Origin of the sequence: Robiginitalea sp. SC105, from assembly GCF_014243345.1 — a bacterium.
GTDB lineage: Bacteria > Bacteroidota > Bacteroidia > Flavobacteriales > Flavobacteriaceae > Robiginitalea.
Genome location: NZ_JACLZF010000001.1, coordinates 745354 through 801548 on the forward strand (window position 1 = coordinate 745354; position 56195 = coordinate 801548).

Sequence of the window (56195 nt, forward strand, 5' to 3'; positions counted from 1 at the left end):
TCCGTGTCATTGATCGAATACACGGCCTGGACCTGGTTTACGCAATATCTGCCGCTGCTGGGATTGATTTATGTACTCGGATATTTTTGGATCAAATATTTCCAGCTCATGCAACGGCACGGGTTGAAATTTCATAAAAACAGCTTCCTCAGCCAACTGCGTCTTCTGATGCTCATGGCGTGCCTGACCATCGTCTGCCTGCTATGGCTGATTTTTGAATTTGTAGGATTCAGGTATTACGAACTCATTGAATATACCGCCATCCTGTTATTTATGGGTTTCGCTTTCTTCATTTTCCTCGAAAGCCAAACCTTTACCCCCCTTGCACTCGAAGCCAAAAACCGGGAATTCCCCAACTATGATGACCAGCAGAACTTGGTGTTGCTTGAACAGACCATCAACAAGAACAGGTCGTATCTGAAACCGAGTTTCCCCCTGAAGGAGCTGTCGCGGGAATTAGACCTTCCGGCCAGGTATGTCTCCTTTCTCATCAATCACTACCACGGGAAAAATTACAGGGAGTTCATCAACCAATACCGGATCGATGCATTTCTGGAAAAGGCAGCCTCAGGGGAAAATGAAGTTAAAACCCTGCTGGGACTGGCATTGGAATCCGGGTTCAATTCCAAGTCCACCTTTAACAAGGTATTCAAAGATCACATGGGAAAATCTCCTTCCGAATACCTCAACCAATACCAATCGTAGGGAAAAAGGTTCAATAACATGTTTTCATACCTCCCAAAACGTGTTTCCGGTCGCAAAAGCTTTCTGAGACCGTTTACTTTGCCCAAAAAAACATGAGAACACTTGTATCCCTTTGCGCCTTTTCGCTCATCTTTATGGCTGAGGCACAACCCAAACCTGTCGAAGTCCGCTTCGTAAAGAACATTGAGTTTTTCGGTTATATCATTGAATTGGGCAACCCTGGGGACAATGATCCCGATCATCCGGTATCCGTCGCGATCAATCAGTATCCCGAAAACAGGAACAACGAAACGCTGTTTGAAATTTTCTCCCTGGCGGGGGACATGCAGTATTCCAGCATCATAAACCTGATGTACCATTTGCCCGAATTCCCCCTCGATCCAGGCTATCAGTTGCCCATCCAAAGGGCGATGGATCTGGGATTTGGCAGCGCAGAAGAAATAAAGGCCATCCGAACACTTGTCAACAAAGTAAATTCCTTTTATCTGGAGTCTCAATTTGAATCGATCTGGACAAGCCTGGAGCCTTACCGGGCGGCAACTTCAGGGCAACTGGAGGAATTGAAACCCGGAGGTACTTTTATGGAAGCCATGGAATCCTATTACGGATCCACGTTTGACCGATATGAGATTGTACCCAGCCTGACCCTTTGGCCTGGAGGGGGATGGGCGGTAAGCAGCGAAGGGAGTGGCAAAGCAACCTTCATACTGGGGCCGATCAGAGAAAATTATATCTTTCGGGATGCGGGCTTTCAAACACTGGCACTTCATGAATTCGGGCATTCCTTTGTCAACCACGTTGTCCTCCGGTACGGGGTTCAACTGCAAAAAACGGCTGAATTGTTCAACCTGGTTCGGGAGGACATGGTCCCTCAGGGCTACTCCAATTGGAAAACGTGTATGATCGAACATTTCGTGAGGGCGGGGGAAGTCCTCGTAATGGAGCAATTGGGCGATACCGATAGAAGTTCGGAGCTCCTTGAAGATTACCGGGACAACCGCAAGTTCCTGTACCTCCCCTTTATCGTTGAAAAACTGCGGGCCTACAGGTTGGAAGGAAAGCACAGCTATCCGGAAGCCGTGCGCGCCACTCTCAGCGACCTTGAAAGTGAATGGCAGGGATAACCAATGGAAAAGCTTATTAATTAATGCGGATAACGATAAATTAAAATGCCATGATTCTGAACAAAAAATGGATTGCTTACCTGTCCTTGACTGTCATTTTATGCGGCTCCTGTACGGAAGAAAAAAGAGCGGTTAGGGAAATTGACTTTACTACCAATTATAAACTGTCATCCGAAATTGAAGAATGGGTACAAAATGATACCACGGCATGGAGATATCAGATTAGTGCGGTTGATTATGCGACAAAAGGGGATTACAAAAATGCCCTTAGGCATTGGGATTTGGCCATGGAAAGCAGGGAACTGAATTATTCTCAATCGAAAATTGATTCCATCAATAACCTGTACCAGAAAGTTCCGGCACGTGATTATATTCTGGAAAGGGCTGAGAATGAGCAGATAATCATTATAAACGAAGCACATCACAGTTCATTCCATCGGTTCTTTACGAAATCGTTGCTTAAAGATTTATTCGATCTGGGATATAAGAATTTAGGGCTCGAAGCCCTGGCTAACGGAGCCGATAAAGATTCCTTGCTGTCTGAAAGAAAACACCCAATTCCATCCACAGGGCTCTACATAAGTGAACCACAATTTGGTAACCTCGTAAGGGACGCCCTGGAAATCGGCTATCATGTATTCCCCTACGAACAAACGTCAGGCGTAAACAATACGGAACGTGAAATTGAACAAGCACGATATATTGAGGAAGTAGTCAGGAATAAACCGGGTGAAAAGTTTTTGATCCATTGTGGGTTTGATCATGCGTATGAGGGAAAACACGACTGGTGGGGAAAAGCCATGGCAGAGCAGCTTAAAGAATACACGAACATAGATCCTTTAACAATTAATCAGACGTTATATGATGATAAAGGAGATCCAAAATTCAGGCATCCCTTCGCCAAGGCCGTCGATGCCAAAGAATCCGTTGTGCTCCTGGATGAAGCGGGGAATCCTTTTCAGGCCAAAAGTGGAGAAGCTTATACCGATTTGACCATTTTCCACCCCGCTACCGAGTATGTGAACAACAGGCCGGGTTGGTTATTTGATCAAGGCAATCTGAAAGGGGAAATAGAGCTGGAGGAATTTAAATCGATGTTCCCTGTACTGGTTATGGCCTTCAGGGAAGGGGAGGATATCAACCAGGCTGTTCCGGTTGATATTTCAGAAGTGCAGAACGAACAGGGGAAAGCCATTCTGGCCCTGCCGAAAGGGGTATATACCATCGTGGTGACCGATAAAAATCAATCGTTCGAATTTAAGAAGGAGGTAAATTAACCCGTATTTTCACCATTGGCAGGAAATGAAGCTTAATGAATGCCTTAAATGGTTACCTCAAACCCCATTTTATTTACGATTATCTGTGTGCTGGGTCTGCAGGCCATGATTCTCAGCGGGCTGATTGCCTTTAAGAGACCAAGAAGGCTGGCCAACAGTTTTTTGGCGCTATTGGTGTTTTTTTATGCACTTATGGTAATCAACATCGTTGTGGTCAATGTTTTGAAGGATATCGGATTGCTCCATGTGTTCCGATATATACAGATGGAAATGATCTATGGTATCGGGCCAACGCTGTATTTCTATACCAAATGCATTACGAACCCAAACTTTGAGTTCAAAAGAATCCATTACCTGCATTTTCTGCCATTGCTCCTGGAGTTTGTTTTCTATCGGACGGCCATTTACAGGATTGGCTCTGATGGCCTGTACCTGGAAGAATTGCCCACGTATTCGTACGTGTATCTGACGCAGCAGTGGTTAGGGGTGTTTTCAATTTTAACATACAGCATCATATCCCTGGCTATACTGATCAAATATCAAAAGCAGCTCAAGGACTACTACTCAAAAATTGAAAACCTTTCTTTAAAATGGTTGCAAGCCCCCATTGTTATTTATGCGGGGTATCACATTTTATGGAGGATTTTGACAGAAATCGATCGGTTTGTTTTTGATCAAAGCCTGCGGGAATACTACTTTTTGCCAAATTTTGTAATCCTTGCCATCATCACATGCTGGATAGGGTTTAAAGGATATGTCCAGAAAGAACGGGACATAGTTCATTTCAGACCGGTTCCTAAAAATCCAAAAGGGGAAAACGAAGAAAAGGATGAAGTATTCCTATCGGAACTGAGGCAGTTGATGGAAACAGAGAAGCCCTATCTCAACCCGGACCTGAACCTTTCCATATTGGCTGAATCGCTGCATATGAAACCCAGGCAATTGTCTTCAAAAATCAATCAGAATTGCAATCAGAATTTTTATGATCTCATCAATTCGTATCGGGTTGAAGCCTTCATTAAGCGGTTGCAATCGGCTGACCGGGATAAGCTATCCTTGCTGGGCCATGCATATGAGTGTGGGTTTTACTCCAAGTCCACATTTAACCATGCTTTTAAAAAACATACCCAACTGACGCCAAGTGAGTACCTCAGGAAATTGAAAAAAACGTCCTGATGGACGCATCCGGTCGATTTCGTGCATATAACAGCCTATGTTTGCCCAAAAAGTATTTAAAGCCATGGCCGACACCAAGGTATTCAACATCCATCGTGTTAAACATTTTCTGGTTTTCATTTCCTGCCTGCTTGGCCTGCAAATTTCAGCCCAACAGTTTTCCAGATCAGCGGTCCTGTCCGACCTGGAATATTTAAGATCCTCACTGGAAGCGACCCATTTTGATCTATACGCCTATACCTCCAAAAAAGCCTTTGAGGAGAATTATTCAGAGGTCAGAAAACAAATCAAAAGCGACAGTCTGACCTTATTGGAGGTTATCAACCTTTTTCAAAGGGTCGTCTCCAGGGCCAATAATGCGCATACCCGAATCGTGTTTCCTGTTCAGCCCTATATCGCCTATGCGGAATCGGGCGGACGGGTTTTCCCCCTGGAGGTTGCCATTGAAAACGGGAAGGCGCTGGTCAGGAAAAACTGGTCAACCAATGCCAGTATTCCTATTGGAGCCGAGTTGAAGGCCATTAACGGAATGCCAATAGATGAAGTTTTCAGGGAAATATATCCGCAGATATCCGCGGAGCGCCTTTATTTCAAAAATGCCCAATTGGAGGGATTTACGCTTCCCAGGTTTTATTGGCAGGTTTTTGGTGAGCAGCAGGAATTTCAGGTTGAAATTGTGCACAACGGCAGGCATTCAACCCAGGAGCTCAAAGCCATAAAGGCAATGGAGGAATTTGAAATGAAGCGGGATGATATCCTGAAGCGCGACCGGGATCTTGTATATCCTTCAAATTCCACAGCATATCTGCGCCCGGGAGAATTTGGGGGCGAGGAAGACTTATACAGGCAATTCATAGATTCTGCGTTTGCCGACATCCATGCGAAGATGCCCGACAACCTGATCATTGATTTAAGGAACAACCCCGGTGGCGATGACGCCTTCAGCGATTATCTGGTATCGTATATTGCGGATAAGCCCTTTAAATGGGCCTCAAGGTTTCAGCTCAAAACCAATGATATTTTGAAGGAACATGTCCGGCAAACCAAAGACACGACCGAGGCTTACTGGAAATCCGTATTAGCGCATAAAAGCGGTGCGGTTTACGAATTTGATTTTGGCTATCACGAGCCTCAACCACAGGACAAAAGGTATAATGGCAGGGTCTATGTGCTGGTAAACCGCCACTCATATTCACAAGCTGCGGTAACCGCCTCCCAGATACAGGATTATGGTTTTGGACAGATAGTTGGGGAAGAAACGGCTGAATTCCCTAACCTTTACGCCTCCATTTTCAGTTATAAACTGCCTGAAACAGGAATCAACGTGGACGTATCCAAAGGAAAAATCCAACGTGTATCCGGCACAGACAATAAAATGGGCGTTATCCCGGACATCCGCATCAAAGACCATCTCCTGGATGAAAACGATGAAGTTCTGGACGGGTTATTAAAACAAATAGAAAATAAGTTCTGAGCACGAACGCATATTCGCCTCCATCGGAATTCCAATCTGTTTGAACCTTAAATATCCGCCTCCCGGAAATACTTTCGATGCATACAACGCACCGCACTTCACGGCGAATGTGTAGCTTTGCATAAGGAAGAATTTCTATGCTGGAGCGGACAAACACGGAATATGAGAAGGCGGTACTGATCGGGATCATTACCCGCGAACAACCCGAGGAGAAGGTAAACGAATACCTGGATGAACTCGAGTTCCTGACCTATACGGCCGGGGGGGAAGTGGTCGGCCGGTTCGTGCAGCGGGTGGATGTCCCCAATCCCAAGACCTTTATCGGCAGCGGGAAACTGGAGGAAGTACAGGCTTTTGTGAAGGAGGAGGAAGTGGGTTCCGTCATCTTCGACGACGAGCTGAGCCCGGTGCAGCAGCGGAATATCGAAAAGCAGCTCCGCTGCAAGATCATCGACCGGACCGGCCTGATCCTGGATATATTTGCCCAGCGGGCCACTACCAGCTATGCGCGCACTCAGGTGGAGCTCGCCCAGTACGAATACCTCCTGCCCCGGCTTACAGGGCTCTGGACCCACCTGGAACGGCAGCGCGGGGGTATCGGGATGCGGGGCCCCGGTGAAACGGAGATCGAAACCGACCGGCGGATCGTCCGGGACCGGATCTCCCTGCTGAAGAAGAAACTGGCCAAGATCGACAAACAGATGGAGACCCAGCGGGGCAACCGGGGTTCCCTGGTGCGGGTTGCCCTGGTGGGCTATACGAATGTCGGCAAGTCCACCCTGATGAACGTGATCAGCAAAAGCGAGGTGTTCGCCGAGAACAAGCTGTTCGCAACCCTAGACACCACCGTGCGCAAGGTGGTGCTCGGGAACCTGCCCTTCCTGCTCAGCGATACGGTGGGGTTTATCCGCAAGTTGCCCACCCAGCTGGTGGAGAGTTTTAAAAGCACCCTGGACGAGGTGCGGGAGGCCGACCTGCTGCTGCACGTGGTGGACATTTCCCACCCGAATTTCGAGGAACACATCGAGTCGGTCAACCAGATCCTGGCGGAAATAGACTGCGCCGACAAGGAAACCCTGATGGTCTTCAACAAGATCGACCTTTACGAAGCGGAACACCTGGACGAGGACGACCTGGTCACCCCGCGCACCGACAGGCACAATACCATTGAGCAGTGGAAAGCCACCTGGATGCAGCGGTCCGGGGATGCCATCTTTATCTCGGCCCTGAACAAGGAAAACCTGGACGAATTCCGCAAGCGTGTCTATAAGCGGGTGCGGGACATCCACGTGACCCGCTTCCCGTACAACAACTTCCTCTACCCGGAGAACCTGGATGCCTACAGCCAGTAAGCCATCTATCGGGGTCCCGCAGGGCCGGCTATCGCTGTTGCAGGACCTGCCTTTTGATTCGTCGATGATTTAATACACCTTGTCCGACTGACAACATCCAGGCGCAAATTGGCAACATAAAATGTCAGGATTTAGCAGGAACCTCCTATATTTATACTGTGTTTAAGTGATAGTGTTTATCCCAAATCGCACCGGAACTCATACATGCTAAATAACCAGATGGTAATAACCTACCCCAACGAAAAAGCCCCGACACCAGTCGGGGCTTTTTTCTTTGGGCCGCTTCCCAGGCGGGAAAACCGGCTTTAAATTTCAGCTGTCAGAATTTGTAACTCAGGCCCAGGGTCCAGTAGGTCTGCAGGTCGTTGTCTACCGTATCGAACGTGGCAGCCGTATCCCCCAGGGTGTTGACCGCATAATTCAGGGCCTCCTGCTTGTTGCTCCTCAGGCCGAAATCGAAGCCGACCCCGATCATTTTCCACAGCGTATAGCTGAAGGAGTTTACCCAGGTCCAGTTGTTGAGGTCATCACTTTTGTAACTCATAAAGGCGGAGAGGTTCGATTTAAACGCGATGGCCCCGATTTCCCGGGTATAGTCGGCCACCACCTTTGTACCCAGGGAGGAGTCAAAGATGTCATCCTCATCGCTGAATACAATGTTGTAGTTGAGCGGGTGAACCACTACCACCAGGTTGGTTATGGGCGTCCAGGTACCCCCGACCCCGAGGTCCAGGTAACCCGGGTTGTTGAAATTGTCCAGGAGCGTGGTGCGGTATTCGCCCAGGGCGGAAACCGCGAAATTTTCACTGAGTTTCCAGCCGTAGAGGGAGGTCAGGTTAAAGACGTCTACCGCATTGCGGAACCCGTCGTTGTCGTCCGGGTCGTCCTTGTCGTCCAGCTTCACCCAGCTGAGGTTCACATTCCCGGAGTTGCGCCAGAAGAATTTGTCTTCCTGCAGGTTGGCAAAGGCATTTACGGTAAACCCGATGTTCCCGGAAGAGTTGTTCGGGATCCCCTGGGCGTACCAGTTGCTGAAATTGGAGATGGAACCCCCGATGGTACCGAAGGCGCCGATCTTCCAACCGGGCAGGGCATCGATCTGGCTTTTAATGGCATCGGCCCGCTTCTGGATCGCTGCGATGGAATCCTTTTTCTCCGCCAGGGAAGTCTTCAGTTCGGATTCGCTCTGGGCGAAGGTGGCGCTTGCAGTCAGGATGCAAACCACCGCAAGTAATTTCTTTTTCATGCTGGTTGTGTTTAAATTATAAACGGCAAAAATAAGAAATGTTGATAAATGCAGGGGTTATGAACACTATTTTGAACGAAAAACAGGGACGGAGGAGCAGGCTTCCCCGAAGTGTACCTGTCGCGCCACGCCCTGGAGGCGCTCCAGGGCCCAGAGGTAAGCGGACTGGGGCACCTCTTTCTTACTGCAGCCTTTGATAATCACGGGTTTACCCTCGAAAGGTGCTATATCCAGCGCTTGCAGCCTGTCCCGGAAGGCTACGGTCTCGAGCAGTTCGGGCGACCCGGCAACCACCAGGCGTGCCAGGGGGTTCAGGTAGGAGGTTATCAACAAATAGGCCCAGGCAGGCACGATGGCCTCGGTTGTGGAAAACAGGGCCACATAACCGTCCTTATAAACCGACCAGTCGTGGTTGGCCAGGGCCTCGCGGAATGCCTTTTCCCTCAGGACCAGGCCTTCTTCCAGCCATTGGCTGATATCTATCTGGTGTCGGGGGCCGGCCGGGTAGAGCGCCTCCAGGTCGAGGGTGACCAGGGGGCTGTTGGCGACGCGGTTGACGATTTCCTTTTCCATAGTGTTGTTGGGGATGTTAGTTACCCTTGAATCGAATGGTGTCGGGATCAGCAGGCAACTCCTCTTAAAGCAGGCCCAGCTCCAGCTTGGCTTCCTCGCTCATCAGTTCCTGGGTCCAGGGCGGGTCAAAGGTGATTTCCACCTCCGCGTCAGAGACCAGGTCCAGGGATTTTACCTTTTCCTCCACCTCCACGGGCAGGCTTTCCGCCACGGGGCAATTCGGGGAAGTCAGCGTCATCAGGATCTTGACTTCCCGCTCTTCATTCACGAATACGTCGTAGATCAACCCCAGTTCATAGATGTCCACCGGGATTTCCGGGTCGTAAATGGTTTTGAGCACCCGGACGATTTTTTCGCCCAGTTCCTGTGTATCGATTCCAGTTTCCTGTTCCATAGTTTTTATTATTAAGCCTCAGGACTCCATTTGGGTCTCGTAGGCCAAGGCATAGAGCTTCAGTTGTTTGATCATACTCACCAACCCGTTGGCCCGGGTGGGCGACAGATGTTCCTTCAGGCCGATTTCGTCTATAAAATCCGTTTTGGCCGCGATGATGTCCGACGGCTTCTGGCCCGAAAACGCCCGGATCAGTATGGCGATGATCCCCTTGGTGATGATCGCATCGCTGTCGGCCGTAAAATGCACCCGCCCGTCCTCCAGGTCGGCATGCACCCACACTTTGCTCTGGCAGCCCTTGATCAGGTTTTCATCGGTTTTGTAGCGCGCCTCAATAACCGGCAGGGACTTGCCCAGCTCGATCATGTATTCGTATCGCTGCATCCAGTCGTCGAACATGGAAAACTCGTCTACGATATCGGCTTGTATTTCCTGGATTGGCTGTTGCTCCATATCTGCAAAAGTACGAATTCGAAACGGGTCATTCAACAGAATCTGCGAGTTCCAGAAGCTTGGAAACCAGGGGGCGGATTGGAGCCGGCGGGTTGCCTGCATCGAAGTAGCCTGTTTGTGAATTCCCGCTGGCCCGCCCTACCTCAAGCCTGGCCATGGCAGCACGGTCGGCGGCGCTTTCGGACGTAATGGTCTGCAGCGTCTCCAGGTCGACCGACCCGATAGCCCCGACCTCCTGCAACAGCGACTCCCATTGCCCTGGCGCCAGGGCCCGTTTTTGGGTGCCCGGGTCCAGGCCCCCCTTGGTGACTTCCAGGGATCCGGGTTGTGCAACCACCTCGTAGCGGGACCCCCGCGTTTCCTCCGAGTAGACGATACGGATAACATCCTGATGGCCTCCGGCGGGGACGCACCCCCTGGATGCCAGGACCATGAGCAATAGTAATCCAGGCAGTTTCATAGAGTAATGTTTTTTAAAAATATAAAAAAGGCGCCCTGTGGCGCCTTTTCCTGAAGGTATTTTATGATGGGTTACTGCGCCATGGCTTCCCGGTAACCACCTGCCGTAAAGACAGAAAGCATCCGGCTTTTCTGCCCGTTGGTAAACATATTCAAACACGGGTCGTTGGAGTAATCCATAAAGTTCATGGTCATATCGTTGGTGCCGCAACTCACGGTAGGATAGGTCGGACAGCCACGGCTCGGGCCATCGGCATCCGGCGTATCCGCAACAAAATCGCTGGCCCCGCAGCCACCGTCGCCCCAGATGTGGCGCAGGTTCAGCCAGTGGCCCACTTCGTGAGTGGCCGTCCTGCCGGTTGAATACTGGGTGTTCCCCGTAAACCGGTAGTCCAGTACGATACCATCCGTAGCCCGGTCCCCTCCGGGAAATTGGGCATAACCCAGGATATTTCCACCCCGGTACGGCATGTTGTTGACCACCCAGATATTCAGGTTTTGTTCAGGGTTGACGGTTGGGGAAACGAACTTCATGGAGTCGTCCGGCCTCCAGGAACGCCTGCGGTCGTAGGTGCGGATTACCTGTTCGAGCACAAAGGAGATCCCGATGTTGGATTCAACGGACTGGAACTCTCCCGGAATGGTGGTCCTGCCCGGATTGTCCAGGTTGAAATCCTCGTTAAGGGCTGCTATTTGTTCCTGGATCTGTGAAAGCGGGATGTTTTCACTTTGGGTACGGTAAATGACGTGGAATACCACGGGGATTTCGATGGAACCGTCTGCTGCCAGGCGGGCGGTTTTGCCCTGGGCAATTGCCTCCTTGGTGTGCGCTTCAACGGTATTTAACCGATCGATCAGGCTCGGGTCCGCAGCAATTTGCTGGGCCAGGACATCCATGGCCCCGCACTGGTCGGCAGCGAGCGAAAAGGCTTCCTGGTTTCCGGTTTCCTGGGGGTTGGTCAATGTTTCCCGCTCACAGGATACGGTGAGCACCAGGGTGGCCGCCAGGGCCACAAGCTTGAAATTTTTCATAATGGGAACTGGCTAATGGTTTTTATTCCGCTTAAGATAGAAAATTCCCACAAAGTGTTAGCAATATTTTAACAATTTTCGATGAAGGCAACCTGATTCCCTTAGTGGAAATAGCCCCGGCATTTGGGACGGCAGTTTCAGGAAAGCATCTGCCGGGCCTTCTCCACGGCCGCCACGAGCCGGTCGGCCTCCTCCCGGGTATTGTAGAAGCTGAAACTCGCGCGGACCGTTCCCGGGATCTTGTAGAAGTCCATCACCGGCTGGGCGCAGTGGTGCCCGGTGCGGACAGCAATCCCCAGTTTGTCCAGGATGGTGCCGATGTCATAGGGGTGGATCCCCTCCAGGTTGAAGGAAATGACGGAGGTTTTGCGGGCAGCCTGCCCGTAGATTTTCAGGCCTGGGATTTTCAGGAGTTCCGCGGTGGCATAGTCCAGGAGTTCCGCCTCATATCCGGAGATGGCTTCCATCCCGATGGCGTTGAGGTAGTCCAGGGCCGCCCCGAAGGCGATGCCCCCGCAGATATTGGGCGTTCCGGCCTCGAATTTGTGTGGCAGGCCGGCATAGGTGGTCTTCTCAAAAGTTACTTCTTCGATCATCTCCCCCCCGCCTTCGTAAGGGGGCAACTTTTCCAGCCAGGCTTCTTTCCCGTAGAGGGCACCCACCCCGGTGGGGCCGCACAGCTTATGGGCGGAGACGGTATAGAAATCCACATCCAGCGCCTGCAGGTCGGCACGGATATGGGGGGCTGCCTGGGCGCCGTCCACCAGGACGGCGGCACCGGCCCCGTGGGCCAGGTCAATGATTTCCTCAATGGGGTTTACCGTGCCCAGCGCATTGGACACGTGATTGACAAAGACCAGTCGCGTCCGGTCCGAAAGGCCTTCCCGGAAGGATGCGAGTTCCAGCTCCCCGTTTTGGTTCATGGGGATTACCCGTAGGCGGGCCCCGGTTCGCTCGCACAGCATTTGCCAGGGGACGATGTTTGAGTGGTGCTCCATGGCGGACACCCACAATTCATCCCCCTGCTTCAAAAACCCCGTAAAGCCCCTTGCCACCAGGTTGATGCCGTGGGTGGTCCCGGAGGTCATGATGATTTCATGGGCCCTGGCCGCATTGAAATGCTTCTGGATCTTGATGCGCGCCTGTTCGTAGGCGTCCGTGGCTTCCTGGGAAAGCGTGTGGACACCCCGGTGGATGTTTGCATTGTACCGGGAGTAATAATCCACGATGGCATCCATCACCTGCTTCGGGGTCTGGGAGGTGGCCGCATTGTCCAGGTAGACCAAAGGCTGCCCGTTGACCTTTCGGCTGAGGATGGGAAAATCCTTCCGGATTTTTTCAATATCGAGGGTGGCGGTTTTCATAGTGACAAAGATACCCAAGGCACGGCACTTGTGGGGTTAACATCCCCGTAAAATTAGAGGACCGGCAAAGATTCCGATGGGCGCGAAACCTGCAGGATTCCGGTATCAGCCTGTGATAAAATCACAGGTCAAACCCGAGGTGCACCCCGAGTTTCTCAGCGATCAGGCGGTTGATGCGGCCCTTGAGTTCCGGGATACGCACGCTTTCCAGCACATTGTTGGCAAAGGCGTACATCAGCAGGGCCGAAGCCTCTTTTTTGCCGATCCCGCGGGAACGCAGGTAAAACAATGCCTCCTGGTCCAGCTGGCCAATGGTACAGCCATGGGAGCACTTCACGTCGTCCGCGAAGATCTCCAGCTGGGGCTTCGTGTTCACCGACGCCCGGTCGCTGATAAGCAGGTTGTTGTTCTGCTGGAAGGCGTTGGTTTTCTGGGCGATCTTGTCCACGATGATCTTCCCGTTGAAGACCCCGGTGGACTGGTCGCCGAAGATGCCCTTGTAGTCCTGGTGGCTCTCGCAGTTGGGTTGCTGGTGGTGGACCAGGGTGTGGTGGTCCACATGCTGCTTGTCGCCCAAGATGGTCACCCCTTTCAGGATGGAATTCATGTGGTTGCCGTCCTGGAAGAAATTCAGGTTGTTCCGGGTGAGCTTGCCCCCGAAGGAGAAGGTGTGCACGCTTACCTGGCTGTTTGTCTTCTGGTCGATGTACGTATTGTCGATCAGGGATGCGGTGGAATGGTCCGTCTGCACCTTGTAGTAATCGATAATGGCGTCCTTCCCGGCAAAGATCTCGGTCACCGAATTGGTGAGTACCTCGTTGGTGGTCAGGCTCTGGTGGCGCTCGATTACCTGTAACTCGGCATTCTCTTCCGCGATGATCAGGTTCCGGGGCTGCAGCATGAGCGACGCCTCGTTGCCGGTAGACAGATGGAGGATTTCCACTGGTTTGCGGGGTGCCTTGTTCTTTGGGATGTAAATGTAGGCCCCTTCGCGGGTGAATGCGGTGTTCAGGGTGGTCAGGGACTCTTCCCGGGAGGCGATTTTGTTGAAATATACGTCAATGATGGGCCGGTACATCGGTTTGGTGAGTGCGGAGCTCATCAGGCAGATGTCCACCCCGTCATGGGTGGTCTCCGAGAGGTAGGAACTGTAAATGCCGTCGATAAACACGATTTTGTAGGTGTCGATCTCGTGCAGGAAGTATTGCTTGACTTCCCGGTAATCCAGCGTGCTGTCCTCCTTGGGGAACAGGCTGAAATCCACTTTCTGCAACGGGGCCAGGGAAGTGTATTTCCAGGCCTCCATCTTCCGGTGGGGGAATCCCTTTTCCTCGAAATTCCTGATGGCCTCGGAACGGATGTCGTGGACAGGGCTGTCCATATCCACCTGGTTTTCAAAGGCCATAAAGGAGGCGAGTAACTTCTCTTTCAATTCCATAATCTTCGTTCAGACGCTTTTGAATTCGCTTTTACTTACAGTACGGCTTCCTGCTTGATCCAGTCGTAGCCTTTCTCCTCCAGTTCCAGGGCGAGTTCCTTATCGCCGGACTTGACGATTTTCCCGTCGTGCATCACGTGCACGAAATCCGGGATGATGTAGTCCAGCAGCCGCTGGTAGTGGGTGATCACCACAAAGGCATTTTCTTCGCTGCGGAGCCGGTTCACCCCGTTGGCCACGATGCGCAGCGCATCGATGTCCAGGCCGGAATCGGTTTCGTCAAGGATCCCGAGTTTGGGCTGCAGCATGGCCATCTGGAAAATTTCGTTCCGTTTTTTCTCCCCTCCGGAAAATCCTTCATTAAGGGAACGCGACAGGAATTTCCGGTCGATTTCCAGCAGTTCTGCTTTTTCGCGGATCAGCTTAAGCATCTGGTTGGCGGGCATTTCCTGCAGTCCCTGGGCCTTGCGCGTTTCGTTGATGGCCGTCTTCATAAAGTTGGTCACCGATACCCCGGGAATTTCCACGGGATACTGGAAGGAAAGGAAAATACCCTTGTGGGCGCGCTCCTCCGGCGACAACTCGTCGATATCCTCCCCTTCGAAGAGGATTTTACCCCGGGTCACGTCGAATTCTTCCTTCCCGGCAATCACGGATGCGAGGGTGCTTTTTCCCGAACCGTTCGGGCCCATGATGGCATGGACCTCTCCCGGGTTTACTTCCAGGTTGATCCCCTTGAGGATCTTTTTGTTGTCTATTCCTGCGTACAGGTTCTTTATCTTGAGCATAATCGTCAGTTTAAATACTTGGGTGCCAGGGGAAGCCTGGCAAAATCTTTTTTGCTGTGCTGTATGTAGACCGCTGCGCCGGTGGAATCTGCAAAAGCCTCAAAGGCCTCCATGCTCTCCAGGGTTTTCGATGCGTCCCAGTTGAAAATTGGTACGCGCCGGTGTTCGCGGTTCCGCTCAAAGTGGTACATGTCGCCGGTCAGGAGTACGGGCCCAGCCTCAGGCAATTCCAGGTAGAGGGCGCTGTGCCCCGGGGTATGGCCTGGCAAAAGCTTGATCACCACGGTGCCATCTCCGAATACATCGTAATCCCCGGAGATTTTCTGCAGGTTTTCAATGTCGTTGACCGCGTTGTACATATCTGGCTGCTGCTCCTGCACCTCCGGGCTCATCACAAAATCGTATTCGGCCTCCTGCACAAGCCAGGTGGCATTGGGGAGGGACTCTGCGTGCCCGCTGTGATCAAAGTGGGTATGGGACAGGGACAGGTAATCAATGTCTGCAGGGGTCATGCCGATGGCCTGCAGCTGTGTGGCCAGGGAATCCGGGCGGGATACCGTAAAGGCGCCGTCCGGGGAGGTAAAGGGTTCCGCCATGGCAACCAGGCCTTCGGAAAGGCCCGCATCCCACATCAGGGTACCCTTTGGGTGCACTACTACGTAATAAGCATCGGCAAATTCGGCACTTTCCCCCCGGTAGGTGGTGTCCTGGGAAAAAAGTTCCAGGTTGTTGACCTGTACGGTCCCGCCGTCCAGGGCGTATAACCGGACATCCGGGGCCAAGGCTTCAGCAGCTTCGGCTGATTTTTCCTTGTCTTCCTTACAGGCCGCCAGGACCAGTAACAGGGCGCCAACCCCCATAAGCATACGGATGCTACTATACATGGTTGTTTGAGAAAATTTCATTATCCTACAGATCCTTCCAGGCTGATTTCCAATAATTTCTGGGCTTCTACCGCAAATTCCATCGGGAGTTTGTTCAGGACTTCCTTGCTGAAACCGTTTACGATAAGCGCTATGGCCTTCTCGGTTTCGATGCCGCGCTGGTTGCAATAGAAGATCTGGTCTTCGCCGATCTTGCTGGTGGTCGCCTCGTGTTCTATCTGGGCGGTGCTGTTGTTCACCTCGATATACGGGAAAGTATGTGCCCCGCATTCGTTGCCCATTAGCAGGGAGTCGCACTGGGAGAAGTTCCGGGCATTCTTTGCCCGGCGCCCCACCTGCACGAGCCCGCGGTAACTGTTTTGGGAATGGCCGGCAGAAATCCCCTTGGAGATGATCGTGCTCCGGGTATTGTTGCCCAGGTGGATCATCTTGGTTCCCGTATCTGCCTGCTGGTGGTTGTTCGTAACGGCGATGGAGTAGAACTCGCCGATGGAATTGTCCCCTTTCAACACGCAGGATGGATACTTCCAGGTGATGGCCGAACCGGTTTCCACCTGGGTCCAGGAGATCTTGGCATTTGTTTCGCACAGGCCCCGTTTGGTGACGAAGTTGTACACCCCGCCTTTGCCTTCCTTGTCGCCGGGGAACCAGTTCTGGACGGTTGAATACTTAATTTCGGCATCGTCCAGGGCAATGAGTTCCACCACGGCGGCATGGAGTTGGTTTTCGTCCCGGGACGGTGCAGTACACCCTTCCAGGTAGCTCACATAGCTGCCTTTGTCCGCCACCACCAGGGTCCGCTCAAACTGGCCGGTACCGGCCTGGTTGATCCGGAAGTAGGTGGAGAGCTCCATGGGGCAGCGCACACCCTTCGGGATGTAGCAGAACGACCCGTCGGAGAAAACCGCCGAGTTCAGTGCCGCATAGAAATTGTCCTTGCGGGGCACCACGGTGCCGAGGTATTTTTTAACGAGTTCCGGGTGTTCCTTGATCGCCTCGGAGATGGAGCAGAAAATAATGCCCTTTTCCGCCAGCGTCTTCTTGAAGGTAGTTGCCACGGAAACGGAATCCATCACATAGTCCACGGCCACGCCGGCCAGTTTCTTTTGCTCCTCGATGGGGATGCCCAGCTTCTGGAAGGTTTCCCGCAGTTGGGGGTCCACCTCGTCCAGGCTGTCGTACTTGGGTTTTTTATTGGGGGCCGAGTAATAGGAAATCGCCTGGAAATCGGGCTTCTTGTAGTGGATATTTGCCCATTCGGGCTCCACCATTTTCTTCCAGTGGCGATAGGCTTCCAGCCGCCAATGCGTCATCCAGTCCGGCTCTTCCTTCTTTTTGGAAATCGCAATGACAACCTCCTCGCTCAGCCCAATGGGGAGGGTGTCCGACTCGATATCCGTATAGAAACCGTATTCGTATTCCTTGGTTTCCAGTTCTTTCTTAAGTTCCTCTTCGGTGTATGCCATGAATTGTGCTTATTTCTTTTGCCAGACTGCCGATACCGGCAGGCCGGACGGTTTTAAAGCGAAAAGCTTTCTCCGCAACCGCAGGTGCGCTGGGCATTCGGGTTGTTGAACACGAAGCCCTTGCCATTCAACCCGCCGGAATATTCCAGGGTGGTCCCGACCAGGTATAAAAAGCTCTTTTTATCCACGATGATTCGAACGGAATTGTCCTCGAAGACCTTGTCGGCCTCATCGGCCTCGCGGTCGAACCGGAGCTCGTAGGATAAACCGCTGCAACCGCCGCTCTTGACCCCCACCCGGACATAGTCCGTGCCGGCGTTGAAGCCTTCTTCCTGCATGAGGGAGACGACCTTCTGGCGCGCAGTTTCCGATACTTTGATCATTCTAAATTGGATTTATTCTAAATAGTGCACAAATATAGCCAAAACAGGCGGGTTTCCCATCATTGCTAACATTATTATAACGTATGGGGAGATTGGGGTTTTCTATGGGGTTTTGGGGCTTGCCTAACGGATGCGGAGCAGGATCATGAGGTCGTTATTCCCGGTATTGCACCAGGCGGGGGCAAGGGGGCTGCTTCTACCGGGCAACCCGGAATGTGTATTCTTTCCAACATCATGGGGTCGTTTCGGAAGCCTGGATTACAAAGAGACCGCGGTCGATATCTCCGATGAGCACCAACCCGCTGGGCAGGTAGGGGTAAACGCTCCAGGCGCCGCTGAATGCCGGGCTGTCGGAGCCGGGGTAGGTGTCAAAGGAGCCCACCTCCGTCATTTGCTGTGCATCCAGCCCGGAAATGTCCACGATCCGGACACCGGCGGTGTAGTTGGCCAGGAAGAACCGGTCTCCGAGCACGTAGCCGTTGTGGTCGATGGCAGTGGTTGGGCCCGAGTAGGTGAAGGATATCACCGGGTTGTCGAGGTCCTGGAAATCGAAAACGATCGTGCGGCTGTTGAAGCCGAAATTCAGTTCGTCCACTTCGTCCCCGAGGATAAAATAGCGCTGGTCTTCGCTGAACCAGCCCTGGTGCGGATATCCAAGGTTTGGATAGCCTATCCCGGCAACCTCCACGGGCTGGTCCTTATCGGTCACATCCAGGATGACAACCCGGGTTTCATTGGCGCCAACCAGGATTTCCCGCCCGGAGTAATCCGCGTCCGGCCCCTGGTAAAGCACCACCTGGGCGTCATGGGTATAGCCGGCACCGGAGTACCCACCGGCATCCACCGGCAGCGCCGGGTTGCCCAGGTCGATAAAATGAGGCCCGCCCTGGTAGGGCAATACAGGCCCCGTCCCAACGGCATAGGCGTAACCGGTGTTTTCTTCGATCACCAGGTTGTGGGCATTCCCGAATGCCGTATACTCGAAAGTGGGACTGAAGGTGACGGGCGGTGAGGTAACCCCGCGCAGGGCGGTGAGGTCGAAAACCTGCATGCCGTGCCCACCCGCCTCGGAAACGATGTAGGCGTGGTTGCGGTACACCTTGATGTCCCGCCAGGCGCTGGATACGGTTTGGGTGGGGAGTTTGCCGAGGTATACCGGGTTTTCCGGGTTTTCCAGGGACACAAAGGCGGTGCCGTTATCCAGGCCTACCAGGGCATATTCCGTCCCGTCGGCCGGGTCTGCCCAGCCCCAGATATCATTGCCGGAGCCTGCCCCGAGGTCGTCCAGGTCCAGGCGGGCCACCAGGTCGTAACCGGAACACGGGAAATTGCCGGCCATCCCATCCATGCAGGGAGTGAAGCCGGTTGGTTCGGTTACGTTGGCATCCGGGTCCCGATCCGGATCGGGGTTGGTACCCATGACCGGGGTATCGTCAGATCCGGAGCACCCGGCAAGGATAAGCAGGAACAGGGACACCCATAAGAAGGCCTTGATTGCGGGCTTTTCCACGCGCTATTTTTTATTTAAAGATACACTATAATGCGGATCCGCCTTACTTTTGCACCATGTTCGACAACAAAGACAACACGCCGACCGACCTTGAAAAACTCGGGGAATTCGGCCTGATCCGCCACCTGACGCACCATCTGAAAACCCGGCAACCTTCCACCCTGGTCGGCATAGGGGACGATGCGGCCCTGCTGGGATTCGGCGAAACCGAGGTGGCCGTTACCACCGACATGCTCGTGGAAGGGGTGCATTTTGACCTGGGGTATGCCCCTCTCAAACACCTGGGCTATAAGGCGGTAGTGGTGAACCTGAGCGATGTATATGCCATGAACATGCACCCGACTCAGGTGACGGTTTCCATGGCCTTTTCCAACCGCTTTCCCCTGGAGGCAGTCGAAGAGCTTTACGCCGGCATTGCCCTGGCCGGTGAAATCTATGGGGTGGATATCGTAGGGGGTGACACCACCTCCTCAAACAAGGGGTTGATACTGAGCATCACGGCCATTGGCCAGGCACCCAAAGGCACGGCCGTCCGCAGGAGTGGGGCCAGCCCGAATGACCTGCTCGTCCTCAGCGGCGACCTGGGCGGGGCCTATCTCGGTCTGCAGGTACTCCGCCGGGAACAGGAAGTCTTTAAGGTGAACCCGAAGCACCAACCGGACCTGGAACCCTACAGTTATCTGGTGGAGCGCCAACTGAAGCCAGAGGCGCGCAAGGATGTGGTGGAATTGCTGTCGAAACTGGGGGTAAAACCCACGGCCATGATCGATATCAGTGACGGCCTGTCTTCGGAGATCCTGCATTTGTGCGAGGCCGGGGGTGTGGGGTGCCGGTTGTTCGAGGACAAGATCCCGCTGGACCCGTCGGCCCAGTCGGTTTGTGAGGAGTTCAACCTGGACAGTACCACGGTTGCGTTAAGCGGGGGAGAGGATTACGAGTTGCTTTTTACCATCCGGCAGGAAGATTTCCCGAAAATAAAAGCCAACCCTTCCTTGAGTGTCATTGGCCATATGGCCGAAAAAGAGGCTGGGGCCCAGCTGGTAACGCGCAGTGGGGAACAGCTCCCGCTGACGGCCCGTGGCTGGAACGCATTTGGCAAGGGGGGGTGATCAGGCTACCTGTTGGTGCGTATGCGCGGCGTGTCGCTTCTGGTAGATAAGCTCCAGGGTTTGGTTGATTTCCCGCAGTTCCGGTGTCAGGTTAGACAGGTTCCCGCTGACGTCGGTGGTTACCTGTTTCCCGCAATGTACACAGGAGTATTCCTTGATATGCGAGGTTACTTTTTTGGAGACCGAGAAGTGGTGGCCGAAGATTGTGCAGAAGAGCTTCTTCATGGTGTAGGTTTTAGGGGTTAGGGCTGTCGCTGATGATCCGGGTATGCCGCTAACAACGCCAGCCGAAAAAATTTCCGATTCTTCCGTTTCCCTATAGTGCGCTCTTAGTGCTTGTCCTTCATTCACAACGACGCTATATACGGTTTTATTGAGCGGCCCGGATGTTTTTTGATTATTTTCGATGAATAACCTGATTGCAGTATCCGATGACCCTGAACCGGCCCCCCGACTTTTCCAGTTTTCCGCAATGAGCCCCAGATCCATCCTCGTATTGGGACTTGCCCTTTTCTCCCTCTTTTTCGGGGCAGGCAACCTGATCCTCCCCCCGCAGCTCGGGTGGCGGGCGGAATCCTTTTGGTGGGTGGTGTGCCTCGGCTTTTGCCTGTCGGCCGTGGTGGTGCCCATGTTCGGCATCCTGGCGCATGCCCGCCTGCAGGGCACCATGTTTGATTTCGCAAAAAAGGTGTCCACACCCTTCAGCCTCGTTTATTGCTTCCTCGTTTACGGGATTGCCCTGGCGCTGCCATCGCCCCGGACGGCAGCCGTGACCCATGAAATGGCCATCGCCCCTTTTATCGGTACGCCCCCATTGGCGACAAGCCTGGTATATTTCGGGCTCGTATTCGTACTGGTGATGAACCGCTCCCAATTGGGCAGCCTGATTGGCAAATACCTGACACCGGTGATCCTGGCCGTGTTGCTGCTGCTGATCGGCAGCATGCTATTCTGGCCGCCGGAACCGGAAACGGCCCGTTCCCTGTCCCAACCCTTTACCGTTGGGATGCTTGAGGGGTACCAGACCTTTGATGCCATCGGGGCGATTGTTGGGGGCGGGGTGATCCTGGTGTCCCTGGGGCTGGAAAACCCGGGACTCGATTTCAGCCAGCGATTCCGGGCGGTGGCCCTGTCAGGGGTTTTTGTGGGTTGTTGCTTGCTGTTGCTCTACATGGGCCTGATGTACAGCGGCTCCCTGATGACCTCCGTTTCCCCCGAGGGCGTAACCCGCACCGAATTACTGAGCGACCTGGCCCGTTTCACGCTGGGTCCCGGGGGCCGCATTTTCCTGAGTGTGCTCATTGGCCTGGCTTGTTTTACCACGGCGGTTGGGGTCGTAACCGGGTCCGCTGACTATGTCCGTTCCCGCTTCGGCGATTCCCGGCGCGCCTATACGCTCACTGCCATTGCCGGATGCCTCATGGGGGTGCTTTTCGGGCAGCTGCCGGTGGCCGATATCATTGCGGTGGCCCTCCCTGTCCTGATGTTCATCTACCCGCTCACCATTGTATTGATTTTGCTCAATGCGCTGCCCCTCTCCTGGACGCCGCCCCGGTTGTTCCGGCTGGTAGTGGCCACCACGCTCCTGTTCAGCATCCCGGATTTTGTGGAAAGCCTCCGGCCCGGCTGGATCACTGGGCCCATGGTCAGGTGGATCCCGCTGCAAGAACAGGGGCTTGCCTGGCTGTTGCCGGCAGCCACGGCCTATATAGGCGGAAAATTCTTGATAGGCAGGCAGGGATAATGTAAGTTTACCAATAGAAAAACACCGGCCATGGCGGACTATTACAACTACATCAAATCCCTGCACCTCATCTTTGTCGTGACCTGGTTCGCAGGCCTGTTCTATATGCCGCGGCTATTTATCTACCATATCGAAGGACGGGCCAAACCCGAACCGGAAGCCAGCATCCTGGGCGCCCAGTTCCGCATCATGGAGCGGCGGCTCTGGAACATCATTACCTGGCCCTCCGCGGTGCTCTGCGTGGTGACGGCCGCGGCCCTGCTCTGGATTATGCCCGGGTGGCTTTCCCAGGGCTGGATGCATGTGAAACTGGCATTCGTCCTGTTATTGCTCGTTTATCACTGGGTCATGCACCGGATGTACCTGAAATTCCAGCGGGACGATTTCCAATACACCTCCCGGTTTATGAGGATCTGGAACGAAGGGGCTACCCTTATCCTGTTTGCGGTGGTCTTCCTGGCCATCCTCAAGAACAGCCTGGACTGGATCTACGGCCTGGTTGGATTGCTGCTCCTGGCCGTGCTGATCATGCTGGGGATCCGCCTCTACAAGAGGGTGCGGGAAAAGGAGGAGGCAGGGGAATAACCCGGCCCCAGGATGTTCAAAGGGGGCCGGATGCGGCCTGCGCCGCCTGAATTTTTGGTGCGATTATTGCTATCTTTACCCTAAAGCCGACCGCCTTGTTCAAAAAGATGTCCTTACGGTCCCGGATCTTTGTGTCCATGATCCTGCTGGTCCTCATCGCTTCCGTTCTCATCGCCGGGGTTACCGTTTACCAGTACAGGGAGCAGGCCAGGGACTACCACGAAGACCGGCTGGAGCGGAAGGAGGAGCAGATCATGCAGGCCATCAGCTTTACGCTGCAGCGTACCACCTACCCGGTCACCACCGAAAACCTGGGGCTGATCTTCAAGGATGAGATCTACCGGATAGCAATTATTGAAAACGCCAATTTCAATATCTACGACCTGGACGGGCAGCTCATCAAGAATTCCCGGCCCAAATTCGACAACGATTCCGTTTCCCTCTGCCTGGAAGCCCATGTGCTGAACGCCCTGAGGGGAAGCATCGACAAGCGCTATGTGGAAAAGGCCGCAGCTGCCGGGGATACCTACCAGGCGTCCTACCGTTACATAACGGATGCCAAGTTTAAACCAATAGGTATATTAAACCTGCCCTACTTTGAGGAAAATTCGTTCTACGATATGGAACTGGGCGAATTCATGATGCGCCTCGGGGCGGTATACCTGATCATGCTGCTCAGCGCCATTGCCCTGGCTTACTTCATCTCCAAATACATTACCCGTTCCCTGCAAACGGTATCGGACAAGCTGACCCATACCCGCCTTGCCCGTACCAATGAAAAAATCTTCCTGGACGATCCCAGCGAGGAGATCCGCAAGCTGATCGATGCGTATAACGGGATGATCGACGAGCTGGAACTCAGCGCCACCAAACTGGCCCGGAGCGAAAGGGAACAGGCCTGGAGGGAAATGGCCAAGCAGGTGGCCCACGAAATCAAAAACCCGCTCACCCCGATGCGCCTGAGCGTGCAGAGCTTTGAACGGAAGTTTGACCCCAAAGATCCGCAGGGAAATCAGAAAGTGGCTGAGTTTTCCAAAACGCTTATCCAGCAGATAGATACCCTCAGCAGCATTGCCTCCGCATTTTCGAGCTTCGCCAAGATGCCGGCCCAGCAGAATGAAACCTTGAACGTTGTGGAAATCGTGAAACTGGGGCTGGACATCTTCAATGAACCCTACATCCATTTCATGGCCGAAGAGGAGGAAATTGTGGCCAAGATGGACCGGACCCAGCTGATCCGGGTGGTTACCAACCTGGTGAAGAATGCGATACAGGCGGTCCCGGAGGTGGAACACCCCCGCATCCTCGTCTCGGTTGCGGCAGAAGGCGGATTTGCCCGGATCATGGTGGCCGACAACGGGGTGGGGATCGCAGCGGATAACCGCGACAAGGTATTCGAGCCCAAATTCACGACCAAGTCCAGCGGGATGGGCCTGGGCCTTGGGATGGTCAAAACCATTGTGGAGACCTATGGCGGGCGCATTGAATTTACATCCCAAACGGGCAAGGGCACAGTCTTTACTGTGTTCCTGCCCCTGTTAAAGAACCAAAGCTCAAACATCATCTGAATGTCCGGGCGGGACCGAAGCCCGGCGAGGATTAAGATCCCAACAGACTTTAAAATCTACAGACTTTAAAATTTGATTGTTCGCTATGAAGTTTAAAAACTTAAAAATCAGCAGGCAGGAAAGAGTGGCCAAGGTGGTTATCGACCGGCCCAAAAAACTCAACGCCCTCAACCGGAAGACCATTGGGGAATTGCACGAGGCATTCTCCGCCCTGGACGACGACCCGGAAATCCGTGCCATCGTGCTCAGGGGGAGCGGCCCCAAGGCTTTTGTGGCCGGGGCGGATATAGCCGAATTCGCCTCTTTTGGCCCGGCGGAGGGCCGGGAACTGGCGGCTTCGGGCCAGGACCTGCTTTTCAATTTTGTCGAGAAGATGCATACTCCGGTCATCGCTGCCGTCAACGGGTTCGCCCTGGGAGGGGGGCTGGAGCTGGCCATGGCCTGCCATATCCGGATTGCCAGCCACAATGCCCGCATGGGCCTGCCGGAAGTTTCCCTGGGGGTGATCCCGGGCTACGGGGGGACCCAGCGGCTGCCGGAGCTGATCGGTCGCGGTCGCGCCCTGGAGATGATTCTGAGCGGGGCCATGATCGACGCAGAACGGGCGCTGGAATTCGGCCTGGTCAACCAGGTGACGGCCCTGGAAGACCTGGAAAACCATTGCCTGCAACTCGCGCAGAAAATCGCGAAAAACTCCCCGGTTGCCATCGGCCATGCAATAAATGCGGTAAATGCGGGTTCTAGGATTAGTAATTCCGGGTTTCAGGCCGAAATAGCGGCCTTCGGGACCTGCTTTGGTACCGCCGACTTTGCAGAGGGTACCACGGCCTTCCTCGAGAAGAGGAAGCCCGATTTTCCCGGGAAATAACCCAAATCCGCAAATATGTTTCGGAACCTATGGTTGCTTGCCGCACTGCTGGCCGCAGTATTTTGCCGGGCACAGGAAATGCCCGTGGATTATCAATTCGGCGAAAAATATAACGATCGGTACAAGTATTCGAACCTGGTGACCTTTTCCGAGGCCAACAGCGGCAACAAACTCCTTGTACGTGCCTATTACACCGGGCTCGTCCTTCGTCCAAAGGGTTATTTGATTGAGCGATACAACCCCCAGCTTGAACTGATTGATGAATACAACTACAAGTTCAAGGACGCGGATTTTTTGGATGGTTTTGTTGCCAACGGTCAATTATACCTGTTGTTTTTGCGATACGACCACGAGCAGCTGAGCTATATTTATTCCGTACACCAAAGCCCGATAGGCGACTACATTTTCACCCGGAAGGACCTGCTCAAGGTGCCATCGATTTATGTGGAGGATCCGGTGGACAAGAACTACTACAACCGGAAATTCAATTCCGGGTTCAGCACCACCCTGCTTTTTGACCGGGAGCAAAAAGCCTTCGCCCTGAGCCTGCACCACAAGAAGGGGGACGACAACCGCCACCGAATCCTGGTGTACAATTTCAATCTGCAACCAATCATGGATGTGGATTTCTCTGCAGAGGTGGAGGAGAAAAACTACGCCTTCGAGGCCCTGGAGATATCCCCGGACCTTTCGGCGGCCTTCCTGATCGGCAAGGCCTATTTCCGCAAGAGGCGCTTTAAGGCCGAGGAACGCAAGTACCAGTACGAACTCGTCAGAGTTACAAGGGGAGGTGCCCAGGCGGCATCCTTTGACCAGGAAGGGTTTTATTCGGAGGCCCTCAAACCTATCTGGAAGGATGGGAAACTGCTCTGTGTGGGCTTCTACGCGGACCGAAAGGATGACCGGTACAACGGGCTGGAGTACCTGCAGGTGGATCCGGTGACCCTGAAACCCGGAGCTCATGTCTACAACCCCTTTTCGGAGCAGTTCATGTTCGATAAGTTCGGGGCCGAATCGGAGAAAGCCATCAAAAACCTGGTCTTCAAGGATGTTCAATTCACCGCCGACGGATCCCTGCTGTTCAACGCGGAGGAGTATTTTGTTACCAGCAGCATGCAGTCCGATGCGAGCGGGGGCCGCATCAAGGTGGAACGCTTCCACCACAACGACATCGTAAGCGTCCGCCTTGACCCATCCGGGAAACTGGTTTGGGCAAGGAACATCAACAAGACGGAGGTGACCCAGGGGGACGGGGCCTATGCTTCTTACAGCGCCTACACGAAAGGGGGGAGTACGTATTTCTTTATCTGTACGGCGGCGGAGAGCCCTCAGTTGCTCAACAACGAGCGGCTGATATTCCGCCAGGGACTCAGTCGGAACCGGAACGTATTTTTGATCCGCCTGGATCCCCAGGGCCAGATCACCTGGGAGAAGATCATTGACCAGGCAGAGGCGCGACTGCCCCTGATGGTTTCCAAACCCCTGGTGGACGACAGCGACGACCGGCTTTTCTTCTACGCAAAGCGCGGTAGCAAGAAGCAACTGGTTTCCGTGCATATCCGGGGTTAGGGGAAACGGGTAGCCGTGCGGGTGCTGCTCCCGGATTTCAATCGAAAATGATTTATTGAATAGGAAAAATTCCATAAATTTGGATAATATCCTATTCTATGATCGATCCGAAAAAGGAAATCCGCAAAGGAAGGGGCGCGCAAACCCACAAGGCAAACCGCTTTGAAGCCCTGAGGCAGGAACCCCTGGAGGAGTTCCTGGAGTACAGCCGCCTGTACGGGGAAGCAGAAAAGATCCGAACCACTTACCTGAAGGTCCACCCCAAAACCATTGTCAACAAGGTGACCAGCCCGGATGTCTCCATGCCCTACAGCATGAATCCCTACCAGGGGTGTGAACATGGATGCGTGTACTGCTATGCGCGGAATTCCCACGAGTTCTGGGGTTACGGCCCCGGGCTGGATTTCGAGAGTAAAATCCTGGTCAAGGAAAGCGCCCCGGCCCTGCTGGAAGCCCATATCCGGAAGGCCTCATGGAAAGCGGCTCCCATCGTACTTTCCGGGAACACCGATTGCTACCAGCCGGCAGAGCGCCGATTTGGGATTACCCGCCGCTGCCTGGAGGTGTTCCTCCGTTACCGGCACCCGGTAGGGATCATCACCAAGAACGCCCTGGTCCTTCGGGACCTGGACCTGCTCTGCGACCTGAACGGGCACGGCCTGGTGGGGGTGAATGTTTCCGTAACCTCCCTGGAGGAATCGACGCGCCGACTTCTGGAACCCCGCACCGCAAGTATCCCAAAACGCCTGGAGACCATCCGGGAACTGGCAGAAGCGGGGATTCCGGTCAATGCCATGCTGGCACCGATTATCCCGGGGATCAACAGCCACGAAATCATGGAGCTTGCCAAAGCAGTTGCGGATGCAGGGGCGCGTTCCTTTGGATTCACAGTGGTACGCCTGAACGGGGCGCTTGCGGATTTGTTCGGCGACTGGCTCCAACGGGCCCTGCCGGACCGGGCAGAGAAGGTGCTGTCCCAGATCCGGGCCTGCCATGGGGGCAGCCTCAACGACAGCCGGTTTGGTATCCGCAACAAAGGGGAAGGAGCGATAGCAACCCAGATCCACCAAATGGCCGCGGTGGCCCGGAAGAAATACTTCAGCGACCGGATATTCCCGGACCTGAATTGCGACCTGCATGCCCCATTTAAAGACGGTCAGTTGCGCCTGTTCTGAGTGCAGGCCGTTCCTTCAGAGGAAAGTCTTCGGTTGCCACCCACTGGATCGGGTCAGGCCAGGTCCCAGCCCTTTCGGTAGCTGCCCTGTACCCACTCATTGGCCTTGTCGAAGTTGGTTACGCGCATATTCGCACCGTCCCACATGATCTTTTTGCGACCCGGATACTCCCAGTAGGATCGGCCGCTTTCCGGATCGGTAACCCGGTTTTTATACTGGTAGGCCCGGATGGCCAGGTTGCCCATCAATACGGATTCCGTCAGTTTTCCCGCTTTTTCAAAATTAGAGGAAGTCGGGGTCCCGCTGAGGCAACCCTCCACGAAATTCTGCTGGTGCCCGCCGGTGCCGCCGGGTACCCGGGGCAGTCGAGGTGCGGGCTTATTTACCATGTCCATCAGGTCGCTCGGCAGCAACCGCGCGTTGCGCGAATAGGTGTCGCAGACCAGGATGCCCTTGGTACCGTAGAAGATGGAGCCGCCCCCATTGTCCCCGATGGTCTCCCCGTCTTTCAGTTCGTCCGGCAGGTCTGGCTTGAGGCCACCATCGTACCAGTTGAGTTCGATGGGCCCGTGGTTAGAATCGGCAAATTTCAGCCTTACGATGGAGGAGGACGGGCAGGATTCACTGTAATCCGCCTCCACAAAATCGCCTACCCAGTTGGTGGTACAGCTCGCCTCCGCTTCGGTCGGGTAACCGAGTTCCAGCACGCTGAAAGGCGTTTCCATGATATGGCAACCCATGTCGCCCAGTGCCCCCGTCCCGAAATCCCACCAGCCGCGCCATTTAAAGGGGAGGTAGGAATCGTTGTAATCGCGCATGGCTGCCGGTCCGAGCCAAAGGTCCCAGTCCAGTTCCGCGGGGATCGGGTCCTTCCCCTGGGGTACCGGCACCCCCTGCGGCCACACGGGGCGGTTGGTCCAGCAATCTACTTTCTGCACCTGGCCGATGATGCCCGAATCGAGCCACTCCCGGGCCTCCCGGCTGCCGTCGCTGGAGGCACCCTGGTTGCCCATCTGGGTAACGATGCCCATTTCCCGGGCCACCTGAGTCATCATCCGGGCTTCCGATATGTTATGCGTCAGGGGTTTCTCCACATAGGCGTGTTTCTTCTCCCGCATAAACGGCAGGGCAATGGTGGCGTGCGTATGGTCCGGGGTGGCCACCATGATCGCATCCATGTCCTTTAAGTGCTTCTTATATACCTTCCTGTAATCCTTGTACCTTTTGACGTCCGGGAACATCTCGTAGGTCTCGGCCGCACGCCGGTCGTCCACGTCGCAGAACGAAACAAACTTGACTTTGCCGGTTTCGTGGAGGCCCCTCATGACCCCGGCACCCCGTCCGCCGACACCGAAGGCGGCCACGTAAAGCGTATCACTGGGGGGAACATGCCCTTTTCCGAGCACATAACTGGGGACAATACTGAAGGCGGCCGAAGTGGCGGCGGTGTTTTTCAGGAAGGTTCTTCTTTGCATGGGTGTTTGGTTTGAAATGAGCTATCAAGATACAAAATCTGTGTAAAGAATACACCTCAAGATCTTCCCGCGCCAGATTGGGGCCTCAGGCAGTTCCGTTCCACTCCCGGTAAAACTCCTCCAGGAATTCCAGCATGAACGCATGCCGTTTTTCGGCCAGTTTTTTCCCGGTCTCCGTGTGCATCCGGTCTTTGAGCAGGAGCAGTTTTTCGTAGAAGTGGTTCAGGGTGGGCCCATCGGATTTTTGGTATTCCGCCTTGCTCATCTTCACCCGGGGGGCAATTTCCGGGTCGTAGAGCTTGCGGTTCTTATAGCCCCCGAAATTGAAGGCCCGCGCAATCCCGATGGCACCGATGGCATCCAGGCGGTCGGCATCCCGGACCACGTGCAATTCGCCCGATTTGAAGGGTTTTTTGTTGTTTTCAAGGCTCTTTTTAAAAGAGATGTTGCGGATGATTTGTACCACGTGGGTGCGCACCGGCTGGGGCACGTCGATTTCCCGCATAAAGGCATCCGCCTTTTTGGGGCCTGCATCCTCGTCCCCGTCGTGGAATTTGGGGTCGGCGATATCGTGGAGGAGGGCGCCCAGGCTGACGATGAGGATATCCACTTCCTCGTCCTTGGCTATCAGGAGCGTATTGCGGAAGACCCGCTGGGTATGGAACCAGTCGTGGCCCCCTTCGGCCCCTTCCAGTTCTTTACGGACAAAGGCGATGGTTTTATCTACAAATTCGGAATCAGTCATTGGGGGGGTCGATCTTGGAAGCGATCAGCGCTTCGAGGTTTTTCATTTTTTCAGGGGTAAACCCGGCTACCGGGATGGGCGGGTGCACCGTAAAGCGGATACGCGCGCCCAGGCCCAGCGGGAAGGAACCGTAGCGGAACATCTTCCAGGAGTTGTTGATGCTGATGGGCAGGATCTGCGCCGAGGGGGCCTGATCCATCAGCAGGCTCAGGCCAAAGGTGCGGAAGGGCTTCGGCTCCCCTGTCCGGGAACGGGTGCCTTCCGGGAAAATGACCGCACTGTGCCCGGTTTTTTCAATGTAAGCGCCCAGCTTTTCCAGTTCGGCCCGGGCCTGCCGGCGGTCCTTGCGGTCGATCAGGGCGGACCCCCCATGGCGCAGGTTGTAGGAGACGCTGGGAATCCCTTTGCCAAGCTCTTTCTTGCTGACAAACTTGGGGTGGTATTTACGCAGGTACCAGATCAGGGGCGGGATATCGTACAGGCTTTGGTGGTTGGTCACGATGATCAGCGGGCCACCTGCCGGCATGGGGTCGGCGTACTCGAACCGGTAGGTGGTGCCGAGCAGGTGCGTGCAGCGTATGATGCAGAGGTTGAGGAGGCTCACGCTCGCCTTATGCGCCTGGTAGCCAAACACATTCAGGCACATCCATTGCACCGGGTGGAACACGACGAGTGTCAGCCCGAAAAACAACAGGTAGATTGCCGAAAGCGGATATGCCAGGAGTTTGGCCATGGTGCAAAAATAAGAAACCCTGGTCCGTTGACAACGCATATGCTCGATTTGTAAGAAAGACCTTATATTTGACAGGGAATATGCCAGATCGCACCAAAAGTATGTCCGAGAGCGGGGAATCAACCTTTATCACCAAATTCCGACAAAACCGATTTTGGCCCATTTGGGTTGTTCTCTGGCTGCTCCAGTTACCTGTCCCCGGATGGGCCCAGGAACCCCAACCCATTTGCCGTTTCACCGGGCGTATTTCCTTTGCAGAATTCATCGAGCCCTGTGGCACCCCTATGCCGCCTCCGGACACCCCTGTTGATTCCGTTATTCCCGTAAATCTCCCGGAAAAAAGGGAATCCTGGTGTATATCATCCGTTTGCGATCCTGATCAATTGTCGCGCATTGACGCCTTTCTAAAGGAACTCAGGGTATCCCGCAACTTTTCTATTATTACATGTGCTGCGGGTTCCCTGAATGCAGCGACTCTCTTCCAGAATGGTCTTACCGGGGGCATGTCGCGCATGCTTGCCCTGCAAACCGACATGGAAGAATTCATGGAAAATCCGGGGTTGGATATTCCCGGGGCCATCACCTTCCTGCATGCATTGGGGCACCATGTTTTTCAACATGCCATGGGGAAAACGAACCTGATGGAGACCCACGAATTGGATGCAGACTATTTCAGCGGGTCCTCCCTGGCCCGTTTGGGCCTGGATCCGGACCAGGCCTTCCGTGAATTTGCCGTACTGCTTAAAAATGAGGCGACCTATGAAGGATATCCCCCATTTGCGGACCGGCTGGCATCCTTTAAGAGGGGTTGGGAATGGGGTGCCTTCGCCAAGAGTTTTGGATGGGGGGAAGACGTCCCGGTCTACGGAACGGACCGGATCCGAGCTGAAGGCCTCCGGGATGCGGGGTCACGGAAGGAGGAGGAAGGGGACCTGGCATCGGCTGCCGAAGACTACCTGGACGCTTACGCATATAACTGGCGGGTTACCGGGAATCTCAGGAAGGCGCTACACTGTGTACAGGAACTCGGGGATGATGACCTGGCATTGAAAATTTACGGGGAATTGCTCGCTTCTGCAGCAAATGAAAGGGCCCCGGCAAATAAACAGGCATACCTTTATGATATGGCTACCCACTCGGGCAACCTCGGACAATTTGATCAGGCCCGCACCTACCTCCAAATAAGCCGTGACCTGAACGCCGGACACGTGGACGATCTGGTAAATACCGGGAAGATGTATTTAAGAATGGACCGCCCCGGACGCGCCAGGGATGCGCTTATGGAGGCCATCCAATTAGGTCCTGCCACGGGCGAAATGTACCTGTATCTCGGACAAGCCCAAAGCGCCCTTTCCGACCCGAAAGCTGCCATCCGGTCTTTCCGTACCGTACTATCGGCTTCGCCGGAAAACCTGGAAGCCATCCTGGGATTGTCCGAAGTCTATTCCAATGAAGCAGAGGCCCTGCTGGGCCTGATCGAACAGGAAAAATCTCCTGCGGAGGCACGCCGCCTTCAATCGGTGAAAATATCCTTGTACCGGGAAGCCGAAGCGGTGCTCCTGGAAGGCCTCCGTGCGGCGCCAGATGACCTCGATTTGCTCACACGGCTTTACCGTATTTACCTCAGCATACCGGACAAATCCCGAATTCGTGAAATCCGTAAAAAGCTTAAAGACATCCAAGAATGATCAATAAAAAACCCCGTCTGGAAAAGCGGGGTTTTTAAATTCTTTATGCGTTGCCTTTCAGCAAAACTCGTCGTAAGCCTGGGTCAGGTTGTCGGCGATCATATCAGCCGGCCGCCCTTCGATGTGGTGGCGCTCGATCATGTGGACGAGTTCCCCGTCCTTAAAGAGCCCCATGCTGGGCGATGAGGGCGGGAAAGGGACCATCAGCCCGCGGGCTGCGTCAACGGCTTCCCGGTCCACGCCTGCAAATACGGTGACCAGGCGGTCGGGGGTTTTGCCATGCTGCAGGCTCAGCTTGGCAGCCGGCCGGGCATTGGCTGCGGCACAGCCGCAAACAGAATTCACGACCACCAGTACGGTGCCCGGTTGTTTTATGGCGGCTTCGACCTCCTCGGCGGAGAAGAGCTCCTCAAAGCCGGCGGAAGACAGGTCTTCACGCATGGGTTTAACCAGTTCTGTAGGGTACATAGTCTTTTTTTAAAAATTTATCAGGAGCTAAAGGTACGAAAAGGGCGTCACTTTACCATGGCGGTGTCCAGGGGCTTCCGGTGCGGGTACGGTTCAGGACCAAAGCGCTATCTTTGCCAAAAATTTTCCGGATGATAAAATGGTTTGGAGCGTTTGTCGGATACCTCTTCCTGCGGCTGCCCGGGGCAATCATCGGGTTCCTGCTGGGGAGCCTGATCGATGGGTCCACCGCGCGCACGGGTTCCGTATTCACCAGTTTCTCAAAACAGCAGGTCTCCCCGGCGGATTTTGAGCTGAACCTGCTATCGCTCTGCTCCATCATCATCAAGGCCGACGGGCAGGTGAGCCAGCAGGAGCTCGATTACGTCCGTCAGTATTTCCTTTCCACCTACGGTAAGGAGAAAGCAAATGCCATTTTCAGGACGTTTAACGAGGTCATCAAAAAGCGCGAGATTTCCGGCCAGCGCATCTGTGCCTACCTGAACCAGCGCACCCGCTATGAGGTCAGGCTGCAGCTAGTGCACTTCCTGTTCGGGATTGCCCAGGCAGACGGGCATGTGAGCGAGGCCGAATTGCGCAAACTCCGGGAACTTGCGGGTTACCTGCAAATCAGGTCGTCGGATTTTGAGAGCATCATGGCCATGTTCGTCAAATCGGTGGACAATGCCTATACCATCCTTGAAATCGAACGGACTGCAACAGACGACGAAGTAAAGAAGGCCTACCGGAACATGGCCAAAAAATACCATCCGGACCGCGTGAATACGCAGGACGAGGCGATCAAGCGGGGCGCGGAGGAAAAGTTCAAGGAAGTCCAAAAAGCCTATGAGGCCATCCAGCGCGAACGCGGCCTGTAGTCAGTTAAAAACCGGCTAGTAGTATGCAAAATTTCTGGGTTTACGGCGAATTGGGATTTTTCCATGTACTCGACCCCCAGGGCTACGACCACGTGCTGTTTTTGACGGCACTCGCCCTGCCTTTTACGTATCGCAGCTGGAAGCGCGTTTTCTGGCTGGCCACCTTGTTTACGATTTCCCATTGCCTGTCCCTGGCCCTGGCGGCCTATGGCGTTGTGGATGTGGATGCCGCCTGGGTGGAATTCCTGATCCCGGTTACCATCCTGCTGACGGCCCTGTTTAACTTGTTCGTGGGGGCTTCCGGGGAGGAACCCCGGACCGCCTTCCGGATCCACCTGATATCCACCGGACTTTTCGGGCTGATCCACGGGTTGGGGTTTTCAAATTATTTCCGGATGCTGATGATGGGGGAAACCGAAAAAAACGGGCCCCTGCTGGGATTTGCCCTCGGGATTGAGGCCGCCCAGTTGCTGGTGCTGGTCGTGGTGCTGGGGCTTTCCTATTTCCTGGTCGAAAGGTTGCGGGCCCCGGCCCCCTGGTATATCCGGGTGGGCAGCCTGGTCATTGCAGCGATTTCCCTGGGGCTGCTGGTGGGTGCCTGGCCGGCCTGATTTTCACTTAAAATTAACCCGTGCGGGGTTGTAAGGGTTTTTAAAAGCCGGTATATTAGTGCTTTCCCGCACGAATTTCCGGCAGGCTGCGTTATAGCGTATACAGTGAAGGAGAAAAAACAGGAGAAATACGACAAGGCGTATCTGCGCATGGCCCAGGAGTGGGGCAAGCTTTCCTATTGCAAGCGCAAGCAGGTAGGGGCTATCATCGTCCGGGACCGGATGATTATCTCCGATGGGTATAACGGCACCCCCACGGGATTTGAGAACTTTTGCGAGGACGAGGAGGGGTACACCAAATGGTACGTGCTGCACGCCGAGGCCAATGCGATCTCCAAGGTGGCATCCTCCACCCAGTCCTGCGAAGGGGCCACCCTCTATATTACCCTGTCCCCCTGCAGGGAATGCAGTAAGCTGATCCATCAGTCCGGCATCCGGAGGGTGGTCTATCAAAAAGCCTACAAGGACGATTCGGGCCTGCAGTTCCTCGATCGCGCGGGCGTGAAACTGGTACACCTGCCTGTAATAGACATTTCGGTGGCCGTAAATGAAGAATGATTTGAAGAAAAGCTATTACATCGGACCGGCGGTGGTGGCCTTTGCGCTGGCACTGGGGATTTTTGTGGGGGGCAAGCTCCATTTCAACGATACCCCGGAACAACTCTTTACCACCAATTCCAAAAAGGACAAGCTAAACCGGCTGATCGACTACATCGACTACGAATACGTGGACGAGGTAAATACCGACAGTATTGTCGACGTTACCGTAAACAACATCCTGGACAAACTCGACCCGCATTCGGTCTACATCCCGAAGTCCGAAATGAAGCGGGTTTCCGAGAACATGAAGGGGGATTTTGTGGGCATCGGCATCAATTTCTACACGATCCGGGACACCATTACCATTACCCGGACCATTGCCGGAGGGCCCAGCCGGAAGGCCGGCCTGCTTCCCGGGGACAAAATCCTGGTGGCGGACAGGGACACCCTGTACGGGCGCGGGATGCCGGATTCCCAGATCGTCTCCCGCCTCAAGGGGCAGGAGGGATCACCCGTGAAGCTGCAGGTGTACCGGAAAACGGAAGACCGCATCTTTGCCGTGAACCTGACCCGGGACCGTATCCCGATCCGGAGTATCGATGCCAGTTATATGCTGACCCCGGATATGGGATATATCCGCATGAACCGGTTTGCGGAATCCACCTCGGAGGAGTTCGATGCCGCCCTCGGGCGGTTGCAGCAACTCGGGGCCGAGAAGCTGACCCTGGACCTGAGGGACAACCCGGGCGGATACCTGAACGTCGCCGAGCAGATCGCGGATGCCTTCCTCCCGAAGGGCAAGCTCATCCTCTTTACCCGGAATAAGAAAGGCCAGACGGATTCCGTCTACGCCACCTCCAGGGGCCGCTTTGAGAACAAGCCGGTCTATGTGCTGATCAATGAACGATCCGCTTCGGCATCGGAAATCATTGCAGGGGCCCTGCAGGACAACGACCTGGGCACCATTGTGGGCCGGCGTTCCTTTGGGAAGGGGCTCGTACAGCGTGAAATGGACCTGGGCGACGGCTCGGCGGTCCGCCTGACGGTCTCCCGGTACTACACACCCACCGGGCGCTCCATACAGCGGGATTACCAGAATGGCAACAAGGACTACTACGACCGCTTTACCCAGCGCTACCACAATGGGGAACTCACTTCCGTGGACAGCATCCGGGTGGCCGATTCCCTGAAATTCCTAACCCCCGGGGGCAAGGTGGTCTATGGGGGAGGCGGGATCATCCCGGACGTATTCGTCCCCATTGGCAGCAATGAAGAGGAGGCTATAGCCGCCCTGGATTCCAGGGGGTATTTCTCAAGGTTTGTCTTTGACCACCTGGAGGAGGACCGCACCCGCTATTCCGACTACGACGAAATGCGGTTTTACAATGAATTCCACACGGACGACATCCTCTTTGAACGCCTGATGGATTTCCTGTCGGCTTTTAAACTGAGTATTGATTTCTACGATTACGAGGACTTGCTGAAGACCTACATCAAGGCGGGGATTGCCGAGCAGTTGTTCTCCCCCGACCTGAAGGCGCGCATCCTGGCGCCCACGGATTCCATGTTGTTGAAAGTGCGGGACCTGGACCGGCCGCAGCTGGAAATGGAGCCTGAACCCGATAGTTGAAAACGGATATCACGGTGGCCTGAAGGCGGCTAAGTCGCCCGCCCGCGGAATCGATTGGGGCACCTATTGGGGCACCTGACTACCCGAAGCTCCCGGCCACCTGCTATTCGTTGTCCAGTTTGTTCTGAATGCGTTTGGCGGTGTGGTAGATCAGGAGCAGGACAATGGCGCAAAGTGCGGCCGCAATCCCGATAAGGGCCACCAGGCTGTCGCCTTCCAGCGGATTATCGGTGTCCAACATGGTGACGTTGTAGCCGATCAGGGCCAGGGCCAGGACAATCAATACAAGCAGGACGATTTTATTCATTTCATTTGCGGCTTTTTGGGCCACCCGGTCAGAAGAGCCCGTTGATGTTCGTGGCGAACAGCTTTACCGAGATGGCCAGCAGGATGACCCCGAAAACCTTCCGGATCACGCTGAGGCCATTCTGGCCGAGAACCCGTTCGATACGGGCCGAGGCTTTCAGCACTGCATAGACAAAGATACAGTTCAGAATGATAGCGACAATGATATTGACCACATCGAATTCCGCCCGGAGGGAAAGGAGGGAGGTCATGGTCCCTGCCCCGGCGATAAGCGGAAAGGCCAGGGGCACGATGGATGCTGCCTCCGGGGCCTCATCCTTGTAGAGCGTAATCCCCAGGATCATTTCGATGGCGAGGAAGAACAGCACAAAAGACCCTGCCACGGCAAAGGAATTTACATCGATGCCGATCAATTTCAGGATTTCCTCCCCGATGAACAGGAAGGCAATCATGATAACGGCCGCTACCAGGGTGGCCTTTCCCGACTGCACATGCCCGGCTTTCTTGCGCAGGTCAATGATGATCGGGATGCTGCCCACAATATCGATAACGGCGAACAGGATCATGGTTGCGGAGGCGATTTCGCGAAGGCTGAAATTCATGGCTTCTGATTTTTGGCGTGCAAATGTAATGGGAATCCGAGGATAAAAAAGCGGTCGGCACCAGATTTTTTCAATCCTGTTTTTAGGGGGTAAAAGAATATCTTTGTCCAAAATTGCCATCGATGTTCGAACTGGGAAAAACCGTTGTTTCAGAAGCGCTTTTCGAATCGCATTTTGTCTGTGACCTCCAGGCCTGCAAAGGCGCCTGTTGCGTGGACGGGAATGCGGGGGCCCCCGTATCCGAAGAGGAGCGCGGAATCCTGGAACGGATCTACACTAAAGTCCGTCCCTTCCTCAGGAAGGAAGGGCGGGAGGCAATCGAAGCCCAGGGCCCCTACGTAAAAGGCGAGGACGGCGATTGGGAAACCCCGCTGATCGATGGGAACGAATGCGCCTACGTCGTTTTTTCCGGCGATAAGGCCCTCTGCGGGATCGAGGCAGCCTACCGGGAGGGGGCCGTCGACTGGAAGAAACCGCTTTCCTGCCACCTGTATCCGGTGCGTATCCGGGAATACACCGCCCTTACAGCCGTCAACTACCACCAATGGCATATCTGCGACCCCGCCTGTTCGCTTGGGGAGGAACTGAAGGTCCCCATTTACAAATTTGTTCGCGAAGCCCTGATCCGGAAATTCGGGCAGGCCTGGTACGACGAGCTGGAGTTGGTAGCCGCCAGGCACCTCAATCAGTAGGCTCTTTAAACAGTAGGCACTTTCAGGACCACCTCGGTCCCTGTCGGGTTCCCTTCTTCGTCGTGGAGGTCCCGGATATCAATCGAGTACCTGTTCTGATAGTCCTTTGAAAAGTTTGCCAGCCGTTCCCGGGTAATGGAAATGCCCACCGACTTCCGCTTGAGCACGCGGCGTTCCCGGACCTTTTCTGCAGCTTCCCTGCCGATGCCGTTGTCGCGGATCACAATGGTGATATAACCCTGTGGTTCTTTCCGGATGAGGATCCGGATTATTTTCGGGCCTTCCACCGAAGACAACCCATGCCACAACGCATTTTCCAGGAAGGGCTGCAGGATCAGCGAAGGGATCTTGATCAGGCTGGTATTGATCTCCGGTTCCGTTTCCACGGCAAAATCGATTTCCCCGTTAAAGCGGATATTCTCGATGTTCATGTAGAGCACCGCGGTTTCCAGTTCTTCCTCGAGGGGGATTTCCTTCAGGGAAGATGCCTCCAGGATTTTACGTACCAGTTTGGAAAATTTATTGAGGTAGTGGACGGCATTTTTTTGCTCGTTGTTGATAATATAGAGCTTGATGGAATTCAGGGAATTGAACAGGAAATGCGGGTTCATCTGGCTTCGCAGCATGCTCTGTTCCAGAGTGAGCATCTTTTTCTCGCTATTGAGCTGGTATTGCCGGTAGAGGATATACAGGATCAGCGTAAATAGCACCAGTAGGAGGGCCCCCACCAAAAGGGTGGTCCGGTTCCGCCTCAGTTTGAGCTTGACGATCTGGTTCTCCTGGTTGAGGAACTTGATCTGGTCCATCCTTTCCTCCGCCTCGGACTTCGAGATCATTTCGGTGACGTAGTTGCTGATCTGGGTATTGGCTATGCGCCTTCGCGCGGTCTCGGCAGTTTTGTAGTACGCCAGGGCCTCCCGGTAATTCCCCCTGGCCCTTTCAATGTCGTGGAGGTAGTTATAGGCCGAGTGCAGGTTGCTCTGCATGTTGAGGTCCTCCGAGATCCCGATGCTCCGCAACAGGTAACTGCGCGCTTCCTCATAGCGATCCAGGATGGTGAGGACCCAGCCCACTTGCAGGTACAGGGATGAAAGTATTTCGGGGTCCCCCAAGGCTTCTCCCTTGGCCAGGACGGATTCCAGCAAAGCCAGTGCTTCGTTGGCCTGGTCTTCATGGGCCATGACATGGGCTATGCCATATTTGGCAATGATATCGACGCGATCGGAACCCATTGTTTCGTTTGCCTGCAGGGCGTCTTCGTAATATTCCAGGGAGCCGTCGTGGTCGCCGATGGCTTCGAGGCATTCCGCGATGTTGAGGAAATTCGAGGCCTGCCCCTGCAGGTTGCCCAACTCCCCATCGTATTCCAGGGAACGCTGAAAATATTCGATTGCCAACCCATACTGCCCCATCAGCCTGTAGATATTCCCGATACCGTTGATGGCGTTATTCCTTTCGACCATTATGGTATTGCTGGGGTTTTCGATGGATTCCGCCAGGTTCATCGCCTTCTGGTGGTATTCGAGGGCCGATCGGATGGATTCCATCTTCCGGTAGGTTATCCCGAGCCGGTTTTGGACAACCACCTGGAATTCGCGGTTTTTGGATTGGTTGGCGGCATCCAGCGCCCGGGAATAGTATTCGATTCCCCGGGCATATCGCCCGATGCTCTGGTAGGCTCCCGCCACCTGTTCAAACCCGAAGGCGGTGCCAACGGTAAAGCCGGCCATCTCGCACTCCCGGATGAAATATTTCATCAGCACGGTGTCCCGGCGATAGGGTTCAAGCGCCTTTTCAAAAGCGGTGTGGGATTTCGGCTCTACACGGATCAGGCTGTCGGCAACCTCCCGGAACACGGAGGGGATGCCCTGGGCAGACGCTTGCAGGGCAAGTGCAAACAGGCAAAGGGGGATTAGAGTCTTCACAGGGTGTATGCGCATGCGGGGGATAGCTTATATCAGATCCAGGAAATCCGACTTTTTCTGACGGGAGACAGGGATCTTGTGATTGGGTTTCAGGATTACGTACCCGTCCGTTTTCAGGAATTCTTTGATTTTGTTTAAGTTGATGATAAATGAGTTGTGGATCCGGAAGAAGGAATCCGAGGGCAGGAGCTCCCCGACTTCCTTTAATTTTTTGGTCATGACGATTTTTTGCCCGTCGGACAGGAAGATGGTACTGTAGTTCCCGTCCGATTCGGCATAGACGATGTCGTCGTTTTCCAGGAACACCAGTTTTCCGTCTGTGCTCAGGGTGATTTTTTTCTGGGAGGAAGCCGCGTTGTGATTCAGCAGGATCTTTTCCAGGCGTTCGGCGCTTACCCCCCGGGAATGGTGTTTGCGTATCTTGGCGATGGTATCCTTGAGGTCATCCGAATCTATTGGCTTGAGCAGGTAATCTATCGCTTCGTTCTTCAGGGCTTTGATCGCATACTGGTTGTAAGCTGTGGTAATGACCACTGCCACATCCCGGTTCTGCATTTTCTGGATGAACTGGAAGCCATCCATGGTTGGCATCTCAATATCCAGGAACAGGCAATCCGGTTGGTTTTTGTCCAGGTAGGCCAGTGCTTCAAAGGGGTCAGTGAAGGATGCCACCACGGAAATTTCATTGGAAAAATTGGTCAATTCCCATTGAAGGCTTTGGAGCGCCTTTTCCTCATCGTCTACGATTACGGCCTCTAACATAATACTGAATATAACGCTCTAAATTAAACAAAATTACAGGGCCGACGGTTGCGCGCCCCGTTAACATGTGCCATTGGCAGCAATCGACTTATGAATGGTGCCAAATGAACTGAAACCGGTCGGCGCGTTGAAGGATGGGTCCGGGACCGCGGGCCGGGGGCCGGCGCATGGCGACTGCCTACCTGAGCAGGCGGCTGTAAATACGGCGGGGCCGGGTAATCCCCCGGCAGAATCGATGCGGTTTATACAGAATTTTTACCCGATTATACATTTTAGCCTCGGGTCGGCTTGCCATGGGTATACCTTACCAGTAGTTTTAGCGACACGCAAAGCCGATTGAAAATGAAACGTTGCCTGTATTTTTTCCTGGGACTGGTTGCTGCCCTGCTTTTAGCAGTATTTTCCAACGGGAGTACGGCGGGGGATCCGGAAACCTTCGAAGGTACCGAGACAGCCTCGGTAAGGACCGGTGAAACCAATTGGCAAATGTCGGATGCCGCTGAAACGAAAATCGATGAGATGAATCCAAAGCAGGTGAACCCGTGAGCTACAGGAATAAATGGATCCTGCGCATAACCGGGGTTGCCATCGTGGCCCTGTTGCTGCTTGGCAGTATTTCACATATTGCACCGGGGAACCTGTTGCCCGAGAGCCCGATGGTTACCGGGAAATACCGCATTGCCTCTGTACAGGACGGTGAACTCCAATATTTTGAAGGCCCCGTATACTTTGAACTGGCACAGCAGCAGTCCGGCCGCAAGCCGGCATCCGTGTTCAAACTGCATTTTATCAATCCGGATGCGGGGAACGGAAGCGGCTTTGGTTTTATGATTCCCCTTCCGGAGGACCTGGCGGGCATCCGGGCTGAACAATACACGGTGGAATCCCAGGAGAAAGGGCTTATCAGTCGGCTGGGCACGGTTTTTGGCTATGCCGATGTGGTTCAGGAGGAATCCTCCCTGTATTTTACGGAGTCGGGCAGTATTTCGATCACGAATGCCACCCAGGAAGAGGTGACCGGAGATATGAATATGGTGCTGATGGATGAAAATGGCCATACCATGCGGATTAAAGGAAGTTTTAATGCCCGTCCGCTGTATACGCAGCAACTGAACTGAAGATAAAGGATAACGTATCGGATACTGGAAAATAAATTTGTCAAACAGGAAGTACGGCTCCTCATGTTCGCATCGCCTTAACGGCTGCGATCAGGCATCAGAGCGCTTTGCAAGCCGGTCCTTTTATGGACCTGGTAGCTGTTAGATTTTTAGGTTTCGGGGGAACTACCTAGATCAACAATCGCAAGCGCATTACGCTGAAGCGGGGGCCGTACCGTTTGACAATTACCGGGCCCGGGGAATAGACCGAACAGTATGCTTTTATAAGCAACTGTTCGGTTTATTTTTTGTTTAATGACCCCCGGAAGAACCGCCAAAAATTTTTAAGCGGTGCATCTGCCGTATCGAGGCTTGTGAGGCTAGATTTCAACAGTTTGTGTTAAAAACTTTGAGGGCAATCCGGATAAACCGGCTTTCGCCTTTGAAGCCTTTTTGCAATCTTTGTTAGTCCCTATAGCAAGGAAAAATCACACTTTTTTTAATTCATTAAAACCCGCACTATGTCAGCAGCTGAAGAGCCTATTCTGAAGGAAAATAAGGACCGTTTCGTAATCTTCCCGATCCAGCACCACGATCTCTGGGAATGGTACAAGAAATGTGAGGCCTGTTTCTGGACTGCTGAAGAGATCGACCTGCATCAGGACCTGAGCGACTGGAACAACAAGCTTTCGGATGACGAGAAGTATTTCATCAAACACATCCTGGCCTTTTTTGCGGCCTCGGATGGGATCGTCAATGAAAACCTGGCCGAGAATTTCGTCAACGAGGTGCAGTATTCGGAGGCCAAGTTCTTCTACGGTTTCCAGATCATGATGGAAAACATCCACTCGGAAACCTATTCCCTGCTCATCGACACCTATGTCAAGGACGAAAAGGAAAAAAACCTGCTGTTCCAGGCCATTGAGAATTTCCCGGCCATCAAGAAAAAGGCAGACTGGGCCCTGAAATGGATCGAATCCCCGAGTTTTGCCGAGCGGCTGATCGCCTTCGCCGCGGTGGAGGGGATTTTCTTCTCAGGGGCATTCTGTTCCATCTTCTGGCTGAAGAAGCGCGGGCTGATGCCCGGCCTCACCTTCTCCAATGAACTGATCTCACGGGATGAGGGCATGCATTGCGACTATGCCGTGCACCTGCACAACAAGCACCTGATCAACAAGGTCTCCAAGGAGCGGATTACCCAGATTCTCACCAATGCCCTGGACATCGAGCGGGAGTTTATCACCGAGTCCCTGCCGGTCAGCCTGATCGGGATGAATGCCAAGCTGATGACCCAGTACCTGGAGTTCGTCACCGACCGCCTGCTGGTAGAGCTGGAATGCGACAGGGTGTACAACTCGACCAACCCCTTTGATTTTATGGACATGATTTCCCTGCAGGGGAAAACGAATTTCTTTGAGAAACGGGTCTCCGAATACCAGAAGGCCGGTGTAATGAACAAGGAAAAGGATACAGATTCCCAGAAAATCAGCTTCGACGCGGACTTTTAGGGAATACGCAAAGCCGAAAAGTCCGGGCTTCCGGGCTTTTTTCTGTGCTTGATTTTAAATGTTAACAATTTTAACAGGGCGGGGTGACCCCGATAACTAAACACTAAAAACGAGAAACACATGTATGTAGTAAAAAGAGACGGCAGGAAGGAGCCGGTAATGTTCGATAAAATTACCGCCCGCGTACGCAAATTGTGCTATGGCCTGAGCGACCTGGTAGACCCGGTCAAAGTAGCCATGCGGGTCATCGAGGGCCTCTATGACGGGGTAACCACCTCGGAACTCGACAACCTTGCCGCTGAGATCGCGGCCACCCTGACCACGACCCATCCGGATTACGCCAAGCTGGCCGCCCGGATCTCCGTCTCCAACCTTCATAAGAACACCAAGAAGTCGTTCTCCGAAACCATGAAGGACCTCTACGAATACGTAAACCCCCGCACCGGCAAGAAGGCCCCGCTCGTGGCCGACGACGTTTTTGAAGTGATCCGGAAGCACGCCGACGAACTGGACTCCATGATCATCTACAACCGGGATTTCGGCTACGATTATTTCGGCTTCAAAACCCTGGAGCGTTCCTACCTGTTAAAACTCAACGGCAAAATCGTGGAGCGGCCCCAGCACATGCTCATGCGGGTTTCCGTGGGCATCCACCTGAACGACCTGGAAGCGGTACGTGAGACGTACGAGCTGATGTCTAAAAAGTATTTCACCCACGCCACCCCAACACTGTTCAATTCCGGGACGCCCAAGCCCCAGATGTCTTCCTGTTTCCTGCTGGCCATGCAGGACGACAGTATCGACGGCATTTACAATACGCTGAAGCAAACGGCCAAAATCTCCCAATCGGCTGGCGGCATCGGGCTGTCCATCCACAACATCCGCGCGACCGGTTCCTATATTGCCGGGACGAACGGTACCTCAAATGGCCTGGTGCCCATGCTGCGGGTATTTAACGATACAGCCCGCTATGTGGACCAGGGCGGCGGCAAGCGCAAAGGGAGTTTTGCCATTTACCTGGAGCCCTGGCATGCGGATATCTTCGATTTCCTCGAGTTGAAAAAGAACCACGGAAAAGAGGAGATGCGGGCCAGGGACCTGTTCTACGCCATGTGGATCTCCGACCTCTTTATGAAGCGGGTCGAATCCGATGCCGAATGGACGCTCATGTGCCCGAATGAATGCCCGGGGCTGTATACCACCCACAGCGAGGAATTCGAGGCACTGTACCTGAAGTACGAAAAAGAAGGCAAGGGCCGGAAAACCATTAAGGCCCGCGAACTCTGGGAGAAGATCCTGGAATCGCAGATCGAAACAGGGACTCCCTATATGTTGTACAAGGATGCTGCCAACCGCAAGAGCAACCAGAAAAACCTGGGCACCATCCGATCCTCCAACCTTTGTACGGAAATCATGGAGTATACGGCGGAAGATGAGGTGGCGGTCTGCAACCTGGCTTCCATTGCCCTTCCCATGTTCATCAAGAACGGCGAATTTGACCACAAAGAGCTCTTCAAGGTAACCAAGCGGGTGACCAAGAACCTGAACCGGGTGATCGACCGGAATTACTATCCGATTGTGGAGGCCGAAAACTCCAACATGCGCCACCGGCCTGTGGGCCTCGGTGTGCAGGGCCTTGCGGATACCTTTATCCTGTTGCGGCTGCCGTTTACCAGCGATACAGCCAAGAAACTGAACCGGGAAATCTTCGAGACACTGTATTATGCGGCTGCTACTGCCTCCATGGAGATGGCCAAGGAAGAAGGGCCGTATTCCTCCTACAAGGGCAGCCCGATCTCCCAGGGCCAGTTTCAGCACAACCTCTGGGGCATCAAGGACGAGGAGCTTTCCGGCCGGTGGGACTGGGACAAACTCCGCAAGAGCATCAAAAAGCACGGGGTGCGGAACTCTCTGCTGGTAGCACCCATGCCAACGGCTTCCACTTCCCAGATCCTGGGGAACAACGAGTGCTTTGAGCCCTATACCTCCAATATCTATACCCGCCGGGTACTCTCCGGGGAATTCATCGTGGTCAACAAGCACCTGCTGGAAGACCTGGTTTCCCTGGGCCTGTGGAATGAGAACATGAAGCAGGAACTCATGCGGGCAAACGGGTCCATCCAGCATATCGATGCGATCCCGGATGAGATCAAGGAGCTCTACCAGACAGTTTGGGAACTCAGCATGAAGGACATCATTGACATGAGCCGGCAACGCGGCTACTTTATCGACCAGAGCCAGTCCCTGAACCTGTTCATGGAAAATGCAAACTATGCCAAGCTCACCTCCATGCACTTTTACGCCTGGAAGAGCGGCCTGAAGACGGGTATGTATTACCTGCGTACCAAATCGGCCGTGGATGCCATCAAGTTTACTTTGGACAACACCAAGAAAAAGGAGGAAACACCGGAAGTGGTCGCAGTGGCCCAGGAAGAAGCCGTACCCGAGAAGGCAAAAAGCCTGAAGGTACAGACAACGCCGGTCAAGGAACAGGACGTCGACGCGGAGCCCATGACGCCGGAAGAGATGAAAGCCCTGGTCGCCCAGGCTAAGGCAGCTTCCGGGAAACCCGATGACGAATGCCTGATGTGCGGTTCCTGAGAAGGAGCCCGCTGGTTGGGCCCGGGCGGAGGAAATCCGTTGTGGCCCCCCGGCAGTTTTAGTGTTTATTTCAAAAAAAATGCCTCAGCGGACTGCGACTTGCAGGAACTGCTGAGGTGTTTTTCTTACCGGCATAGCGGTCTGAGGATACTTCTGTGGAAGTAACCTTACGAAACGGGAACCTGGCTGGCTAATCTTCGAGCATCGGCTTTACAATGCTGCGGATCACCAGGAAAACGGCCAGATAGCCCAATAGGATGATATAATAATTTTCCATGATTGCGTCACCTATATTAATTACGCAAAAAATCAGCTTCCCGGATCACGGCCGGCAGAAATTTCTGAAAAAGTTGTTGACAGCGCCTATCCCATTTCCTGTTCGGAAGGCTCCCCGGACATCCGGGCCCGGAATTTCTTATAGGCAAAATGCGCTACGGAATAGAGGGAAATGTAGGTCAGTAGTACAAGAAGGTAGGTATCGATCTGGGTCATCGCTTTCCAGGTTTTCGGGGTTCAGGACGAAATGTACAATAATATCGACAAAAAGCGATAAGACGTAAGAAAAATTCGATGAACTGCTAGGGGTCGACCGATTTGTAGGCCTGGATCACTGCTTCCTCTCCGGGGGTTCCTTCCATGGAATTCCCGTGTTCCATTCCCAGGATCCCGTTGTAACCCCGGCCCAACAGGTACCGGAAAACATTGGCGTAGTTGATCTCCCCGGTGGTTGGTTCCTTTCGCCCGGGGTTGTCGCCAATCTGGAAATAGGCAATTTCGTCCCAGCAGGCCCCGATATTCGGGATGAGGTTGCCTTCCTGTATCTGCTGGTGGTAAATGTCAAAGAGGATTTTGCAGGCAGGGGAATTTACAGCACGGCAAATTTCATAGGCCTGGGCCGACCCGCTCAGGAACATGCCGGGGTGATCCCTGAAATTCAGGGGCTCCAGCACCATGACCAGGCCATGGGGTTCCAGGATATCTGCGGCTTGTCGGAGACTTTCAACCACACTGGCTGTCTGATGGCCCATATCGCGCCTTAAATCGAGGTGACCGGGCACTACCGTCATCCACTTTGCATTGACGCGTCTGGCTACGTCTACGGCTGCCCGGATCTCTTCCAGGAATTCCTCCCGGAGGGCCGGATCCCCGGATGCCAGGTTTGGTTTATCCCAATAGATGGCATGTGCCACAAAGACCCCCATCCGAAGTCCCCGCTCCATCATTACCCGGGCCATGGCTTCTTGCATGGCCACAGGCCGGTTGGGCATCCCGTTATCCTCAAACGAACGGAAACCCGCATCGGCCATAAATCGCAATTGATCCAGCGGGTCGTCACCGGCACTGCCCTTGAACATCCCGAGGTGGGGGGCGTAATCCAGAGTGAAGCCCTCCTGGGGGCGTGCTTGCCGAGCCTGGCCAAATGAAAAAGGGCTTGCGGCGCCCAGGGCAGCCGCAAGCCCTGTATTGCGTATGAATTTCCTGCGTTCCAAAACCTCCTGGGTCAGATGGACCAGGCCTTGCCGCCTGTGAGTTCGTTCAGGTCGCCACAGGGGATATATTCGCCGGGTACCGGCAGGTAGGCCAGCACCTCTTCCCCAATGTATTCGGAACTCTTGAAGGCCCAGATGGTTGCGCCCCTCAGGTTGTTGGCAAAACTATACCGGGATATGGCTTCGTCCAGGGTAGCTTCCTCCCCGGATTCCACTGCTTCCTGGTAAGAGCCGATGGCCTCCATGATCACGGCCTCTTCCTCGGGGCTCCGTTTGGCCAGGCTTTCGGCAAGTACGGGCTCCAGGTCCTCTGCGGTCAGGTCTTCAGCGGTTTCCTTTCCGGAATCCGCCTGTGCCTTCGCAATAAATGCACCCATAGCCATTTTCATGAAGTCCTGTTCGGCCCTGGGGGGCACGGCCTCCATATAGCTGTCGATAAAGGCGTGCACCTGCAGCTCGGAAGCCGAAGGGGTATCGGTTTTCGGCAGGATGATATCCACCAGTTGCAACAATACCCCGCCTTCTGCCGGGCTGAAAAATACCGGGGTCCAGGTGGGCCCGGCTTCCTGCTGGCAGCTTTGCAGGATGCTCATTACCGTTGGGGTTGCCAGGGTCCAACCCATGGCCATTCCCATATTTCTTAAGGCTTTTCTTCTTTCCATTAGATGTTTCCTTTTTTGAGTTCTTTTACAGCGTGGTCTGCTGCGCGGGCCGTAAAGGCCATATAGGTGAGCGATGGGTTGACACAGGCCGCCGACGTCATAAAGGCCCCGTCGGTCACGTAGACATTTTTGCAATCGTGCACCTGGTTGTAGGCATTCACCACAGAGGTACGGCGGTCCCTGCCCATGCGGGCAGTGCCCATCTCGTGGATCCCCAGGCCAAGGGCGCTTTGGCCATTGAAGGGGGTTACATCGCGGAAGCCTGCTTTTTCGAGCATATCCGCCGCCTGTTCCATCATATCCTGGCGCATGTTCAGTTCGTTTTCCTTGTAGCCGGCATCAAAAGTCACGGTAGGCAGCCCCCACTGGTCTTTTTTGTCGAAATCCAGGGTCATCCGGTTGTCCTCGTAGGGCAGTACCTCGCCGAAGCCGCCCATGCCGAAGGTCCAGCCCCCCGGTTTGAGGATGGCCTCTTTCAGGTCCTTCCCATGGGATAACTCGCCGATGGTATCCTCCCAGTTGCCGCGGCTGGCGCCCCCCTGGTATCCATACCCGCGTTTGAAGCTGTCCACGTTGGTCTTGCCTCCGAGGTTCCGGAAACGGGGCAGGTAGATCCCATTTGGCTTGCGGCCTTTGTAATACTTGTCTTCGTACCCGTCGAATTTTCCAGAGGCCCCCACATTCAGGTGGTGGTCCATGATGTTCCGCCCCAGCTGGTCCGAGTCGTTGCCCAGGCCGTTCGGGAAGCGGTCGGAGCGGGACTGCATGAGGATGGAGGACGAGGCGATCGCGGAGGCGCAGAGGAAGACCACCTTGGCCTTGAATTCAAATTCCTCTTTGGTAATGCGGTCGATGATTTTTACCCCAGTTGCTTTTTTGGTGTCCGGGTCATAGACGATTTCATGTACGATGGAATCCGGTCTCAGGGTCAGGTTGCCCGTACGCTCGGCGGCCGGCAGCGTGGACGACACGCTGCTGAAATAGGCCCCGAAAGGACAACCGCGGATACAGCGGTTGCGGAACTGGCAGCGGTTGCGGCCCTCGTATTGCTTGTCGCTGTTGATGTGGGCCACGCGGCCCGCGGTGACCACCCGGTCATCGTACTGTTCGGACAGTTTGGTGCGGAAATGATCCTCCACGCAGTTGAGTTCCATCATGGGTTCGAAAACCCCGTCCGGCAGCTGGGGCAACCCAAGCTTTTCGCCCGTCACCCCGATATAGGCCTCGACCTTGTCGTACCAGGGTGCAATGTCCCGGTAACGCACCGGCCAATCCACGGCGATGCCTTCCTTGAGGTTCGCCTCAAAATCGATGTCGCTCCAGCGGTAGCTGTGCCGGCCCCACATGATGGAGCGTCCGCCCACGTGGTACCCGCGCATCCAGTCGAACCGCTGTGTTTCGTTATAAGGGTGCTCCAGGTCATTGACAAACCAGAAGTTGTGTTGGGCCCGGGTCGTGTAACCGGTCCGGGCCTGTTTTTCCTGCTTGGCGGCTTCCTCCCTGGGGAGCTGGCCACCGTGGGGGAAATCCCAGTCATCCATATTCGCAGTGGGATAATCCTCGATGTGCCTGACCATCCGGCCGCGCTCCAGTACGAGGGTTTTCAGGCCCGCCTCACAGAGTTCCTTAGCGGCCCAGCCTCCGCTGATCCCGCTGCCAACCACGATGGCGTCGTAGGAATCCTGCTCCTGGTTGTAATAGAATTTACTCATCTAGAATGATTGTTTAGTTCTTAAAAGTATTAAATATTAAATTAATTTTCTACATTTAAACGCCCATAAATCCTAGGGTTTTGCATCAAAGAAGGCCTAAATATAAGGATAATGCAATGAGTGCGAAAACCTTGAATCAAGGATTAACATACTGCCGCCCGGCAGGGCCGAATAGACCAATAACTAACCAATAGTATTATTTAACCGATGAAAAGAAGAAAATTCCTCTACCAGAGTGCCTCCGCGTCAGCCGCTGTTTCCCTTTTCGGGGTGATGGCCTGCAAGGGTGAAAACAAGAAAGAACAGGAAAGTGCCGACTCGATGACAGAAGCCGCCGCCGAACCGTTTTTCAAGCTTTCCCTGGCACAGTGGTCCATCAACCGGATGATCCGCAACGATGGCGTGGATCCGTATACGTTTGCCGAAAAGGCCAAGGGTTGGGGCTTTACCGGCCTGGAGTACGTGAGCCAGCTGTATAACAGCACCCTGGAACCCGCAGGTTATTCCCCGGAAGCCATGCAGGAATTTGTAGATAAATGCAACGCCGAAGCCGCCAAGCACGGCCTGCAGAATGTGTTGATCATGGTCGATGGACAGGGGAACCTGGCCGTCTCCGACCCGGCAGAGCGCAAAGCGGCTGTCGAAAACCATTACAAATGGGTGGATGCTGCCGCCGGTATGGGATGCCATGCGATCCGGGTCAACCTTGCAGGCAGCAACAACCCGGAAGAATGGATCCCCAATTCGGTGGACGGTCTTACCCAGCTGGGCACCTATGCGCAGGGGAAAGGCATCAATGTCCTGGTCGAAAATCACGGGGGCCTCTCCTCCAACGGTGCCCTGATGGCCCAGGTCTTTGAACAGGTGGAATTGGATAACTGCGGAACCCTCCCGGATTTCGGGAACTTCTGCATCCGCCGGAATGACCCCTCGGACTGGGGGTCGGGCTGCGCCGAAATGTACGATATCTATAAGGGCGTCCGGGAACTGATGCCCTACGCCAAAGCTGTTAGTGCCAAAGCCCATGACTTCGGGCCCGATGGCTATGAAGCGGAGATCGATTATGTCCGCATGCTGAAAATCGTCAAAGACGCCGGCTATACCGGTTACATTGGCGTGGAATACGAAGGAAGCGAGTTGGGCGAGGAGGCCGGTATTATCGCCACGAGGGATTTATTGATTAAGGCTGCCGGCGAGCTGTCTTAAGGAGGCATTTGGATGAAAACATATTTCCAGCAACTTTTTGATTACAATTACTACTGTAACAAAAGGCTAATCGAGGCGTGCTCCGAAATGGAAGAAGTGCCTGCCCGGACAGCAGAGTTATTCAGCCACATCCTCAATGCCCACCATATCTGGAATGCACGCATCCTGGAGAACGACCCTCAGTTCGAAGTCTGGCAGCGGCAGGAAATCGACCAATGGCCGGACCTTCACTACGAAAACCAGCGGAACTCCTTTGAGGTGATCACCAACGCGGACCACCTGGAAAAACGGGTCGGCTACCTCACTTCGGACGGAAGGTCCTTTACCAACACGCTGCAGGATATCCTGTTCCACATCATCAACCATTCCACCCATCACCGGGCACAGATCGCCTCCGATTTCAGGGCCAACGGGAAAGACCCCCTGGCGCTAGACTATATCTTCTACAAGCGCTAACCCACTGGAAATGAAAGGCCGCATCCAAGTACAGCTTTCCGTGATGATGTTCCTGGAATTTTTTGTCTGGGGGAGCTGGTTTGTCACCATGGGGACCTACCTGGGTCGCAGCCTCAATACGGATGCGGCAGCTGTCGGGACCGCCTACATGACACAATCCTGGGGGGCCATTGTCGCCCCGTTTATCGTGGGCCTGATTGCCGATCGTTTTTTTGCAGCCCAGAAGATGCTGGGGGTCATCCATATCTGCGGGGCGGTGCTCATGTACCTGATCGGCTCAACGGACGATTTTGCCCTGTTCTACCCGTTGCTCCTGGTCTATATGATCCTGTATATGCCCACACTGGCCCTGGCCAACAGCGTGGCGTTCAACCAGCTTACAGACCCTTCAAAACAATTCGCCCGCATCCGGATCTGGGGGACGATCGGCTGGATTGCCGCCGGCATGTTCATCGGTTATGTGATGCAGTGGGAGGCGAGCAACCTGTTGGGCAGGACCTTCCTGCTGGCCGCAGGATCCTCCCTGGCCCTCGGGCTTTTCAGTTTTACCCTCCCGGATACGCCCCCCAAATCGAAGGGCGATAAAATCACCCTGGCAGACATACTCGGCCTGGAGGCATTGAAACTGCTCAGGGGAAAAAATTACCTGATGTTCTTCCTCTCGAGCATCCTCATTTGCATCCCCCTGGCCTTTTACTACAGTTTTGCCAACCCCTTCCTCAACGAGGTGGGTATGGAGAATGCAGCGGGCAATATGGCCTTCGGCCAGATCTCGGAAGTGCTTTTCCTGCTGTTGCTCCCGGTTTTCCTAAACCGGTTTGGCCTGAAATGGACCCTCATTGTCGGGATGCTCGCCTGGGGGCTCCGCTATACCCTTTTCGCGTTCGGCGATGCGGAAGGCGGGGTATGGATGCTGTTCACCGGGATTGTACTCCACGGCATCTGCTACGACTTCTTTTTTGTCTCCGGCCAGATCTATACGGATGTCAAGGCGGGGGAGCGCATCCGCAGTGCTGCCCAGGGCCTCATTACCCTGGCCACCTATGGGGTGGGCATGCTGATCGGCTATAAGGTGTCCGGGATCATCGTGGATGCCTATCTCACCGACGGGGGGCACGACTGGCAGGAAATCTGGCTCTACCCGGCCGTATTTTCCTATGGGGTCCTGCTGTTGTTTATCCTGTTCTTCCGCAATGAGAAAGTGAGCTACCAACTATAATTTTAATATATTGAACGCAATCAACTGAACTAAAACAAACATTATGAAACAGATTAACAGAAAGCGGGTATTCCTGGCTGCATGTATTTCCCTGGTGGTAACATCCATGACCTTCGCCATCCGGGCGGGGATCCTGGACCAGCTTGGCCTGCAATTCGACCTCTCGGATACGGAACTGGGTTATATTAACGGGATCGCCTTCTTCGGTTTTCCCATCGCAACGCTGGTGGGCGGATTACTATACAATCTCATTGGCCCCAAAAAGCTGATGATGATTGCCTTCTTTTCGCACATCATCGGTTTGGTGATGACCATTTACGCCGGCGGGTTCTGGACCCTGTTGATCTCCACATTCTTCATCGGCTTTGCCAATGGCTCCGTGGAAGCGGCGTGTAACCCGATGATCGCGGATATGTTTACACGCAACCGGACCGCGATGCTCAGTAAATTCCATGTCTGGTTCCCGGGGGGTATCGTGATCGGGGCCCTGGTATCCAAATTCATGACCGATTGGGGGATGGGCTGGCAGTCGCAGATTGCCGTCATGCTGATCCCCACGCTGATCTACGGTTTTATGTTCTTCCGGGAAGCCCTTCCCGCCAATGAGCACATGGAAACGGATACGCGGCTCAATATCAAAGCACTTTCGGACCCGCTGTTCTTATTCATCATTGTCTGTATGACGCTGACTGCCATTTCGGAATTCGGCCCCCAGCAATGGGTGGAGCGCATCCTTGGGAATTCCGGGGCCCAGCCGATGCTGGTCCTGGCCATGGTCACCGGCATCATGGCGCTCGGGCGCTATTTCGGGGGCTTCCTCGTACACCGGCTCAACCCCATCGGCGTCCTGCTGATGTCGGCCATCGTCACTACGGTGGCGGTGTATAGCATGAGCATAGCCGAAGGCGGGATGATCTATGCGGCGGCCATACTCTTTGCCCTCGGGGTCTGCTATTTCTGGCCGACCATGATCGGGTTTACCTCGGAATACATCCCCAAAACCGGGGCCCTGGGAATGTCCCTGGTCGGCGGGGCAGGGATGCTCTCCACGGCCATCTGGCAACCCGTAATCGGTTCCTGGCTGGATGGAGCAAGACAAGCTGCCATGGACGGCGGGATGGCCCAGGAAGTGGCTGAACTGGCCGCGGGGAAAGCCACCCTAGGGAAGATGATGTTCTTCCCGCTCACCGTTGCCGTCCTGTTTGGTATCCTGTTCCTGTTCTTCCGCAAAAAACTGGAGCAACGCCGCGTTCCCCAGGCGCATGAAGCCACAGAGGTAGTCTGAAACCTAATAGGAAGTTTATCAATTATCCATTAAATACATATTATGCCTGAAAAGATAAGACTGGGTATCCTCGGAGGAGGAGGCGACTCCCTCATCGGAGTCCTCCACCGGGTTGCTGCCCACATGTACGACAGTTACGAAATAACCGGTGCCGTATTTAACCCGGACCACGAGCAGAGCCTGGAATTTGCCAGGGAACTTGGGATATCCACCGATCGGATCTACGAGGATTTCGATGCGCTGGTAGCCGGGGAGAAAAAATTGCCCGAATCCGAGCGGATTCAGGTGTGTTCCATCCTCACGCCGAATTTCCTGCATTACCCGATGGCCAAAAAGCTCCTCGAGAATGGATTCCACGTCATTTGCGAAAAGCCGATGACCACCACCTACGAGGAAGCCAAAACACTGCGGGACCTGCAAGCCAAATCAGGCAAGGTGTTTGCCGTGACACATACGTATACGGGCTATCCAATGGTCCGGCAGATGCGGGAGATGATCAAAGCCGGCGCCCTTGGTCGGATCCACAAGGTGGATGCGCGGTATTACCAGGGCTGGATCAACCCGATTATCCACGATGCGGAAAAACGGAGTTCCGTTTGGCGCCTGGACCCCAAAAAAGCGGGGATCAGTTCCTGCATGGGCGACATAGGGGTACACGCCTTCAACATGATCGAATACACCACGGGGCTGAAGGTGAAATCGCTCCTCTGCGATTTCAACTACCTGTATGAAGACAACGTCATGGACGTTGATGGCACCGTGCTCATCCGGTTGGGCGACCACGTGAAGGGCGTGATCCGCGCCAGCCAGGTGGCCACCGGCGAAGAGAACGGGCTTGCCATCACCATATACGGGGAAAAAGCCGGATTCCGGTGGGAACAGGAACGCCCGAATTTCCTGTACCTGTTGTCCGACACCGATCCGGTGCAGGTGTACAAACCCGGCCATGCCTACAATTCGGCACTCAGCCTGGACGGCACCAAGCTGCCCGCCGGTCACCCGGAGGGGATCTTTGATGCCATGGGGAACATCTACCGGGGCGTGGCCCGGGCAATCCGCGGCCAGGAGTACAATAACGGGGAATTCCCCACCATCACCGACGGCGTCCGGGGGCTCAATTTTATCGAAGCCACCGTGGCATCCCACAAGTCCGGGAATACCTGGGTGAAGCTGGATTGACGCTCAGACAGCAATGATGATGAAAGCCCGGTGTTTCCGGGCTTTTTTATTTGGCACGCGTGCTGGCTTTTTGCGGGGGTAGAGCGTAAATTGATTTCAGGGGAGGAGGGAGTACTTCCCCCCATTCCAAACTCACCCTTCGTAGACTTTTTCGAACACCTCGCAAACCACGATCATGCTTTCCCTCGGGACACGTCCAAAAGGGGCCAGTTCCCGGGCAAAGGATTCCCAGTGGGCCTCTTTCCACTGCTCCAGGGAGCCGTCCCCTTCGCCCTCGAGCTTGGCGTAGGAGGAGGAGATGCTGAAAAACGGCTTCAGCCGGACAGCCACGGTGCGCAGGATACACTTTGCATTTCCCTCCCAGTCTGTCAGGATGGTGAAATCCCCGATTTGCGGCAGGGATTCCCCCCGGTGCTGTATGCCGAGCAGGGAGTGGCTGTAGGACCGTTTATTGCCATTGCAGATGAGTTTCAGGTTGCGGTCGGCCTCCTCGGGGTTGTTTCCCAGTGGGCGGACCTTTGGTTCGCCCGAAAAGGCGTATTCCAGGTGGCGGTCAAGATAATCGCCCCAAAGGCGTTTAGCGCTGGTGTTTTTCATTGAGATTTGTAGGGTTAACTGAATGCACCTGCCTTGAATTGGTCGGCCGCATGGGCAGCAGCCCTGGCAGTAAAGGCCATATAGGTAAGGGACGGGTTCACGCAATTTGCGGAGGTCATGAATGCCCCGTCGGTGACATAGATGTTGGGTACGTCGTGTACCTGGTTGTGCTTATTGACCACGGAGGTCTTCGGGTCGTGGCCCATGCGGGCCCCGCCCATTTCGTGTATGCCCAGCCCCGGCCCGGTTTCCCGTTCGTAGGTGCGGATATCCCGGAATCCCGCCGCCTCGAACATGGCGACGATCTGCCGGAGGATGTCTTCCCGCATCCGGTATTCATTTTCTTTGAACTCCACGTCAAAATCGAGCTGGGGGAGCCCCCACTGGTCGCGTTCGGAAGGGCTCAGGCGCACCCGGTTGTCGTGATAGGGCA

The 56195-nt window shown here is 54.4% G+C and carries 56 protein-coding genes (2 of these 56 only partly in view); 28 read left to right on the forward strand and 28 right to left on the reverse strand.

All coding sequences use genetic code 11. The features are described from left to right. The 6 genes from H7F20_RS03275 to hflX all read left to right on the forward strand — a co-directional run. Positions 1 to 705: the 3' portion of an AraC family transcriptional regulator gene (locus tag H7F20_RS03275; protein WP_185784701.1), read on the forward strand. 354 nt of this gene lie to the left of the window's left edge; 705 of the gene's 1059 nt are visible here — the last part of the coding sequence; the start codon falls outside the window, past its left edge; its stop codon occupies positions 703 to 705. A 92-nt stretch (positions 706 to 797) separates the two neighbouring features. Beyond that, the gene (locus H7F20_RS03280) at positions 798 to 1829 is read left to right on the forward strand and encodes a DUF4932 domain-containing protein (RefSeq protein WP_185784702.1); all 1032 of its coding nucleotides are present in this window, start codon (positions 798 to 800) and stop codon (positions 1827 to 1829) included. Between the two features lie 50 nt (positions 1830 to 1879). Further along, positions 1880 to 3106, forward strand: a complete 1227-nt coding sequence (locus H7F20_RS03285; protein WP_185784703.1) for a hypothetical protein — start codon at positions 1880 to 1882, stop codon at positions 3104 to 3106. Between the two features lie 48 nt (positions 3107 to 3154). Next, complete coding sequence (locus tag H7F20_RS03290; protein ID WP_185784704.1) at positions 3155 to 4282, forward strand: helix-turn-helix domain-containing protein; 1128 nt, start codon at positions 3155 to 3157, stop codon at positions 4280 to 4282. A gap of 37 nt (positions 4283 to 4319) precedes the next feature. Further along, positions 4320 to 5756 carry a S41 family peptidase gene (locus tag H7F20_RS03295; protein WP_185784705.1) on the forward strand — a complete coding sequence of 479 codons (1437 nt, stop codon included), beginning with the start codon at positions 4320 to 4322 and terminating at the stop codon, positions 5754 to 5756. A 137-nt stretch (positions 5757 to 5893) separates the two neighbouring features. Beyond that, positions 5894 to 7108: a GTPase HflX gene (gene hflX, locus H7F20_RS03300; RefSeq protein ID WP_185784706.1), complete on the forward strand. Its 1215-nt coding sequence runs from the start codon at positions 5894 to 5896 to the stop codon at positions 7106 to 7108. 319 nt (positions 7109 to 7427) lie between these two features. On the opposite strand, the gene H7F20_RS03305 is transcribed toward hflX, so the two are convergent. From H7F20_RS03305 to H7F20_RS03365, 13 genes are all read right to left on the reverse strand, one after another. Further along, positions 7428 to 8354: a DUF3078 domain-containing protein gene (locus H7F20_RS03305; RefSeq protein ID WP_185784707.1), complete on the reverse strand. Its 927-nt coding sequence runs from the start codon at positions 8352 to 8354 to the stop codon at positions 7428 to 7430. Positions 8355 to 8420: 66 nt separating this feature from the next. Next, a complete protein-coding gene (locus H7F20_RS03310; RefSeq protein WP_185784708.1) occupies positions 8421 to 8927 on the reverse strand; it encodes a DUF2480 family protein in 507 nt (168 codons plus the stop codon). Positions 8928 to 8991: 64 nt separating this feature from the next. Beyond that, on the reverse strand, positions 8992 to 9321 hold the full coding sequence (locus tag H7F20_RS03315) for a DUF59 domain-containing protein (RefSeq protein WP_185784709.1): 330 nt from the start codon (positions 9319 to 9321) through the stop codon (positions 8992 to 8994). A gap of 18 nt (positions 9322 to 9339) precedes the next feature. After that, on the reverse strand, positions 9340 to 9774 hold the full coding sequence (locus H7F20_RS03320; RefSeq protein WP_185784710.1) for a SufE family protein: 435 nt from the start codon (positions 9772 to 9774) through the stop codon (positions 9340 to 9342). A 28-nt stretch (positions 9775 to 9802) separates the two neighbouring features. Next, positions 9803 to 10234 carry a hypothetical protein gene (locus H7F20_RS03325; RefSeq protein WP_185784711.1) on the reverse strand — a complete coding sequence of 144 codons (432 nt, stop codon included), beginning with the start codon at positions 10232 to 10234 and terminating at the stop codon, positions 9803 to 9805. A 71-nt stretch (positions 10235 to 10305) separates the two neighbouring features. Continuing rightward, positions 10306 to 11265, reverse strand: coding sequence for a zinc metalloprotease (locus tag H7F20_RS03330; protein WP_185784712.1), 960 nt, complete (start codon positions 11263 to 11265; stop codon positions 10306 to 10308). Between the two features lie 137 nt (positions 11266 to 11402). Then, positions 11403 to 12629 carry an aminotransferase class V-fold PLP-dependent enzyme gene (locus tag H7F20_RS03335; RefSeq protein ID WP_185784713.1) on the reverse strand — a complete coding sequence of 409 codons (1227 nt, stop codon included), beginning with the start codon at positions 12627 to 12629 and terminating at the stop codon, positions 11403 to 11405. A gap of 121 nt (positions 12630 to 12750) precedes the next feature. Beyond that, positions 12751 to 14067 (reverse strand): Fe-S cluster assembly protein SufD, encoded by a 1317-nt coding sequence (gene sufD / locus H7F20_RS03340; RefSeq protein WP_185784714.1) that lies wholly within the window; start codon positions 14065 to 14067, stop codon positions 12751 to 12753. A 35-nt stretch (positions 14068 to 14102) separates the two neighbouring features. Next, on the reverse strand, positions 14103 to 14855 hold the full coding sequence (gene sufC / locus H7F20_RS03345) for a Fe-S cluster assembly ATPase SufC (RefSeq protein WP_185784715.1): 753 nt from the start codon (positions 14853 to 14855) through the stop codon (positions 14103 to 14105). A 5-nt stretch (positions 14856 to 14860) separates the two neighbouring features. Further along, positions 14861 to 15739 carry an N-acyl homoserine lactonase family protein gene (locus tag H7F20_RS03350; protein WP_255443967.1) on the reverse strand — a complete coding sequence of 293 codons (879 nt, stop codon included), beginning with the start codon at positions 15737 to 15739 and terminating at the stop codon, positions 14861 to 14863. Between the two features lie 20 nt (positions 15740 to 15759). Continuing rightward, positions 15760 to 17205, reverse strand: coding sequence for a Fe-S cluster assembly protein SufB (sufB, locus tag H7F20_RS03355; protein WP_185784716.1), 1446 nt, complete (start codon positions 17203 to 17205; stop codon positions 15760 to 15762). Between the two features lie 53 nt (positions 17206 to 17258). Beyond that, positions 17259 to 17588, reverse strand: coding sequence for an iron-sulfur cluster assembly accessory protein (locus H7F20_RS03360; RefSeq protein WP_015753167.1), 330 nt, complete (start codon positions 17586 to 17588; stop codon positions 17259 to 17261). Positions 17589 to 17820: 232 nt separating this feature from the next. Next, positions 17821 to 19098, reverse strand: a complete 1278-nt coding sequence (locus tag H7F20_RS03365; protein ID WP_370588467.1) for a choice-of-anchor B family protein — start codon at positions 19096 to 19098, stop codon at positions 17821 to 17823. A gap of 56 nt (positions 19099 to 19154) precedes the next feature. On the opposite strand from H7F20_RS03365, the gene thiL reads away from it, so the two are divergent. Further along, entirely contained in the window at positions 19155 to 20207 is a 1053-nt protein-coding gene (thiL, locus tag H7F20_RS03370; RefSeq protein ID WP_185784717.1) for a thiamine-phosphate kinase, read from the forward strand. Here thiL and H7F20_RS03375 read toward each other — a convergent pair whose 3' ends face one another. Beyond that, the gene (locus H7F20_RS03375; protein WP_185784718.1) at positions 20208 to 20432 is read right to left on the reverse strand and encodes a hypothetical protein; all 225 of its coding nucleotides are present in this window, start codon (positions 20430 to 20432) and stop codon (positions 20208 to 20210) included. Positions 20433 to 20613: 181 nt separating this feature from the next. Here H7F20_RS03375 and brnQ point away from each other — a divergent pair, with 181 nt between their 5' ends. The 6 genes from brnQ (at position 20614) to H7F20_RS03405 (ending at position 27716) form a co-directional block, all read left to right on the forward strand. Continuing rightward, positions 20614 to 21951, forward strand: a complete 1338-nt coding sequence (gene brnQ / locus H7F20_RS03380) for a branched-chain amino acid transport system II carrier protein (protein WP_255443968.1) — start codon at positions 20614 to 20616, stop codon at positions 21949 to 21951. Positions 21952 to 21981: 30 nt separating this feature from the next. Further along, positions 21982 to 22536, forward strand: a complete 555-nt coding sequence (locus tag H7F20_RS03385) for a CopD family protein (protein WP_185784720.1) — start codon at positions 21982 to 21984, stop codon at positions 22534 to 22536. A 137-nt stretch (positions 22537 to 22673) separates the two neighbouring features. After that, a complete protein-coding gene (locus H7F20_RS03390) occupies positions 22674 to 24104 on the forward strand; it encodes a PAS domain-containing sensor histidine kinase (RefSeq protein WP_185785816.1) in 1431 nt (476 codons plus the stop codon). An 85-nt stretch (positions 24105 to 24189) separates the two neighbouring features. Further along, positions 24190 to 24972, forward strand: a complete 783-nt coding sequence (locus H7F20_RS03395) for an enoyl-CoA hydratase/isomerase family protein (RefSeq protein ID WP_185784721.1) — start codon at positions 24190 to 24192, stop codon at positions 24970 to 24972. A gap of 15 nt (positions 24973 to 24987) precedes the next feature. Next, positions 24988 to 26541 carry a hypothetical protein gene (locus H7F20_RS03400; protein ID WP_185784722.1) on the forward strand — a complete coding sequence of 518 codons (1554 nt, stop codon included), beginning with the start codon at positions 24988 to 24990 and terminating at the stop codon, positions 26539 to 26541. 98 nt (positions 26542 to 26639) lie between these two features. After that, on the forward strand, positions 26640 to 27716 hold the full coding sequence (locus H7F20_RS03405; RefSeq protein ID WP_185784723.1) for a PA0069 family radical SAM protein: 1077 nt from the start codon (positions 26640 to 26642) through the stop codon (positions 27714 to 27716). A gap of 53 nt (positions 27717 to 27769) precedes the next feature. Here the strand turns inward: H7F20_RS03405 and H7F20_RS03410 are convergent, their stop codons facing one another. The 3 genes from H7F20_RS03410 to H7F20_RS03420 all read right to left on the reverse strand — a co-directional run bounded on the left by H7F20_RS03410 (position 27770) and on the right by H7F20_RS03420 (position 30669). Continuing rightward, positions 27770 to 29191, reverse strand: coding sequence for a Gfo/Idh/MocA family protein (locus tag H7F20_RS03410; RefSeq protein ID WP_185784724.1), 1422 nt, complete (start codon positions 29189 to 29191; stop codon positions 27770 to 27772). An 85-nt stretch (positions 29192 to 29276) separates the two neighbouring features. Then, positions 29277 to 29936: an HD domain-containing protein gene (locus tag H7F20_RS03415; protein ID WP_185784725.1), complete on the reverse strand. Its 660-nt coding sequence runs from the start codon at positions 29934 to 29936 to the stop codon at positions 29277 to 29279. Then, a complete protein-coding gene (locus H7F20_RS03420; protein ID WP_185784726.1) occupies positions 29929 to 30669 on the reverse strand; it encodes a 1-acyl-sn-glycerol-3-phosphate acyltransferase in 741 nt (246 codons plus the stop codon). Before H7F20_RS03420 ends, H7F20_RS03415 begins: the two co-directional genes overlap by 8 nt. A gap of 383 nt (positions 30670 to 31052) precedes the next feature. Here H7F20_RS03420 and H7F20_RS03425 point away from each other — a divergent pair, with 383 nt between their 5' ends. After that, complete coding sequence (locus H7F20_RS03425) at positions 31053 to 32357, forward strand: hypothetical protein (protein WP_185784727.1); 1305 nt, start codon at positions 31053 to 31055, stop codon at positions 32355 to 32357. Positions 32358 to 32414: 57 nt separating this feature from the next. On the opposite strand, the gene H7F20_RS03430 is transcribed toward H7F20_RS03425, so the two are convergent. After that, positions 32415 to 32825 carry a BrxA/BrxB family bacilliredoxin gene (locus H7F20_RS03430; protein ID WP_185784728.1) on the reverse strand — a complete coding sequence of 137 codons (411 nt, stop codon included), beginning with the start codon at positions 32823 to 32825 and terminating at the stop codon, positions 32415 to 32417. A 131-nt stretch (positions 32826 to 32956) separates the two neighbouring features. Here H7F20_RS03430 and H7F20_RS03435 point away from each other — a divergent pair, with 131 nt between their 5' ends. The 4 genes from H7F20_RS03435 to H7F20_RS03450 all read left to right on the forward strand — a co-directional run bounded on the left by H7F20_RS03435 (position 32957) and on the right by H7F20_RS03450 (position 36463). Next, positions 32957 to 33682 carry a TerB family tellurite resistance protein gene (locus H7F20_RS03435; RefSeq protein ID WP_185784729.1) on the forward strand — a complete coding sequence of 242 codons (726 nt, stop codon included), beginning with the start codon at positions 32957 to 32959 and terminating at the stop codon, positions 33680 to 33682. Positions 33683 to 33705: 23 nt separating this feature from the next. Further along, positions 33706 to 34293, forward strand: coding sequence for a HupE/UreJ family protein (locus tag H7F20_RS03440; RefSeq protein ID WP_185784730.1), 588 nt, complete (start codon positions 33706 to 33708; stop codon positions 34291 to 34293). A 105-nt stretch (positions 34294 to 34398) separates the two neighbouring features. Then, positions 34399 to 34851, forward strand: coding sequence for a dCMP deaminase family protein (locus H7F20_RS03445; protein WP_185784731.1), 453 nt, complete (start codon positions 34399 to 34401; stop codon positions 34849 to 34851). Next, positions 34841 to 36463: a S41 family peptidase gene (locus H7F20_RS03450; RefSeq protein WP_185784732.1), complete on the forward strand. Its 1623-nt coding sequence runs from the start codon at positions 34841 to 34843 to the stop codon at positions 36461 to 36463. Before H7F20_RS03445 ends, H7F20_RS03450 begins: the two co-directional genes overlap by 11 nt. A 103-nt stretch (positions 36464 to 36566) precedes the next feature. Here the strand turns inward: H7F20_RS03450 and H7F20_RS03455 are convergent, their stop codons facing one another. Together H7F20_RS03455 and H7F20_RS03460 are read right to left on the reverse strand one after the other, a co-directional pair. After that, positions 36567 to 36770 (reverse strand): hypothetical protein, encoded by a 204-nt coding sequence (locus tag H7F20_RS03455; protein WP_185784733.1) that lies wholly within the window; start codon positions 36768 to 36770, stop codon positions 36567 to 36569. A gap of 28 nt (positions 36771 to 36798) precedes the next feature. Further along, on the reverse strand, positions 36799 to 37371 hold the full coding sequence (locus H7F20_RS03460) for a MarC family protein (protein WP_185784734.1): 573 nt from the start codon (positions 37369 to 37371) through the stop codon (positions 36799 to 36801). A 122-nt stretch (positions 37372 to 37493) separates the two neighbouring features. Between H7F20_RS03460 and H7F20_RS03465 the strand changes: the two genes are divergently transcribed. Then, positions 37494 to 38063, forward strand: coding sequence for a DUF3109 family protein (locus tag H7F20_RS03465; protein ID WP_185784735.1), 570 nt, complete (start codon positions 37494 to 37496; stop codon positions 38061 to 38063). 5 nt (positions 38064 to 38068) lie between these two features. Here the strand turns inward: H7F20_RS03465 and H7F20_RS03470 are convergent, their stop codons facing one another. Both H7F20_RS03470 and H7F20_RS03475 read right to left on the reverse strand, forming a co-directional pair. Beyond that, on the reverse strand, positions 38069 to 39988 hold the full coding sequence (locus H7F20_RS03470; protein ID WP_370588468.1) for a tetratricopeptide repeat protein: 1920 nt from the start codon (positions 39986 to 39988) through the stop codon (positions 38069 to 38071). Positions 39989 to 40015: 27 nt separating this feature from the next. Then, entirely contained in the window at positions 40016 to 40750 is a 735-nt protein-coding gene (locus H7F20_RS03475) for a LytTR family DNA-binding domain-containing protein (protein ID WP_185784737.1), read from the reverse strand. Positions 40751 to 41092: 342 nt separating this feature from the next. On the opposite strand from H7F20_RS03475, the gene H7F20_RS03480 reads away from it, so the two are divergent. The 4 genes from H7F20_RS03480 to H7F20_RS03495 all read left to right on the forward strand — a co-directional run bounded on the left by H7F20_RS03480 (position 41093) and on the right by H7F20_RS03495 (position 45956). Next, entirely contained in the window at positions 41093 to 41296 is a 204-nt protein-coding gene (locus H7F20_RS03480; RefSeq protein ID WP_185784738.1) for a hypothetical protein, read from the forward strand. After that, positions 41293 to 41868, forward strand: coding sequence for a hypothetical protein (locus H7F20_RS03485; RefSeq protein WP_185784739.1), 576 nt, complete (start codon positions 41293 to 41295; stop codon positions 41866 to 41868). The genes H7F20_RS03480 and H7F20_RS03485 overlap by 4 nt, the downstream gene beginning before the upstream one ends. 500 nt (positions 41869 to 42368) lie before the next feature. Continuing rightward, the gene (locus tag H7F20_RS03490) at positions 42369 to 43355 is read left to right on the forward strand and encodes a ribonucleotide-diphosphate reductase subunit beta (protein ID WP_185784740.1); all 987 of its coding nucleotides are present in this window, start codon (positions 42369 to 42371) and stop codon (positions 43353 to 43355) included. A gap of 120 nt (positions 43356 to 43475) precedes the next feature. Next, positions 43476 to 45956, forward strand: a complete 2481-nt coding sequence (locus tag H7F20_RS03495; protein WP_185784741.1) for a ribonucleoside-diphosphate reductase subunit alpha — start codon at positions 43476 to 43478, stop codon at positions 45954 to 45956. Between the two features lie 363 nt (positions 45957 to 46319). Here the strand turns inward: H7F20_RS03495 and H7F20_RS15920 are convergent, their stop codons facing one another. The 4 genes from H7F20_RS15920 to H7F20_RS03510 form a co-directional block, all read right to left on the reverse strand. After that, a complete protein-coding gene (locus H7F20_RS15920; protein WP_255443969.1) occupies positions 46320 to 46448 on the reverse strand; it encodes a hypothetical protein in 129 nt (42 codons plus the stop codon). Between the two features lie 86 nt (positions 46449 to 46534). Next, positions 46535 to 47446 (reverse strand): hydroxypyruvate isomerase family protein, encoded by a 912-nt coding sequence (locus H7F20_RS03500; RefSeq protein WP_185784742.1) that lies wholly within the window; start codon positions 47444 to 47446, stop codon positions 46535 to 46537. 11 nt (positions 47447 to 47457) lie between these two features. After that, positions 47458 to 48108, reverse strand: a complete 651-nt coding sequence (locus H7F20_RS03505; RefSeq protein ID WP_185784743.1) for a gluconate 2-dehydrogenase subunit 3 family protein — start codon at positions 48106 to 48108, stop codon at positions 47458 to 47460. Then, the gene (locus H7F20_RS03510; protein ID WP_185784744.1) at positions 48108 to 49820 is read right to left on the reverse strand and encodes a GMC oxidoreductase; all 1713 of its coding nucleotides are present in this window, start codon (positions 49818 to 49820) and stop codon (positions 48108 to 48110) included. Before H7F20_RS03510 ends, H7F20_RS03505 begins: the two co-directional genes overlap by 1 nt. 207 nt (positions 49821 to 50027) lie before the next feature. Between H7F20_RS03510 and H7F20_RS03515 the strand changes: the two genes are divergently transcribed. The 5 genes from H7F20_RS03515 to H7F20_RS03535 are packed head-to-tail and all read left to right on the forward strand — an operon-like array spanning position 50028 to position 55165. Next, positions 50028 to 51026 (forward strand): sugar phosphate isomerase/epimerase, encoded by a 999-nt coding sequence (locus tag H7F20_RS03515; protein ID WP_185784745.1) that lies wholly within the window; start codon positions 50028 to 50030, stop codon positions 51024 to 51026. A 12-nt stretch (positions 51027 to 51038) separates the two neighbouring features. Beyond that, positions 51039 to 51482, forward strand: a complete 444-nt coding sequence (locus tag H7F20_RS03520; protein ID WP_185784746.1) for a DinB family protein — start codon at positions 51039 to 51041, stop codon at positions 51480 to 51482. A gap of 10 nt (positions 51483 to 51492) precedes the next feature. Beyond that, positions 51493 to 52701, forward strand: coding sequence for a nucleoside permease (locus H7F20_RS03525; protein ID WP_185784747.1), 1209 nt, complete (start codon positions 51493 to 51495; stop codon positions 52699 to 52701). A 43-nt stretch (positions 52702 to 52744) separates the two neighbouring features. Continuing rightward, positions 52745 to 53986 carry a sugar MFS transporter gene (locus H7F20_RS03530; protein WP_185784748.1) on the forward strand — a complete coding sequence of 414 codons (1242 nt, stop codon included), beginning with the start codon at positions 52745 to 52747 and terminating at the stop codon, positions 53984 to 53986. A 42-nt stretch (positions 53987 to 54028) separates the two neighbouring features. Then, positions 54029 to 55165, forward strand: a complete 1137-nt coding sequence (locus H7F20_RS03535; RefSeq protein WP_185784749.1) for a Gfo/Idh/MocA family protein — start codon at positions 54029 to 54031, stop codon at positions 55163 to 55165. 132 nt (positions 55166 to 55297) lie between these two features. Here the strand turns inward: H7F20_RS03535 and H7F20_RS03540 are convergent, their stop codons facing one another. Beyond that, on the reverse strand, positions 55298 to 55762 hold the full coding sequence (locus tag H7F20_RS03540) for an ASCH domain-containing protein (RefSeq protein ID WP_185784750.1): 465 nt from the start codon (positions 55760 to 55762) through the stop codon (positions 55298 to 55300). 14 nt (positions 55763 to 55776) lie between these two features. Continuing rightward, on the reverse strand, positions 55777 to 56195 hold the 3' portion of the coding sequence (locus H7F20_RS03545; RefSeq protein WP_185784751.1) for a GMC family oxidoreductase. 1288 nt of this gene lie beyond the right edge of the window; only the last 419 of its 1707 coding nucleotides appear in the window; the start codon falls outside the window, past its right edge; the stop codon is at positions 55777 to 55779.

What these genes read in the sequence shown, in the direction of transcription:
- H7F20_RS03390 (WP_185785816.1), top strand. Translation starts at nt 22,674, where the DNA reads ATGATCCTGCTGGTCCTCATCGCTTCCGTTCTCATCGCCGGGGTTACC.
- H7F20_RS03495 (WP_185784741.1), top strand. Translation starts at nt 43,476, where the DNA reads ATGTATGTAGTAAAAAGAGACGGCAGGAAGGAGCCGGTAATGTTCGAT.
- H7F20_RS03375 (WP_185784718.1), bottom strand. Translation starts at nt 20,432, where the DNA reads ATGAAGAAGCTCTTCTGCACAATCTTCGGCCACCACTTCTCGGTCTCC.
- H7F20_RS03540 (WP_185784750.1), bottom strand. Translation starts at nt 55,762, where the DNA reads ATGAAAAACACCAGCGCTAAACGCCTTTGGGGCGATTATCTTGACCGC.
- H7F20_RS03395 (WP_185784721.1), top strand. Translation starts at nt 24,190, where the DNA reads ATGAAGTTTAAAAACTTAAAAATCAGCAGGCAGGAAAGAGTGGCCAAG.
- H7F20_RS03315 (WP_185784709.1), bottom strand. Translation starts at nt 9,321, where the DNA reads ATGGAACAGGAAACTGGAATCGATACACAGGAACTGGGCGAAAAAATC.
- H7F20_RS03535 (WP_185784749.1), top strand. Translation starts at nt 54,029, where the DNA reads ATGCCTGAAAAGATAAGACTGGGTATCCTCGGAGGAGGAGGCGACTCC.
- H7F20_RS03310 (WP_185784708.1), bottom strand. Translation starts at nt 8,927, where the DNA reads ATGGAAAAGGAAATCGTCAACCGCGTCGCCAACAGCCCCCTGGTCACC.
- H7F20_RS03415 (WP_185784725.1), bottom strand. Translation starts at nt 29,936, where the DNA reads ATGACTGATTCCGAATTTGTAGATAAAACCATCGCCTTTGTCCGTAAA.
- H7F20_RS03360 (WP_015753167.1), bottom strand. Translation starts at nt 17,588, where the DNA reads ATGATCAAAGTATCGGAAACTGCGCGCCAGAAGGTCGTCTCCCTCATG.
- H7F20_RS03320 (WP_185784710.1), bottom strand. Translation starts at nt 9,774, where the DNA reads ATGGAGCAACAGCCAATCCAGGAAATACAAGCCGATATCGTAGACGAG.
- H7F20_RS03475 (WP_185784737.1), bottom strand. Translation starts at nt 40,750, where the DNA reads ATGTTAGAGGCCGTAATCGTAGACGATGAGGAAAAGGCGCTCCAAAGC.
- H7F20_RS03400 (WP_185784722.1), top strand. Translation starts at nt 24,988, where the DNA reads ATGTTTCGGAACCTATGGTTGCTTGCCGCACTGCTGGCCGCAGTATTT.
- H7F20_RS03405 (WP_185784723.1), top strand. Translation starts at nt 26,640, where the DNA reads ATGATCGATCCGAAAAAGGAAATCCGCAAAGGAAGGGGCGCGCAAACC.
- H7F20_RS03285 (WP_185784703.1), top strand. Translation starts at nt 1,880, where the DNA reads ATGATTCTGAACAAAAAATGGATTGCTTACCTGTCCTTGACTGTCATT.
- H7F20_RS03525 (WP_185784747.1), top strand. Translation starts at nt 51,493, where the DNA reads ATGAAAGGCCGCATCCAAGTACAGCTTTCCGTGATGATGTTCCTGGAA.
- sufC (WP_185784715.1), bottom strand. Translation starts at nt 14,855, where the DNA reads ATGCTCAAGATAAAGAACCTGTACGCAGGAATAGACAACAAAAAGATC.
- hflX (WP_185784706.1), top strand. Translation starts at nt 5,894, where the DNA reads ATGCTGGAGCGGACAAACACGGAATATGAGAAGGCGGTACTGATCGGG.
- H7F20_RS03280 (WP_185784702.1), top strand. Translation starts at nt 798, where the DNA reads ATGAGAACACTTGTATCCCTTTGCGCCTTTTCGCTCATCTTTATGGCT.
- H7F20_RS03460 (WP_185784734.1), bottom strand. Translation starts at nt 37,371, where the DNA reads ATGAATTTCAGCCTTCGCGAAATCGCCTCCGCAACCATGATCCTGTTC.
- H7F20_RS03515 (WP_185784745.1), top strand. Translation starts at nt 50,028, where the DNA reads ATGAAAAGAAGAAAATTCCTCTACCAGAGTGCCTCCGCGTCAGCCGCT.
- H7F20_RS03410 (WP_185784724.1), bottom strand. Translation starts at nt 29,191, where the DNA reads ATGCAAAGAAGAACCTTCCTGAAAAACACCGCCGCCACTTCGGCCGCC.
- H7F20_RS03440 (WP_185784730.1), top strand. Translation starts at nt 33,706, where the DNA reads ATGCAAAATTTCTGGGTTTACGGCGAATTGGGATTTTTCCATGTACTC.
- H7F20_RS03430 (WP_185784728.1), bottom strand. Translation starts at nt 32,825, where the DNA reads ATGTACCCTACAGAACTGGTTAAACCCATGCGTGAAGACCTGTCTTCC.
- H7F20_RS03305 (WP_185784707.1), bottom strand. Translation starts at nt 8,354, where the DNA reads ATGAAAAAGAAATTACTTGCGGTGGTTTGCATCCTGACTGCAAGCGCC.
- H7F20_RS03465 (WP_185784735.1), top strand. Translation starts at nt 37,494, where the DNA reads ATGTTCGAACTGGGAAAAACCGTTGTTTCAGAAGCGCTTTTCGAATCG.
- brnQ (WP_255443968.1), top strand. Translation starts at nt 20,614, where the DNA reads ATGAATAACCTGATTGCAGTATCCGATGACCCTGAACCGGCCCCCCGA.
- H7F20_RS03505 (WP_185784743.1), bottom strand. Translation starts at nt 48,108, where the DNA reads ATGGAAAGAAGAAAAGCCTTAAGAAATATGGGAATGGCCATGGGTTGG.
- H7F20_RS03480 (WP_185784738.1), top strand. Translation starts at nt 41,093, where the DNA reads ATGAAACGTTGCCTGTATTTTTTCCTGGGACTGGTTGCTGCCCTGCTT.
- H7F20_RS03530 (WP_185784748.1), top strand. Translation starts at nt 52,745, where the DNA reads ATGAAACAGATTAACAGAAAGCGGGTATTCCTGGCTGCATGTATTTCC.
- H7F20_RS03450 (WP_185784732.1), top strand. Translation starts at nt 34,841, where the DNA reads ATGAAGAATGATTTGAAGAAAAGCTATTACATCGGACCGGCGGTGGTG.
- H7F20_RS03455 (WP_185784733.1), bottom strand. Translation starts at nt 36,770, where the DNA reads ATGAATAAAATCGTCCTGCTTGTATTGATTGTCCTGGCCCTGGCCCTG.
- H7F20_RS03290 (WP_185784704.1), top strand. Translation starts at nt 3,155, where the DNA reads ATGGTTACCTCAAACCCCATTTTATTTACGATTATCTGTGTGCTGGGT.
- H7F20_RS03295 (WP_185784705.1), top strand. Translation starts at nt 4,320, where the DNA reads ATGTTTGCCCAAAAAGTATTTAAAGCCATGGCCGACACCAAGGTATTC.
- H7F20_RS15920 (WP_255443969.1), bottom strand. Translation starts at nt 46,448, where the DNA reads ATGACCCAGATCGATACCTACCTTCTTGTACTACTGACCTACATTTCC.
- H7F20_RS03420 (WP_185784726.1), bottom strand. Translation starts at nt 30,669, where the DNA reads ATGGCCAAACTCCTGGCATATCCGCTTTCGGCAATCTACCTGTTGTTT.
- H7F20_RS03385 (WP_185784720.1), top strand. Translation starts at nt 21,982, where the DNA reads ATGGCGGACTATTACAACTACATCAAATCCCTGCACCTCATCTTTGTC.
- sufD (WP_185784714.1), bottom strand. Translation starts at nt 14,067, where the DNA reads ATGGAATTGAAAGAGAAGTTACTCGCCTCCTTTATGGCCTTTGAAAAC.
- H7F20_RS03350 (WP_255443967.1), bottom strand. Translation starts at nt 15,739, where the DNA reads ATGTATAGTAGCATCCGTATGCTTATGGGGGTTGGCGCCCTGTTACTG.
- H7F20_RS03510 (WP_185784744.1), bottom strand. Translation starts at nt 49,820, where the DNA reads ATGAGTAAATTCTATTACAACCAGGAGCAGGATTCCTACGACGCCATC.
- H7F20_RS03325 (WP_185784711.1), bottom strand. Translation starts at nt 10,234, where the DNA reads ATGAAACTGCCTGGATTACTATTGCTCATGGTCCTGGCATCCAGGGGG.
- H7F20_RS03520 (WP_185784746.1), top strand. Translation starts at nt 51,039, where the DNA reads ATGAAAACATATTTCCAGCAACTTTTTGATTACAATTACTACTGTAAC.
- H7F20_RS03330 (WP_185784712.1), bottom strand. Translation starts at nt 11,265, where the DNA reads ATGAAAAATTTCAAGCTTGTGGCCCTGGCGGCCACCCTGGTGCTCACC.
- sufB (WP_185784716.1), bottom strand. Translation starts at nt 17,205, where the DNA reads ATGGCATACACCGAAGAGGAACTTAAGAAAGAACTGGAAACCAAGGAA.
- thiL (WP_185784717.1), top strand. Translation starts at nt 19,155, where the DNA reads ATGTTCGACAACAAAGACAACACGCCGACCGACCTTGAAAAACTCGGG.
- H7F20_RS03435 (WP_185784729.1), top strand. Translation starts at nt 32,957, where the DNA reads ATGATAAAATGGTTTGGAGCGTTTGTCGGATACCTCTTCCTGCGGCTG.
- H7F20_RS03490 (WP_185784740.1), top strand. Translation starts at nt 42,369, where the DNA reads ATGTCAGCAGCTGAAGAGCCTATTCTGAAGGAAAATAAGGACCGTTTC.
- H7F20_RS03335 (WP_185784713.1), bottom strand. Translation starts at nt 12,629, where the DNA reads ATGAAAACCGCCACCCTCGATATTGAAAAAATCCGGAAGGATTTTCCC.